This is a genomic window from Nostoc sp. WHI, from assembly GCF_015714725.1.
GTDB lineage: Bacteria > Cyanobacteriota > Cyanobacteriia > Cyanobacteriales > Nostocaceae > Nostoc.
In genome coordinates this window covers 1-54,264 of the sequence record NZ_WBKM01000020.1, presented here as the reverse complement: position 1 = coordinate 54,264, position 54,264 = coordinate 1, and the positions used below count along the sequence as shown (strand labels likewise).

General features: G+C 43.1%; 49 protein-coding genes, 3 tRNA genes and 2 pseudogenes. 35 read left to right on the top strand and 19 right to left on the bottom strand.

Annotation, left to right across the window (positions count from 1 at the left end; genetic code table 11):
• Window positions 1-138: 138 nt before the first annotated feature.
• Both F8S12_RS02130 and F8S12_RS02125 read left to right on the top strand, forming a co-directional pair.
• Window positions 139-420, top strand: a pseudogene (locus tag F8S12_RS02130) (IS701 family transposase); the annotation flags it as partial.
• Window positions 421-526: 106 nt separating this feature from the next.
• Window positions 527-788: pseudogene (locus tag F8S12_RS02125) on the top strand (IS4 family transposase); the annotation flags it as partial.
• Between the two features lie 158 nt (window positions 789-946).
• On the opposite strand, the gene F8S12_RS02120 reads toward F8S12_RS02125, so the two are convergent.
• Window positions 947-1,019: transfer RNA gene (locus F8S12_RS02120), tRNA-Arg, on the bottom strand.
• 354 nt (window positions 1,020-1,373) lie between these two features.
• Here F8S12_RS02120 and F8S12_RS02115 point away from each other — a divergent pair.
• The 4 genes from F8S12_RS02115 to cutA all read left to right on the top strand — a co-directional run bounded on the left by F8S12_RS02115 (window position 1,374) and on the right by cutA (window position 4,395).
• Window positions 1,374-2,033 (top strand): Npun_F0813 family protein, encoded by a 660-nt coding sequence (locus F8S12_RS02115; protein WP_196514572.1) that lies wholly within the window; start codon window positions 1,374-1,376, stop codon window positions 2,031-2,033.
• A 140-nt stretch (window positions 2,034-2,173) separates the two neighbouring features.
• A complete protein-coding gene (locus tag F8S12_RS02110) occupies window positions 2,174-3,025 on the top strand; it encodes a hypothetical protein (protein ID WP_196514571.1) in 852 nt (283 codons plus the stop codon).
• Window positions 3,026-3,046: 21 nt separating this feature from the next.
• Complete coding sequence (locus tag F8S12_RS02105) at window positions 3,047-4,057, top strand: transposase (RefSeq protein ID WP_196514570.1); 1,011 nt, start codon at window positions 3,047-3,049, stop codon at window positions 4,055-4,057.
• Window positions 4,058-4,062: 5 nt separating this feature from the next.
• Window positions 4,063-4,395 carry a divalent-cation tolerance protein CutA gene (gene cutA, locus F8S12_RS02100; protein ID WP_196514569.1) on the top strand — a complete coding sequence of 111 codons (333 nt, stop codon included), beginning with the start codon at window positions 4,063-4,065 and terminating at the stop codon, window positions 4,393-4,395.
• 138 nt (window positions 4,396-4,533) lie between these two features.
• On the opposite strand, the gene F8S12_RS02095 is transcribed toward cutA, so the two are convergent.
• Both F8S12_RS02095 and F8S12_RS02090 read right to left on the bottom strand, forming a co-directional pair.
• A complete protein-coding gene (locus tag F8S12_RS02095; protein ID WP_196514568.1) occupies window positions 4,534-5,475 on the bottom strand; it encodes an ADP-ribosylglycohydrolase family protein in 942 nt (313 codons plus the stop codon).
• 87 nt (window positions 5,476-5,562) lie between these two features.
• Window positions 5,563-6,504, bottom strand: a complete 942-nt coding sequence (locus F8S12_RS02090; protein WP_196514567.1) for an ADP-ribosylglycohydrolase family protein — start codon at window positions 6,502-6,504, stop codon at window positions 5,563-5,565.
• Between the two features lie 1,135 nt (window positions 6,505-7,639).
• On the opposite strand from F8S12_RS02090, the gene F8S12_RS02085 reads away from it, so the two are divergent.
• On the top strand, window positions 7,640-7,987 hold the full coding sequence (locus tag F8S12_RS02085) for a winged helix-turn-helix transcriptional regulator (RefSeq protein WP_196514566.1): 348 nt from the start codon (window positions 7,640-7,642) through the stop codon (window positions 7,985-7,987).
• 73 nt (window positions 7,988-8,060) lie between these two features.
• On the opposite strand, the gene F8S12_RS02080 is transcribed toward F8S12_RS02085, so the two are convergent.
• The 5 genes from F8S12_RS02080 to F8S12_RS02060 all read right to left on the bottom strand — a co-directional run bounded on the left by F8S12_RS02080 (window position 8,061) and on the right by F8S12_RS02060 (window position 11,708).
• Window positions 8,061-8,456: a salt stress protein, Slr1339 family gene (locus tag F8S12_RS02080; protein WP_196514565.1), complete on the bottom strand. Its 396-nt coding sequence runs from the start codon at window positions 8,454-8,456 to the stop codon at window positions 8,061-8,063.
• 27 nt (window positions 8,457-8,483) lie between these two features.
• A complete protein-coding gene (locus F8S12_RS02075) occupies window positions 8,484-9,089 on the bottom strand; it encodes a vWA domain-containing protein (protein ID WP_196514564.1) in 606 nt (201 codons plus the stop codon).
• A 55-nt stretch (window positions 9,090-9,144) separates the two neighbouring features.
• Window positions 9,145-9,750, bottom strand: coding sequence for a vWA domain-containing protein (locus tag F8S12_RS02070; RefSeq protein WP_196514563.1), 606 nt, complete (start codon window positions 9,748-9,750; stop codon window positions 9,145-9,147).
• Between the two features lie 130 nt (window positions 9,751-9,880).
• On the bottom strand, window positions 9,881-10,909 hold the full coding sequence (obgE, locus tag F8S12_RS02065; protein WP_196514562.1) for a GTPase ObgE: 1,029 nt from the start codon (window positions 10,907-10,909) through the stop codon (window positions 9,881-9,883).
• A gap of 121 nt (window positions 10,910-11,030) precedes the next feature.
• Window positions 11,031-11,708, bottom strand: a complete 678-nt coding sequence (locus F8S12_RS02060) for a Mo-dependent nitrogenase C-terminal domain-containing protein (RefSeq protein WP_196514561.1) — start codon at window positions 11,706-11,708, stop codon at window positions 11,031-11,033.
• Window positions 11,709-11,947: 239 nt separating this feature from the next.
• Between F8S12_RS02060 and F8S12_RS02055 the strand changes: the two genes are divergently transcribed.
• From F8S12_RS02055 to F8S12_RS02035, 5 genes are all read left to right on the top strand, one after another.
• On the top strand, window positions 11,948-12,763 hold the full coding sequence (locus F8S12_RS02055; RefSeq protein WP_196514560.1) for a class I SAM-dependent methyltransferase: 816 nt from the start codon (window positions 11,948-11,950) through the stop codon (window positions 12,761-12,763).
• Window positions 12,764-12,785: 22 nt separating this feature from the next.
• A complete protein-coding gene (locus F8S12_RS02050; RefSeq protein WP_196514559.1) occupies window positions 12,786-13,886 on the top strand; it encodes a glutamate--cysteine ligase in 1,101 nt (366 codons plus the stop codon).
• Between the two features lie 366 nt (window positions 13,887-14,252).
• Window positions 14,253-14,747 carry a hypothetical protein gene (locus F8S12_RS02045; RefSeq protein ID WP_196514558.1) on the top strand — a complete coding sequence of 165 codons (495 nt, stop codon included), beginning with the start codon at window positions 14,253-14,255 and terminating at the stop codon, window positions 14,745-14,747.
• Window positions 14,748-14,788: 41 nt separating this feature from the next.
• Window positions 14,789-15,259: a hypothetical protein gene (locus F8S12_RS02040; RefSeq protein ID WP_196514557.1), complete on the top strand. Its 471-nt coding sequence runs from the start codon at window positions 14,789-14,791 to the stop codon at window positions 15,257-15,259.
• A 181-nt stretch (window positions 15,260-15,440) separates the two neighbouring features.
• On the top strand, window positions 15,441-16,268 hold the full coding sequence (locus F8S12_RS02035; protein WP_196514556.1) for a P pilus assembly protein, chaperone PapD: 828 nt from the start codon (window positions 15,441-15,443) through the stop codon (window positions 16,266-16,268).
• 68 nt (window positions 16,269-16,336) lie between these two features.
• Here the strand turns inward: F8S12_RS02035 and F8S12_RS02030 are convergent, their stop codons facing one another.
• Window positions 16,337-17,098: a class II aldolase/adducin family protein gene (locus F8S12_RS02030; RefSeq protein WP_196514555.1), complete on the bottom strand. Its 762-nt coding sequence runs from the start codon at window positions 17,096-17,098 to the stop codon at window positions 16,337-16,339.
• A gap of 205 nt (window positions 17,099-17,303) precedes the next feature.
• A complete protein-coding gene (locus tag F8S12_RS02025) occupies window positions 17,304-17,774 on the bottom strand; it encodes a hypothetical protein (protein ID WP_331001332.1) in 471 nt (156 codons plus the stop codon).
• Between the two features lie 307 nt (window positions 17,775-18,081).
• On the opposite strand from F8S12_RS02025, the gene F8S12_RS02020 reads away from it, so the two are divergent.
• The 9 genes from F8S12_RS02020 to F8S12_RS01980 all read left to right on the top strand — a co-directional run bounded on the left by F8S12_RS02020 (window position 18,082) and on the right by F8S12_RS01980 (window position 26,536).
• Entirely contained in the window at window positions 18,082-19,257 is a 1,176-nt protein-coding gene (locus F8S12_RS02020) for a hypothetical protein (protein ID WP_196514554.1), read from the top strand.
• 87 nt (window positions 19,258-19,344) lie between these two features.
• Window positions 19,345-19,593 (top strand): hypothetical protein, encoded by a 249-nt coding sequence (locus F8S12_RS02015; RefSeq protein ID WP_196514553.1) that lies wholly within the window; start codon window positions 19,345-19,347, stop codon window positions 19,591-19,593.
• 228 nt (window positions 19,594-19,821) lie between these two features.
• Window positions 19,822-21,264, top strand: a complete 1,443-nt coding sequence (locus F8S12_RS02010; protein WP_196514552.1) for an NB-ARC domain-containing protein — start codon at window positions 19,822-19,824, stop codon at window positions 21,262-21,264.
• Entirely contained in the window at window positions 21,261-22,724 is a 1,464-nt protein-coding gene (locus F8S12_RS02005; protein WP_230967732.1) for a tetratricopeptide repeat protein, read from the top strand. Before F8S12_RS02010 ends, F8S12_RS02005 begins: the two co-directional genes overlap by 4 nt.
• Before the next feature lie 579 nt (window positions 22,725-23,303).
• A tRNA-Ser gene (locus tag F8S12_RS02000) sits at window positions 23,304-23,374 on the top strand.
• Between the two features lie 112 nt (window positions 23,375-23,486).
• A complete protein-coding gene (locus tag F8S12_RS01995) occupies window positions 23,487-23,687 on the top strand; it encodes a hypothetical protein (RefSeq protein ID WP_196514551.1) in 201 nt (66 codons plus the stop codon).
• A gap of 106 nt (window positions 23,688-23,793) precedes the next feature.
• A complete protein-coding gene (locus F8S12_RS01990) occupies window positions 23,794-24,519 on the top strand; it encodes a hypothetical protein (RefSeq protein WP_196514550.1) in 726 nt (241 codons plus the stop codon).
• A gap of 32 nt (window positions 24,520-24,551) precedes the next feature.
• A tRNA-Leu gene (locus F8S12_RS01985) sits at window positions 24,552-24,621 on the top strand.
• Window positions 24,622-25,102: 481 nt separating this feature from the next.
• On the top strand, window positions 25,103-26,536 hold the full coding sequence (locus F8S12_RS01980) for a vWA domain-containing protein (RefSeq protein WP_196514549.1): 1,434 nt from the start codon (window positions 25,103-25,105) through the stop codon (window positions 26,534-26,536).
• Between the two features lie 115 nt (window positions 26,537-26,651).
• On the opposite strand, the gene F8S12_RS01975 is transcribed toward F8S12_RS01980, so the two are convergent.
• The gene (locus tag F8S12_RS01975; RefSeq protein WP_196514548.1) at window positions 26,652-27,560 is read right to left on the bottom strand and encodes an AbiJ-NTD4 domain-containing protein; all 909 of its coding nucleotides are present in this window, start codon (window positions 27,558-27,560) and stop codon (window positions 26,652-26,654) included.
• 353 nt (window positions 27,561-27,913) lie between these two features.
• Here F8S12_RS01975 and F8S12_RS01970 point away from each other — a divergent pair, with 353 nt between their 5' ends.
• Complete coding sequence (locus tag F8S12_RS01970) at window positions 27,914-28,747, top strand: hypothetical protein (RefSeq protein WP_196514547.1); 834 nt, start codon at window positions 27,914-27,916, stop codon at window positions 28,745-28,747.
• Window positions 28,748-28,919: 172 nt separating this feature from the next.
• The gene (locus F8S12_RS01965) at window positions 28,920-29,558 is read left to right on the top strand and encodes a HesA/MoeB/ThiF family protein (protein WP_196514546.1); all 639 of its coding nucleotides are present in this window, start codon (window positions 28,920-28,922) and stop codon (window positions 29,556-29,558) included.
• Window positions 29,559-29,589: 31 nt separating this feature from the next.
• On the opposite strand, the gene F8S12_RS01960 is transcribed toward F8S12_RS01965, so the two are convergent.
• A complete protein-coding gene (locus F8S12_RS01960; RefSeq protein ID WP_196514545.1) occupies window positions 29,590-30,306 on the bottom strand; it encodes a molybdopterin-dependent oxidoreductase in 717 nt (238 codons plus the stop codon).
• A 441-nt stretch (window positions 30,307-30,747) separates the two neighbouring features.
• On the opposite strand from F8S12_RS01960, the gene F8S12_RS40175 reads away from it, so the two are divergent.
• The 4 genes from F8S12_RS40175 to F8S12_RS01940 all read left to right on the top strand — a co-directional run bounded on the left by F8S12_RS40175 (window position 30,748) and on the right by F8S12_RS01940 (window position 32,459).
• Window positions 30,748-30,984, top strand: coding sequence for a BrnT family toxin (locus F8S12_RS40175; protein ID WP_331001333.1), 237 nt, complete (start codon window positions 30,748-30,750; stop codon window positions 30,982-30,984).
• On the top strand, window positions 30,974-31,270 hold the full coding sequence (locus tag F8S12_RS01950; protein ID WP_196514544.1) for a hypothetical protein: 297 nt from the start codon (window positions 30,974-30,976) through the stop codon (window positions 31,268-31,270). Before F8S12_RS40175 ends, F8S12_RS01950 begins: the two co-directional genes overlap by 11 nt.
• 98 nt (window positions 31,271-31,368) lie before the next feature.
• Window positions 31,369-31,782 carry a RusA family crossover junction endodeoxyribonuclease gene (locus F8S12_RS01945; RefSeq protein ID WP_196514543.1) on the top strand — a complete coding sequence of 138 codons (414 nt, stop codon included), beginning with the start codon at window positions 31,369-31,371 and terminating at the stop codon, window positions 31,780-31,782.
• Window positions 31,782-32,459: a hypothetical protein gene (locus F8S12_RS01940; RefSeq protein WP_196514542.1), complete on the top strand. Its 678-nt coding sequence runs from the start codon at window positions 31,782-31,784 to the stop codon at window positions 32,457-32,459. Before F8S12_RS01945 ends, F8S12_RS01940 begins: the two co-directional genes overlap by 1 nt.
• Before the next feature lie 45 nt (window positions 32,460-32,504).
• On the opposite strand, the gene F8S12_RS01935 is transcribed toward F8S12_RS01940, so the two are convergent.
• Window positions 32,505-34,796, bottom strand: coding sequence for an amylo-alpha-1,6-glucosidase (locus F8S12_RS01935; protein WP_196514541.1), 2,292 nt, complete (start codon window positions 34,794-34,796; stop codon window positions 32,505-32,507).
• An 875-nt stretch (window positions 34,797-35,671) separates the two neighbouring features.
• On the opposite strand from F8S12_RS01935, the gene F8S12_RS01930 reads away from it, so the two are divergent.
• The 3 genes from F8S12_RS01930 (at window position 35,672) to trpE (ending at window position 39,945) form a co-directional block, all read left to right on the top strand.
• The gene (locus tag F8S12_RS01930; protein ID WP_196514540.1) at window positions 35,672-37,681 is read left to right on the top strand and encodes a DICT sensory domain-containing protein; all 2,010 of its coding nucleotides are present in this window, start codon (window positions 35,672-35,674) and stop codon (window positions 37,679-37,681) included.
• Window positions 37,682-37,869: 188 nt separating this feature from the next.
• A complete protein-coding gene (locus tag F8S12_RS01925; RefSeq protein WP_196514539.1) occupies window positions 37,870-38,292 on the top strand; it encodes a photosystem I reaction center subunit II PsaD in 423 nt (140 codons plus the stop codon).
• Window positions 38,293-38,415: 123 nt separating this feature from the next.
• On the top strand, window positions 38,416-39,945 hold the full coding sequence (gene trpE, locus F8S12_RS01920) for an anthranilate synthase component I (protein ID WP_196514538.1): 1,530 nt from the start codon (window positions 38,416-38,418) through the stop codon (window positions 39,943-39,945).
• A 9-nt stretch (window positions 39,946-39,954) separates the two neighbouring features.
• On the opposite strand, the gene purU is transcribed toward trpE, so the two are convergent.
• From purU to F8S12_RS01895, 5 genes are all read right to left on the bottom strand, one after another.
• On the bottom strand, window positions 39,955-40,809 hold the full coding sequence (purU, locus tag F8S12_RS01915; RefSeq protein ID WP_196514537.1) for a formyltetrahydrofolate deformylase: 855 nt from the start codon (window positions 40,807-40,809) through the stop codon (window positions 39,955-39,957).
• Window positions 40,809-41,453 carry a DUF4340 domain-containing protein gene (locus tag F8S12_RS01910; RefSeq protein ID WP_196514536.1) on the bottom strand — a complete coding sequence of 215 codons (645 nt, stop codon included), beginning with the start codon at window positions 41,451-41,453 and terminating at the stop codon, window positions 40,809-40,811. Before F8S12_RS01910 ends, purU begins: the two co-directional genes overlap by 1 nt.
• A gap of 52 nt (window positions 41,454-41,505) precedes the next feature.
• Window positions 41,506-43,179 carry a GldG family protein gene (locus F8S12_RS01905; protein WP_196514535.1) on the bottom strand — a complete coding sequence of 558 codons (1,674 nt, stop codon included), beginning with the start codon at window positions 43,177-43,179 and terminating at the stop codon, window positions 41,506-41,508.
• 216 nt (window positions 43,180-43,395) lie between these two features.
• Window positions 43,396-44,208: an ABC transporter permease gene (locus F8S12_RS01900; RefSeq protein WP_196514534.1), complete on the bottom strand. Its 813-nt coding sequence runs from the start codon at window positions 44,206-44,208 to the stop codon at window positions 43,396-43,398.
• A gap of 131 nt (window positions 44,209-44,339) precedes the next feature.
• A complete protein-coding gene (locus tag F8S12_RS01895; RefSeq protein ID WP_196514533.1) occupies window positions 44,340-45,317 on the bottom strand; it encodes an ABC transporter ATP-binding protein in 978 nt (325 codons plus the stop codon).
• Window positions 45,318-45,721: 404 nt separating this feature from the next.
• On the opposite strand from F8S12_RS01895, the gene F8S12_RS01890 reads away from it, so the two are divergent.
• From F8S12_RS01890 to F8S12_RS41480, 3 genes are all read left to right on the top strand, one after another.
• Window positions 45,722-47,794 carry a bifunctional serine/threonine-protein kinase/formylglycine-generating enzyme family protein gene (locus F8S12_RS01890; protein ID WP_230967731.1) on the top strand — a complete coding sequence of 691 codons (2,073 nt, stop codon included), beginning with the start codon at window positions 45,722-45,724 and terminating at the stop codon, window positions 47,792-47,794.
• A 128-nt stretch (window positions 47,795-47,922) separates the two neighbouring features.
• On the top strand, window positions 47,923-48,207 hold the full coding sequence (locus F8S12_RS01885) for a hypothetical protein (protein WP_196514532.1): 285 nt from the start codon (window positions 47,923-47,925) through the stop codon (window positions 48,205-48,207).
• Entirely contained in the window at window positions 48,204-48,335 is a 132-nt protein-coding gene (locus F8S12_RS41480; protein WP_269144760.1) for a hypothetical protein, read from the top strand. The genes F8S12_RS01885 and F8S12_RS41480 overlap by 4 nt, the downstream gene beginning before the upstream one ends.
• 35 nt (window positions 48,336-48,370) lie before the next feature.
• Here the strand turns inward: F8S12_RS41480 and F8S12_RS01880 are convergent, their stop codons facing one another.
• Window positions 48,371-51,322 (bottom strand): methyl-accepting chemotaxis protein, encoded by a 2,952-nt coding sequence (locus F8S12_RS01880; protein ID WP_196514531.1) that lies wholly within the window; start codon window positions 51,320-51,322, stop codon window positions 48,371-48,373.
• A 467-nt stretch (window positions 51,323-51,789) separates the two neighbouring features.
• Between F8S12_RS01880 and F8S12_RS01875 the strand changes: the two genes are divergently transcribed.
• Both F8S12_RS01875 and F8S12_RS01870 read left to right on the top strand, forming a co-directional pair.
• Window positions 51,790-53,346, top strand: coding sequence for a DUF1565 domain-containing protein (locus F8S12_RS01875; RefSeq protein ID WP_196514530.1), 1,557 nt, complete (start codon window positions 51,790-51,792; stop codon window positions 53,344-53,346).
• Window positions 53,347-53,476: 130 nt separating this feature from the next.
• Window positions 53,477-54,238, top strand: coding sequence for a hypothetical protein (locus tag F8S12_RS01870; RefSeq protein WP_196514529.1), 762 nt, complete (start codon window positions 53,477-53,479; stop codon window positions 54,236-54,238).
• Window positions 54,239-54,264: the final 26 nt, after the last annotated feature.

The window sequence follows — 54,264 nt, the reverse complement described above, 5'->3', positions numbered from 1 at the left end:
CCCTCTTCTGTCACTTTCCGGGTATTCTGAATAAAAGAATAAAAAAATAAAACCCTGAAAGGTAAATAGGGCAATGGATGTAGAATTACAAATCTTGAAACATTTGGCAAGAGATGCTCACCCAACAGTTGCTACCATAGTTTAAATTCTCCAGCCTTGTTAGGCTTAAATAAATCTCGTCAAATTGAAACTGAGGTACAAGAAAATAGTGATGTTGATTTTTCTAATCATCAACAATGGAACCATGAATGCGGATGGAAGAATACTTTAAATAATCTGCGTCTCATTGCCCAACCACTCTTACTATTTTGGTTGATTTATCCCTGGATACATATTTTCCCCAATTCTAATTTATTGCTGGGATTCAATCAATTAATTAGTGAAATGAATCAATTTAAACCTTGTTATGCTTCTGGATAATTTCACTTAGTTACTACTTGCTAACGCCGGAGAGTGACAGAAGAGGGATAGTGTTTCTAATCATAGAGAATTTGATTACCTTTAGATAGTATCTCCCTCTAAGTCCGTTGAATTGTTATGGAAGTTTTTAAAAATGCACTTAAATCTGGATAAACTAATTACTAAAAACGTTAATGGTATCACAATATAAATTTATGTAAGTTTGATAGCATATCTAACTTTTACAGCTTTTATCTATTCCGAAACAATGGGGAAATAAACTATTAGATAAACTCCGCTATCTTCTCGGCGAGATGCTACGCGAACAGTCTTGTATCTGTCAGAAAATTAGTTATGTACATTGGTTTGAGGAGATGATGTCATGTTGACAGATTTAGCCTTTTTAGGACTAGTTTAATTGAAAATGTAAAGTTTTATAGCAGCAATATCGCCTTTGTTCTTAGTTATGATGCAACAATAACGAACCCTCAATCAAGGAGATCATCATATCACGTCGCAGCCTTTGAAGGTTCATATTAAGTTAAAACGGGCGCGGCAGGGATCGAACCTGCGACCAACGGATTAGAAATCCGTGGCTCTATCCACTGAGCTACGCGCCCAATACGAAATAATGCCTCCCAAAGGAGTCACCGACATTATTATATCGTTCCCACTTGCCAAGAAGCAAGCTAAAATTGCAGATTTCCCACTAGCAAGGCTAAGATCCAAGTCGCTAGTTAGTCAATTTACATTAAAAATGAACCAGATGGGGTATTGGTTAAGTATATTGTGTTGTCAAAGGGTTATTTGCCTTATGTGGGGTTGCTCTGGGTGGCTTACCCTAGTGAAGTATCTGGCGCGAGTTAGATCCATTCCCACAGCAGGCTAGGTAATTTCAGCCTTGGCGATGCTGCCAAATGCCATTATATATTCCATATTAAGAATGCCCCTGTCAGGAGTTATTTGCTAGTGCCATGTTTATTCTCAAACGGCAGGATGTTGAAATATCAAACATTCAGCACCCAAAAAAGGATCAGCAGATGCCGATCCTCACTTATCAAGGGCAGACTTTTCGCTTGATTAGTGTCTTCAAAGCTAGTCAAGAAGAAGAAGCTAGAGCCTTATGGAGAGAATTAACGGATAACCGGGGTAAAGCCTGTGTTTTACTGGAGGAACCGGAACGCTTTAGCGTTTGGGGTAAAATCCGTTTAGAGCAACTTGGTAATGACACGGGTGGTCATAGTAAAACGGGGATTTTGAGCCAAGCCAGTATTTTGCTGTTGCAAGGGGTTTATATCGACATTGAGGAGTTTTTAGGGTCTCGGCAAGCTGCATTATTTGAAAAAGATATTGCGGAGGTATTACAGCAGAAGCAATTTCCCCAAGCATCTTCTCTAGAAGCAGTTAAATATTTGATATCTACGAATCCTTTGCCTACAGCTAAAATGCCTGCTTGGCAAGAAAATCATGTAGTTATCCTCTTGCAAGAACTGCATCGACTAGGAAAAGCGTATTTTGGCAACGCTAATTTTACCAAACAAGTAATCTATAAGTTAGAAGATATGCCAGAAGCCGAGCGATTGGTATTTATTAGTTGGCTAAATCAATCATCACTGAGTAAACTATGGCAGTAGCACGGAAATTTGTTAAACAACTTCCTGCTATTGGCACTTGCTTTTGGTGTCCGATTGTGTATTGTCTGGCAAACAAACTGCTAGCCATACAGTCCCTTAACTCAAAATACTGCCAGAGTGCATCTACATAGTCAAGCCCTATGAATAACTCTTACGAGAATTCGTTTCTTTCCAAATCCATTTTCACTACTCAAAACCTTGTCTTAGCCAATATTGGCTGGGGTGTACTGGCACTGCTATACTTTTTGTTGTTCAGTGCCAAAGTTCCCGGAGCAGATGGCATAGAAATCCGGGCTGAGTGGTATGTGATTGGCACAAATATTTTTGAAGCTTTCGCTTATTTGAGTGCCAGTATCTTATGCTTGAAGAACTGGCTGAGTCCGCAAATCGTCAGTGGTCGAAATGTTTGGCTCTTGATTGGCTTAGGTATGCTTTCCTATTTCGTTGGGGGGATAATTTTCGGCTATACCGAAATAATTTTAAAAGAAGAACCGGATGTGTCTTTAAGCGATATATTTTTTGTACTGACTTATCTATTACTTGGCGCAGGCATGATTTTAGCTGTGACTTCCAGGCGAATCAATCTGGAAAAATGGCAGTGGCTAATTGTGTTAGCAATTGCAGTGTTCGGTAGTTTGTTGGCATGGTGGATTTCTATGCAACAGGAAACACCGTCAGAATTGCTAGTCGCTATTTTGAATTGGTTTTACGTAGTTAGCGATGTGGTTCTGTTAATTATTGCTACTACTTTGCTCTTAGCCTTTTGGGGGGGAAGAGTTTCCCAGTCTTGGCGAATGATTGCAGCCGCAACCTTTTCGCTCTACATTGCAGATATGTGGTTTAAATACGCCCAAGGCCCCAATTATCAAAGTGGGGAGATATTAGAAGTGTTTTGGGTGTTTAGTGGAGTGTTATTTGGCATGGGCGCTGTCTTAGAATATGACGCATCACTAAGGCGAACGCGGCGTACCGGCGGACGAAAACGAGCTTAGTAAAGATTTTTGGTATTTACAGTGAGAAAATTAACAGACTCTGACAAGCAAGAAATTCTTAAGTTATATCGAGAGACTGCCGAAACAACCTCAACTTTGGCAGACCGCTATGGTGTGAGTAACTCGACAATTAGTCGCCTGCTCAAAAGCACTTTGCCAGAAGATGAGTATGAATACTTAGTCTCCTTAAAGCGGGCTGCGAGAACTCCTGAGGGAAGAGCACAGGTAAACTATGAACAGTTACCGCTACTGAGTCAACCAGAGCCTGACATAGAAGTTCAACCCATTGAAAGCCAACCCTTGGAGGTGCCAAAGGTTGAGCCACAGCCTCGTCGGGTAATTCATGTAGAGGTAGAGGTAGCGGAGCAACTTGACTCAGAGGAGACAGCAGAGTCAATCGCCGCTAGTAGACGGGTACGGCGACGCCCCACGGCGTCAGAAAAACCGAAGCTACGAGTAACAGAGAAATTAGAAACTCCAGAGCAAAGGCCGCCAGAAATAGTCAGCATAACCATCCCACCGCTAAAGGATGAACATCCAGGAGCGGCCGTCATCGCGCACATGCTAGGCGATGACTTGCTAGACGATTCAGAGGATTTGGACGATTTAGATGATGATTTAGAAGATGACGACTTTGAGGAAGAAGACTTTGATGATGATGACCTGGATGAGCAAAGACCTTTAGTCACAAAACGAAGACCAGGTGAAGCAGCAGTTCAAGTTTTACCACTGTCAGTAGCCAATTTGCCTAAAACTTGCTATTTGGTGATTGACCGTTCCTCGGAATTAATTACCCGACCTCTCAAGGATTTTGGTGATTTGGGGCAAATTCCCAGCCTGGAAACCCAGCAAAAAACTCTGCCAGTGTTTGATAACCATCGCGTGGCAAAGCGTTTTTCTACTAAACGCGATCGCGTGATTAAAGTTCCTGATAGTAAAATGCTCCATAAGGCTCGTACTCATTTGCAAGCTAAGGGCATCACGCGACTGCTGATTGATGGTCAGGTCTACTCGTTGTCTACGACGGTTTAGAGGTCATGGAGACACCTGCTGGCTATGGTGTGGTATTGGTGACAGCTAGCAACATGCAGGAGGCAGAAGCAATTGCAACTGCCCTTGTGGAAGCTAAACTCGCTGCTTGTGTGAGTCTGTTACCAATCCACTCAATTTACACCTGGCAAGGGCAACTGCATAAAGAGCAAGAATGGCAATTAGTGATTAAAACTGATTTGGCGCAATTTCCGGCAATGGAAGCCAAAATTAAGGAACTTCACTCCTATGACGTGCCAGAAATTATTGCTTTACCAATTGTTGCCGGTTCTCAAGCCTACTTGCAGTGGATTTCTCAGCAAGTTAAAAGTAAAGAGTGAAGATTTAGGATTTTCATAACTCCTCACTCTTTGTATAATTTAAAATTACACAAAGAGTGGTCTGTCCCATTAAATTTGAGAGATAAGAGAACGCGGTTCGTTTCTTTACCCTTGAAACTTTGCTTGACGGACTACTAACTAACTGTGAACAGCCCTTGCAAAACGCTCCGCCAAGTAAATAACGTCCTGTCTACGAGCAATTTGATTTATCCATTGTTGAGGAATATTTTCCACCCCGTAATAAATTCCCGCTAACCCACCGGTGACGGCAGCAGTAGTATCAGTATCTCCCCCTAAGTTGACAGCCTTTAGTACTGCCTCAGAGTAAGACGAGCTATTTAATAAACACCACAGGGATGACTCTAAGGTGTCAATCACATAGCCACCAGAATTAATCTCTTCTACTGGTAACTTGGCAATCTCACCACTGAAAAATCTGCTAAAATGCGGCTTCTCTAACAAAAATTCTCGAACAGAATAAATTGTTTGAATGTCTTGCAATCCTTGTAGATAAGCTGTCTGGAGGTCAGCCCCTTCCAACAGCGCCACTGCAATACTAATATAAATGCCATAGGCCATTTGAGAACGGAGATGAGCGTGGGTAATGGAAGAAACTTGATGTACCCACGCAATCAATTCATCCAGAGTTAAACTTTTGTGACAATAAGCCATCGGCAAGATTCTCATCAACGAACCATTGCCATTACTATTTTCACTAGTACCACCTGCTTTCAGGGGTGGAGTTCCTTGTTTCCAGTTCACAATTGCTAAAAATGTGGTGTTACCGATATCAAATACTTCGCCTTGAGGAGTCCAGTAACTTTCGTGATACCAGCACCAGAAGGAATTAGCAATCGCATCCAGTGAAAATCCCTCACAAAGACATTCTGCCAAGCAAAAAGTCAGCGAACTGTCATCCGACCACGTACCGGCAGGAACATCCCAAGTTCCATAACCCAGCATAGACGTAACTGGAGATTTTAGTCGTTCAGCGCGGCTGGTGAACTCTACTGGCACACCCAACGCATCACCAACACATAAACCCATCAAACCAGACAACGTTTTTGTACCGGTTAGCATTGTTCAACCAGAATGAAACTTTTCTACAACTGATTTTACTTGCGAAAAGCCGCTGATTAAACGCTTGGTATAATTTTTAATTCCAAACTAGCTGTATACAGCCCTTGCAAAACGCTCTGCCAAGTAGATAATGTCCTGTTTACGGGCAATTTGATTCATCCATTTTTGAGGAATATTTTCCACCCCGTAGTAAATTCCCGCTAACCCACCGGTGACGGCGGCGGTAGTATCGGTATCTCCGCCTAAGTTAACAGCTTTCAGCACCGCTTCAGAATAAGACGAGCTATTTAGCAAACACCACAGCGACGATTCTAAGGTATCAATCACATAGCCACCAGAATTAATTTCTTCTACTGGTAACTTGGCAATCTCACCACTCAAAACTCTGCCAAAATGCGGCTTCTCTAACAAAAATTCTCGGACAGAATAAATTGTTTGGATGTCTTGCAATGCTTGTAAATAAGCTGTTTGGAGGTCAGCCCCTTCTAGCAGCGCCACTGCAATACTAATATAAATGCCGCAGGCCATTTGCGATCGCGCATGGGCATGAGTAATTGCCGAAACATCATGCACCCGCGCCAGCAATTCGCCCAAAGTTAAGCTTCTGTGACAATAAGCCATCGGCAAGATTCTCATCAAAGAACCATTGCCATTACTATTTTCAACCTTGCCGCCCGCCTGATGGGGTAGAACTCCCTGTTTCAAGCGCATAATTGCTGTGTGGGTAGTTTGACCAATATCAAAGACATCGCCACGGGGAGTCCAGTAAGCTTCCTTGTACCAGCGCCAGAAGGAATTGGCTATGGTATCCAAAGAATACCCTCTACAAAGACATTCTGCCAAGCAGAAGCTTAACGAACTGTCATCTGACCAAGTTCCTGGTGGTTGATTCCATGTGCCATAACCGAACATTGTTGTCACTGGAGATTTTACTCGTTCAGCACGGCTAGTAAACTCCACCGGCACACCCAACGCATCACCGACACATAAACCCATCAAGCCAGACAACGTTTTTGTAGCGGTTAGCATTATTCAATCTCCACGAGAATTGCTAAAAATCAACTTTATAGATTCCCTTTATGGCTTGTTGCAACAGATGCTACATCTGACTTTTTCATCCTATGTGAAAAGCTCGGTAAAAGATTGCTAATCGGGTATTTTATTTACCATATCCCGACTAAGTTTAAGTTCAAATTATTGTGCCAGTTTTAAAAGCGTCTATATTCGGATAATGAACTAGGATGAAAAGACATTGAAATGTAATTATAGCAGTATAACAGTTTATTTATAATTTTCATAGATAGTTAGCCTGTAAGTTTTTTGCATCAATAACAACAGTCATTTAATAAAATCTGTGAATCATTTGAAACATTATCATATGATTTTCGACCTGGAATATACAAGTAAAAAATACAAAGTTTGGTTAAAATTATGAAACGCTAATTCAAGTCTTCCTTGACAATCTCTGCATTGTCTTCCTTAATAGTTGCTCCTGTTATTCTATCAGCAGGTCAAGCTTATGCTGAAACAAAAAAGGCTACTGATGCTAGTTATACAGCACTTCCCGGTGTTATGAGGTAGAATAGCAGCAATTAGTAAACCAGTTTTTTAAATGTCGAGGATTTATTAAGCCGAGTGCAACTGAGATTAGTGTATCAACCATTTCTGTTGTAGTTGGAGCAAAACTGCGTAAAAAAGATTTGAGTTGTGACCACCATAATTCAATTGGATTAAATAGGCATTTGTTCTATTAGCGATAGCCCTCTTCTGTCACTTTCCGAAAAGTTTTGCCATTTCTAAATTCTAGAGCTTTTGTATACGAAGCGATGTCTACGACGGGCTACGCCTACGCAAGATTTTTTCTAATAACAAATACAATAACCAAGTTTTTGTAATAGGATAGCTTGTATTGATTGACTGATAAAGCTTCTAGAGATTGCCCTCCCGGAGAGTGGCAGAAAAGGGATATAGCTTTACTGTAGTGGCACTATTTTGCAGTCATAGCTTTATTGTAGAGCTAGTAATTGAAGTTCTTTAGTATTTTTAAAGGAATTAAGAAAAATCAGCAAACATTTAGCTATGGAAGACCTAAAACAAGTAATAATCAGATAACTAGCGGTACTACCCAGCATAACTTGAGTCAGATTCTTCCTCAAAACTAACTATGAAAGCTGAAGCAGAAAACAATAGCAGGCTGACTTGTGAAGTAGAAAATACCCTAAAGGTGATTGGCGGACGCTGGAAAGTTTTGATTATTAGAGAATTAATGACTGGCATCAAACGCTTTGGCGAGTTGCAACGGGCTTTACCTGGAGTAACGCAAAAGATGCTGACTCAACAACTCCGAGAAATGGAGGAAGACGGAATTATTCATCGAGAAGTTTATCCTCAAATTCCACCCAAGGTAGAATATTCACTAACGCCTTTAGGAGAAACTTTACAACCAATTCTCTACGCTATGCATGAATGGGCTGTTCAACATTTATCTCAAACAAATCACCATCAATATTGATCATGAGTATAAAAATTGCTAATTTTCAATTTGAGCAAGCAGATTTATGAGTGGAGCTTTAAATTGGAATTGTTTATTCATTGTTTCGTAAATATTGAATCGCTGCCTCTAATTTTGATGAGTAACTTTCAGCAAACCTTTCAAACCAAAGTCCTTCAGACGAAAGTGGATCTACTTTGGCTAACCATACTTTTGCTTGTACTTTCAAAGCCTCTAGTTGTTTGGCTTTGAGTTGTTCTTGTCGAATTCGTTCCTGTTCTAGTTCTTGCTGTCTTTTTAATTCAATAGCAGCATCCTCTTCTGCAAAATCAGCTTGAACTTCTGCCAAAAGGTTATCCAAGAAAGATGCCGATTTTGGCGATGGTAGGATAACGGATTTGGCTATGGGTGATTTTGACTGCTGCTGTTTAGGTTGTACTTCTTGATATTCAGTTTGGAGTTGAGCCAACAGCTTATCGATGGAATCCATTTTTGCAATTCCTAATAAATAGTATAGCTAGTCATTAATGGCATTGAGCAGGACTTCCGATAGACTGAAATCTTCCATATCTTCCATAGTAATTGTGTCACAGATATCAAACTTAGCACCAGCACTTTGGAGTTCATCGTCTAAGACTTTGAGAAAGCGGGTAGCTTGCTGATCTCTGCCGACTTGAATGAAGGAAATAGCTAATTCTTCATCTCTATCTATGCGGCGAGAAGCTTCAATAATCACCTTCATTACAGCTTTGCGATCGTCCGGTTCACCATCAGTAACCACTAAAATTGTTTCACCATTTGGCTTTGTTTGACCGGCTGCTTTGCGTTGTAAGTAATCATCAGTTGCGTGTTTCAACACACCTGCTAAGTCAGTTGTACCAGAGGGGTCATTTTCTCGGAAAATTTGCGCCACCTTGCTGGATGTCACATTTTCGTATCGCTTAAATTTACCAGAAAATACATAAATAGTGATACCATCTGGGTCAAATTGCTCACACTTACTAGCTAAAGCTAAAGTAGATTCCTGGGCTGCAACCCATCTACTTCTACCACCCTTTTGATCTTGGGTTGCCATGCTGCCGCTTTTATCGATAATCAAGGTATAATCACGATTTTCAAGCATTATTCAATTCTCCAGTTAAGAATCAAGAGTTAATGGACTATGGGTGATCAACGCATTAGTCAGTTATGGCGTTGCTCAAGACATCTGCAAGGCTCATATCTTCTAAGTCGTCTAAAGTAACCGTGTCGCAAATATCAAATTTAGCGCCAACACTTTGCAACTGATCATCTAAAGCTTTAAGAAACTTAGTTGCTTGGGCATCAGAACCTACCTGAATGATCGAAATTGCTAATTCTTCATCACGTTCCATCTGACGAGTAGCATGAATGATGACTTCAAACACAGCTTTGCGATCGTCTGGTTCTCCATCGGTAATGACTAAAATTGTCTCTCCGTTTGGCTTGGTTTTACCGGCGGCTTTGCGTTGAAAGTAGCTATTGAGTGCATCTTGAAGCACACTTGCTAAGTTTGTCGTCCCAGCAGGGTCATTTTCGAGAAATATCTGCGCGACTTTGGCTGAGGTGACATCATCGTAGCGTTTAAATCTACCGGAAAACACGTAAATGGTGATGCCATCGGGGTCAAACTGTTCGGCCTTTCTTGCCAAAGCGAGTGTAGACTCTTGGGCTATCTCCCATCTACTTCTACCACCCACTTGGTCGGGTGTGGACATACTACCGCTTTTGTCAATGATTAATGTATAGTCGCGATCGCTCATCATAATATTCCTCTGATTGTTACCCTGTAGTTCTAGTCTAACTCCGTTTTTTTACCAGCAACCAAGGCTTTTAAGTACTAGTATCAAACTAGACGCGCCACAGTTAACAAATGCGATATGCGTCATTATTTCGTCAGCTAAATACCTCCACTTCTTGGGCAACCTTCATTTGGTCGAGAATTCCCCAAATTGCCTGTAACATCGGCTCTAAGCCGGTGCGAGTAACTGCTGAAATCACAAAAACCGGGGCGTAGGAAAGATGATTCAGTTGGGTAGCTAACGCCTCCAAATCTACAGTTTCCCGATCAACTGCATCAATTTTGTTCAGCGCCAAAATTTGCGGACGTTCTGCTAAACCCCGTCCATATGCTTGTAATTCTTGCTTAATTGTGTTGTAATCCCTAACCACATCATCACTAGTGGCATCAATCAGGTGAAGTAGCACCCGCGTCCGCTCAATATGGCGCAAAAAATCATGTCCCAGCCCTGCCCCGTGAGCTGCTCCCTCAATTAGTCCGGGAATGTCGGCGAAAACAGTACCATCACCAGTAGGTTTCCGCACTACACCCAAATTTGGGATGAGGGTAGTGAAAGGGTAGTCTGCGATTTTTGGACGTGCCGCAGATAAAGATGAAATGAGAGTAGATTTACCAGCATTTGGTAAGCCAATAATCCCCACTTCTGCCAAAAGTTTTAACTCCAGGCGCAGCTGCTTTATTTCCCCCGGTAATCCTGGCAGGGCGTATTCTGGGGCGCGGTTACGGTTACTCAAGAAATACTGATTTCCCAGTCCGCCTTTACCACCTTGGGCAATCTGCAAAGTTTGCTTAGGCTCAGTTAGATCCCCTAGCAATCCGCCAGTTTCAGCATCATAAATAGTTGTACCGCAGGGAACTTCGATGATCAAATCCTTTCCTCCTGCCCCAGTACAGTTATTTGGCCCGCCACGAGTACCTTTTTCTGCCTGAAAGCGATGATTGTATCTGAAGTCCAGCAAAGTTTGCAGATTTTCATCGGCAACGAAAATTACCGAACCGCCTCGTCCCCCATTACCACCAGAGGGACCACCAGTCGGCACGTACTTCTCTCGCCGGAAGGCGACAATACCATCGCCGCCCTTACCTGCTTCAACTTCAATTTTTGCTTGGTCGATAAATTGCATATTTTTTGAGTGCTGAGTTATGAGTTACGAGTTATAAATTATAAGTTTTAAATATAAGTTTTAAAACCTCATTCCTCACTCTTTACTTGTAACTCAGCACTCAGCACTCCTAACTCAGCACTCAAATATATGGTGAAACATCTTCACCACATTTATCTGCTAAATAGGAGAGGGCACGGAAACGTAAGCCCACGAGTTGCTCATACAACGGGTTAATTTTACACATCGGCGGGATATGCACAATCTTGCGTCCAAATAGGGTGACATCCCGTTCAAAGGGACACTGAGAAGGAATCATTTTACACAAAAAGCGGGCTACTCTTGGGTCTTGGATATCTAGCCCATCGAGCCAGTCGCGCAGGGGATGTAGTGCATTAATTTGACGCTTTGTAAGTCCAGTGCTGGGGATTGTTAAGTTAATTTGCTGTGGGTGTTCTAGGGTGTGGCGTAAGGCTTCTAGGAAATTCTCTGGCTCTTCTAAGGCTTGGCAGAACTGTTGCAGAACTTGATCTTCGCTGGGAGAATAAGTACCATCTGCGATCGCAACCATCACCGCTGTCCTTAAAAAATTGTCCGCTACTGGTGTACCTTTACCCAACACTGCGGCTAATTCCTCTGGCGTAATTACCTCTAGTGAGTCCCATTTCATCCCAAGAGCTAATTCATCTTTGGTGATGCTGGCAATTAATTCCTGCTCTTGGGCATCAAAATTACCATCTGCCCAAGCAATGGTGAGCAGTCCACGCAACCAAGCGGCAATCTGTTCGCTGCTGTAGGGGGATTGAACGGTACTTGTCATAAACTCACGTCTCAAGCTTTCCTCGGTCACTACTAAGCTACCCCACCCAGCGACTAGGAAGATAGTGGGGAAGCACACAAAAACCAAGAAAGTGTGATTTATCGCCGCCTCAAGAAATAAACCAGAAAAGTTTTCAAATCGCAACAGTCGGTCTTGAGGTAAAATCCATTGAGAGTGATCTTGAGAATTTTTATACTTAAACTTCAAATGAAAATTTAATCTGTGTTGTGGAATTATTCATGAATAAAACTAAAGTTAAGCTCGGTGTCATTCAAGAAACACTACTAATTACCCTCTGGGCTAGAGCTTGTGAGCTTCAGGCAGCAGATCCAATTATAGTAGATCCTAAATCATCTGAGATTCTTGCAGCGCTCGACTACGAATTTGATAAATTTACTACCGCTAAATCTTCTCAGATAGGCTGTTGTTTACGAGGAACTATCCTTGACAACTGGGTACGCACTTATGTCAATCAACATCCTCAAGGTTCCGTTATCGAGATTGGTGCAGGACTGAACACACGCTTTGAGCGAGTGGATAACGGCAAGGTTAGCTGGTTTGACATAGATTTACCGGATGTCATGGTTCTGCGACGACAGTTTTTTGAGGAAACGGAACGCCGTAAATTAATCACGGCTTCTGCCCTAGATACCAATTGGATTGAGCATGTCAAGTCCACTATTAAACAACCTGTTATGTTTGTCGCCGAAGGCGTGTTGCAGTATTTCAATGAACAGGAAGTGAAGCTATTGTTTGCGAATCTTTTGCAATATTTTCCTGGTTCATGGTTTGCCTTTGATTCCTTGTCACCGCTAATTGTGAAGAATCAGAAACACCATGACTCACTCAAATACACTTCGGCAAAATTTGATTGGTGTATCTCAAATATTCATAAGATTAAAGACTGGAATTCATGTTACGAAGTAATGGAAGTCTGTAATTATGCCAATCTGCCAACTAAATATCGCCGACGTTTTTCTCTAATGAATCGTTTACTAATGTTATTTCCTCCTCTGTGCGATTCGTCTCGTTTGGCATTAGTTAAATTAGGTTAACTCTAAGAAATTAAGGTATATAATGTTTTTATTTGGCATTGAGCATGAAGTTGCTTTCCTAAACAAAGAAGGAAAGTTTGCTGATTTTTCCCACACCAAATTTGCTGATTTCAATCAAATTATTGAAAACCTACCCACATACCCCAGCGACTATCCTCAACTGCGCGTCGGGGATGCGGGTATTAAGCTGAAGAGATGGTACATTGAGGGATTTGAAAGATTTGCGGATTCTGACCAGGTAATAGACTGTCATGCTAAAGGTATCGAAATTAGAACAACTATACATTCTGATATTCAAGGCGCTATTACTGAATTGTCAGAAAGTTTTCACTTGCTATGTAAAATTGCCGCTAACTTTGGTTTTTCACCAGTTTTGGTTAGTTTTAATCCCTACAATCCAGTTTTTGAGCCTCAACCCCCATTAAACGATTATGAAATCAGACAGCTACAGCCTTATCCTGAGGAACAAACTGCTAATATTCATATGGTGACATACGGCCCAGATTTAAATATTTCAGTGGTAAATTTGTCTACTGAACGTGTGATTGATATTGGCAGAAAGTTAACTTATTACAGTCCTTATATTGTTCCTTTTAGTTATAGTTCCCCTTTTTATAACGGTAGTTTATGGGATGGGTTATCAGTACGAACATTTGTCAGAACAGGAAAAAGACCAGCAGCATTGGTTTTTGTTGAAAAACAGGAACAATTGATTAATAGCATACCTTCCCTAACAAAAATCGCCCGCATTCCGGCTGAAGTAGGTCGCATTGAATTTAAAGCTTGTGATAGTTGTGATGATTTTCTCATCTATGCGGCTTTGCTGACATTATTAAAAGGTTTGGTGCTAGATGAAACCTTGTTGGATAGAGCAACTGTACCCGATGCAGCATTACACCAACTTTCTGCAAAAGAAGGCTTTGACAACGCGGATATTTTTGGGAATGCGACAAAGGTCTTACAAGCAGCTGAAGTCGCACTGGCAGATGACCCAGATATTCATTTGTTAACACCATTGAAAGTGATGCTGGAGAAGCGAAAAACAAGATCCCATGAACTAATAGAAATGTTCCATCGCGTAGGTTCAATAGAAGAGGTAATAAGGCAGACTTATCAAGTCTAAAGGTGATTAGAGATTAGGGACTGAATTATTATCGTAAATAAAAGGGTTTAAGACCCCAACCATTACACGTAGCGCGGAGGCGGAGTGGCTCCGCCTCCGCTCAGTTTCAGTCAGGGTTTAAATCCCCGTCTGAAAATGTCTTTAATTACGAATTACGAATTACGAATTACGAATTATTTAACGATTTCTAATGTCTAGTATACTTTTTTAAAACTTTATATAAATTTTAGATGATAAGTACTTTAACGGAATTTAAGTCGTTTGGCTTTAATTGCGTATTTTTGCAGTAGCTTTTGTATTTTTTGATAGTTAATCTGAAACAAGGCACGGATGCAAGACAAAGCTGAGTAATCAGCTAACTTTTTTATGTTTTACCGTCTAGCGTTAACCTCTAGCCTGTTACTGGCAAGTCTGTCCAGCGTGCAGGCATTCGCTTTAGATCAAGCTGCGCTAGCTCAAAGCGTAGATGTTCCGTTCAGTGGAACAGTTCCAGTTGAAGCTACCTTTAGTTCTCCTGCCCCTAGCACTGCTGAACCAACTATTTCTAGGGGTTCTGGTGGAATCCCGACAAAGTTTGAATCACAAACTCCTGCCAGTATGGGTGTGCAAAGCAACACATCTGCCACCATCTCTGTTTCGCCTCCCAGGTTTGTATCTGGGCCTAGTGCCGATCCATCTGGGACAACGTACATTGGGTTTTTAAAATTTGGTTCGACCAACCTTCGCAGTGATGTTAACGGTGGAAGCGCCACTTTGCCAGCAGGTAACACCAATCTAGAGGTGGATTTGTTAGTAGAGCGGCCAGTAGCATTTACGCCAGGAATTTATACCTACGTTGTTACCTTAACGATCGCACCATAACTGTTTTCTGCAACCCTTATTTATTTGAGAAGGATTTAAAAATGATTCGTCATTCTTTATTAACTGCTGCTTTGATAATTGTCAGTTCTGCTGCTCTTGCACCCAAAACAATGGCACAAACGGCTGATGTTCCGTTTACGGGAAATGTCGCTGGTGTCTGCAACTTTGATCAAATTACTCCTGGTAGATTGGGACTCAATCAGCCGACTAACCCAACTGCACTAGCGGGAGGATTTCCTGGAGGGGCATTTGGTAAAGTTTTGGTTAGCTGTAACCAAGGTGCCAGAGTGAGTATATCTCAGCCACAGCAGACCGGCGGCCCTGGGTTTACACCTGTGTTCTCTGTCGGGAATATCAACTCACCTTTTGGCAATACGAGTTCTCAAGGTGGTTTTCTGTCGTTGCCTCCTGGTGGCGGCTTGCCTTTGGATATAGACATGATAGTAGATAAGGGTACTCCCCTTGTTCCTGGAAACTACAGTTATGTAACAACGTTGACTATCGTGCCATAGACGAGAATTTTCCTAGTTTACCTTCAGTTTTGTTGAGAAAAATAGTTGCTAAATATCTTGTCGCTAAAGATTTAATCTTCAAGCGGCAAGATATTTTTCTAATGACCGATAGATAAAATAAGTCGGCTTTTGGGAACTATAAATCAGGAATTAAATTTACAATACTGCCATCGTTATAAATATGTTCAATAATAATTGGCGCTCTTTAGCTGCTGCTAGTGCTGGCTTGTTCGCCCTAGTTTTGTTTCCTAGTGCTGCTAAAGCCCAAATGAGCGTTTCTCCACTGGTGATTGAAGCCAAAGCGGAACGCGGACAAGCCCAAGGAATGATCACGATTTCCAATACGAGTAAGACCCCCTCTCGGATTCGGATCTATGCTCAACCTTTCACATATAGCCGCGATGCAGGGTTTCAAACCTTACCCTCTAGTCCCAGTGACTTAACGAAATATCTGCAATTCTCACCGCGTGAGTTGACTGTCAAACCAGGTGAAATTCGGCGGGTGCGCCTCATTAGTCGCTTGGCTCCTAATTTACCTGATGGCGAATATCGAGCGGTAGTGTTTAATGAAACTCTTACCGAATCTAAAGATAGTGCAGGTAATAATATTACTTTGGTAGCACGAATTGGCGTGACATTATATGTCAGAAAAGGCAACCTTTCTCCTAAACTAGTAGTTGATAGTGCTAGCTTCAATTTAGAGCAAAAACAAATTCAACTCTTAGTTCGCAATAGCGGTCAGGCAACAGTCCTCCCTAGTGTAAATTGGACATTGCGCCAAGGGCAAACTGTTGTTAAAACTGGGCAATTAGATGCTAATACTGTAGTGGCAAATAGCGATCGCAATTTTTTATTAAGTTACCCCAACAAAGACCAACCAGCCCTGAATCCTGGTCAATATCAGCTAATTGGTGAGTTGCTATGGGGTGAGGATAGTAACAAAACTAAGTTGCCATTCAATGTAAATATTACTATCCCCACTCAAAGGGCTGGATCACAAAAGAAATAAGTTGGACTTTAAAGCAACTGAAAACCCAGATTATTTAAAGCTTTACGCAATTGATGTCGGACTCAGAACTAATCTAGCAAATCAGGTTCTTCGCGCACAATTCTGTCATAAAGTGGCTGGAAACCGAACCACCCATTTGTATGTGACCCCACTTGAGTTTGTGTTAAACGGGCTGTTTCATGTTTGATTACACTGGGTCTACCCGCAGCTTCGGCCAGCAGTTGTGCTTGACACGATCGCTCTAAGCTAATGTACCAAAAGGCAGCTTCATCTACTGAATGTCCCACGGTTAAAATGCCGTGGTTACGCAGGATGAGGGCTTTTTTTGTACTCAATGCTTCAGCAAGTCGTTTGCCTTCGGAGGTATCTAAGACGACACCTGTATAGTCATCAAACAGCGCATGATCTTCGTAAAAAGCACAAGAATCTTGAGTTAAGGGGTCAAGGAGATGACTCAAACTAGACCAGGCTTTACCATAAATTGAATGGGCGTGAGCAGCCGCTATTACATCAGGTCGAGCTTCATGAATCTCAGAATGGATAGCGAAGGCAGCTTGATTTACGTGAGTATCGCCTTTAACCACCTCACCTTCTCTGTTGACCAAGAGCAGGTCAGAGACTCGAATATGACCGAAATATGTCCCGAAGGGATTGACCCAGAAATGGTCTGTAAACTCCGGGTCACGAGCTGTAATATGACCTGCGATTCCCTCGCTGAAACCAAACTTACCAAACAGGCGAAAGGCAGCAGCTAGGCGTTGTTTACGGTGCAGCCGTTCGTCTTCAATTCGCTGGAATACGGGGGGTTTTGGTCTATCGTACTTAGGCATATTCTTTTTCTTATTGTTTGCAGGGAGCGTTGCAATATCCAGAGCGAAAGGACTTGACGCTGTGAGATTTTAAAATGAACTGGTGACGCAAGACACAGCCAGTATCATTACCCAGGAGATGAATGGATACTGATGCACTGTGGGATGTGGTTTTGAGGGCGTGGATATCACCATCTGGGGGTAAGAGGTGGTATGTATCAGATGGTTAAAGCGATGCCTGCGGCGGGCAAAGCCTACGCACTTTGGTTATTTGTAATTGTGCGTGTCCTTCGGTGTCGCTGTTATCTACACGGCGATAGACTGTTTCTTGTTGATTGCCTTTGTATAAACCAATCAATCCCCAAGCCAAATGAGCGTGGATGGGAGTTGTTGAACCTGGGGAAATCACTAAGCTGAAAATTGACAGTAAACGGTCTTTGGCACGATAAAGTAGCCATTGACCAATACCACTCCCCATACTGCTTTCGGCATTGACTTGGGCAAACTTTTCAGGTAGCCATTCCTGTTGGGCAAGCAGTTCTTGAAAATCGGGTTTTAGTCTGGCGAGAGTTTGTGTACGATCATCATCGGTGCAGGCGCTAATTTCCCGCACTGTTGTTACAAAAGATCGTAATTCTTGACTCTCAATAAACCATTGGTCTTTTAGTAATGGTTCCAAGATGGTGTGATTTGTCATCTATAATTCCTCGCTTTGGGAAGCGACTGACATCAATATCAATTTTTTTATCTTTGCTGACAATAGTAATAGTAGTTTTAACACCAGAATGAGTATTAAAACCAAGTTGCTTAAGTTTATATAACAAAAAGATTTCTTTAGAATTATTGCGATCGCATTATCTCGATCACTCTCTCAGAGAACATCCCTCCTTGGCGTGTTGCGTTAAATGTAAAACATCTACATAAACTTGTATCGGAGAACCTGGTCAGGAATAATATAGACAATAAACTTTGCGTAGGCATAGCCCAGGCTTCGCTAGATAACAATGACTACTGTAATATTTGTACATGGCACTGGAATTAGAGAACGAGAATACAACGAAACCTTTAAAATCGTTGAGCAAAAGATTCACGCCCAACGTCCTGAGATTAAAGTTGCTCCCTGCCTTTGGGGTGCATTAGGTGCAAAGTTCAGCGAAAATCGGGCATCAGTACCCTTGGAAGATGCGACACTGGCTTTATCTCAAGGAGAAGTAGACGCAGAGATTGTACTGTGGGGGCAATTATACTGCGATCCTCTGTATGAATTACGGCTGTTGTCTTTGAAACCTATTGAGTCAGAAAATGCTTTTGGGGAAGAACCAGGGGATATTTTAGAATCTCGTGTAGCGAGTCTCATTCCGACATCTCAACTGCAAGCTAAGTTGCAAGAGGCGGGAATTGCAGAAATATTTGAGCAAGCACGAGAGGCTGTTATCCACAGTGAACCATATTATCAGGCATTGCTCACAGTTTCCGAAACTGATTTGAGTGAATATTATGCACCAATAGCTAGAGCGATCGCAGCTCAAGCAATATTTATTAGCGAACAGCAAGAAAAATTTCCCCCCATACTCACCGATGCTCAACTGCGGGATAATGTTGTGGAATTGCTAACTCTGGCTTTGGGAGAGGCAGAATTAGGATTGGGTAGCTGGTTGTTAAAGCCACTTGTTGAATTAGCGTTGCCAATGGGAACGAATTATGTCAGAGGAAACCGCCTTGAACTAACTGATAAAATTTCGCCGATGCCTGGTGATATCTTGCTGTATCAAACGCGGGGTGAAAAAATTAGGCAGTTTATCCAGCAACAAATAGAAGAAGCAGAACCGCCAGTGGTTTTACTCGCCCATAGCTTGGGAGGTATCGCTTGTGTAGATTTGCTAGTGCAACAGCAGTTGTCTCAGGTGGAATTATTGGTAACAGTTGGTTCCCAAGCACCATTTTTATATGAGATTAACGCCCTCTACAGCTTAGAATATGGACAGTTATTACCAGAGCATTTCCCGGAATGGTTGAATATCTACGATTTACGGGATTTTCTCAGTTACGTTGGTAATAAAATTTTCTGCGATCGTGTGCAGGATGTGCGAGTGGATAGCAAACAACCATTTCCCCGTTCCCACGGTGCTTATTGGACAAATGCTAAAACCTGGGAGGCGATTATTTCGAGGTTGCCATAATGGAGGTAGTGCTGTCAAGGTGAGTCTTGTATTCATTACGAGCCTTTTAACTCGACAGTTGAGCCTCTGAACTCAGAAGTTGAGCTTTTGAACTCGGAAGTTGCACCTTTTAACTCGACACTTGAGCTTTTGAACTCGGAAGTTGCACCTTTTAACTCGACAGTTGAGCCTTTTAACTCGACAGTTGAGCCTCTGAACTCGGAAGTTGCACCTTTTAACTCGACAGTTGAGCCTTTTAACTCGACAGTTGAGCCTCTGAACTCGGAAGTTGAGCCTTTTAACTCGACAGTTGCACCTTTTAACTCGACAGTTGAGCCTCTGAACTCGGAATTTTAAAAATTCTCAAAGAACAAGTGAAGATTTTGTCTGAACGAATATGAAATTCAAGCTACATATCACCCAATACGGTTTGGTTAACTTGTTTATTGAGCGGAGATCCCCCCAACCCCCCTTAAAAAGGGGGGCTAGTATCATCTCTTTTACCCCCTTTTTAAGGGGGTCGCCACAGGCGGGGGGATCTTATCCGAACAGTATTGGACATATCATCTTGACAGGGTTGCCCTAATGGAAATTATGGCTAAACCCGATCGCACTTTTGGGTTAATTGTGGGTATTGAAAAGTACCATGAATCTGAGTGGAATGTGAAGGGTGGGGGGCCAGCCGATGACGCGCTGAAATTTGCTCATTGGCTGCATCGGCGCGGTGTACCGAAGGAGAATATCCGGTTATGTTTATCAGCACTGGAAGAAAATCAGCAGTTAATTGGGGAATGTGGGTTAACTGTAGAATTAGCAACAGAGCAAAATATCTCCGACATTGTGACTAACTTTTTATCCCAACAGTCGGGGGATTTACTCTACATTTTTTGGGCGGGACATGGTTTGATTACCTCAGAACGAGAGCGTCGGTTGATTTTTGCTGATGCAAATAAACAGAATTGGCAGAACTTAGATTTGAATTCTTTATTAGTTTTGTTGGGTTCCGATAAATTTCAGATTCGTAATCATATTTGTATTATTGATTCCTGTGCAGATTTTCGTTCAGAATCAAAGGGCAGACCAACAAACTTAGGTGGCAAAACTTTTTTGAGTGGACAGCCAAGGACAGATACTCAACAATTTGTGTTACTGGCTACGCGTGAAGGAGAGACAGCTAAGGTAAATTCTGAAAATAAAACAGGATATTTTTCTCAAGCTGTGAGAGAGGCTTTAGCCGCAGCTAATGGGACTTTTCCCCCAAACATGAGGGAAGTTACCGAGCAAGTTAAGCAAGTATTTATTAGTTTAGATAAAAAACAACTGCCGACTTATTTTTATTCCCGCAGTTGGGATGGAGATATCGAAACATCTCATTTCAACCCGTTTGATATCCCGCATAACATCCAACAGAGTCAAGCTGTTAAGTTTGTCGGGAGGGATGAGCAACTAGAACAATTGCTTCAGCTATTGCAAGCAAATGATATTGTGGCAATTAGCGATGTGACTGGACAAGGTGGGGTGGGTAAAACAGAGTTAGCTATTCAATACTCAGAGCGATATTTGGGAGATTATTCTGGCGGTTGTTGTTGGTTAAATCCCCAAGGAACTGATTTGGGAACCCAGTTAATCAACTTTGGAATGGTTCATTTTTCTAACTTCAATCCTCCTGATCAATTAGATGCAACAGGTAAAGTTTTATATTGCTGGAAGAATTGGCAAGCTGGCAAAGTTTTATTGATATTTGATGATGTCAAAGACTGGAAGCAAATTCAACCCTACCTACCACCCAAAGGTTCTGTGTTTAAGGTGTTAATTACCACTCGTCAAAACACGGGGTTAATATATCCATCACTGCCGCTAGGTGAATTGTCACCAGATGCAGCCTTAGAATTATTAGCAAAGCTATTGGGGGATGAATATGTTCGACAGGAGACGGAGACAGCAAAAAAACTTTGTGAATTAATGGGCTATATACCCATTGGACTTTATCAAATAGCGGCGTATAGTCGCAACCGAGGGAGATCATGATGTTAGCAGACATTCTCGCACAGCTACAAAAGCAAGCACAGAGCGGCGAGTCTGGTGTAGCAGCAGCTTTTGAGTTGAATTGGCAAAGCTTGGAACCAGAGGCGCAAAAATTGGCTTGTCTGTTGAGTTTGTTTGCTTTGGCTCCTATCCCTTGGTCTTTGGTAGAATCAGCAGCAAGTTATGGCGATTTGGAATTTGACCTAAAAGATAACTGCACCGTTTTAGTTGAGCGTTATTTGCTGCAAGAATTAGCAGAGGACACTTACCAAATCCATGAACGCATTCGGGAATTATTGCAGCAGAAGTTAGAAGATTTGGCTGAAGCAGATGAACTTAAGCGTGGCTTTTGTCAAACAATGGTAGCCGTAGCAAAAGATATTCCTGAGACACCTACATTGATAGAAATTGCTAAAGTAACTCTTGCCATCCCTCACCTTGGGGAAACTGCCACAGTTTACCAAGCTTGGTTAAGCGATAATGATTTAATCTGGCCCTTTGTAGGCTTGGCTAGATTTTACCAAGGTCAAGGAGCCTACGTGCAAGCTTTACCTTGGCGTGAACAATGTTTATCATCTGCTAGAAAACGTTTCGGGGATGAACACCCCGATGTGGCAACTAGCCTGAACAATTTGGCATTCCTCTACAATTCACAGGGAAGGTACAGCGATGCCGAACCTTTGTTAATCGAAGCTTTGGCGATGACAAAACGCCTGCTGGGGGATGAACACCCCGATGTGGCAACTAGCCTGAACAATTTGGCAGCACTCTACAATTCACAGGGAAGGTACAGCGATGCCGAACCTTTGTTAATCGAAGCTTTGGCGATGACAAAACGCCTGCTGGGGGATGAACACCTTGATGTGGCAACTAGCCTGAACAATTTGGCATTACTCTACGATTCACAGGGAAGGTACAGCGATGTCGAACCTTTGTTAATCGAAGCTTTGGCGATGAGAAAACGCCTCCTGGGGGATGAACACCCCGATGTGGCAAGTAACCTGAACAATTTGGCATTCCTCTACGATTCACAGGGAAGGTACAGCGATGCCGAACCTTTGTATATTGAAGCTTTGGCGATGAGAAAACGCCTGTTGGGGGATGAACACCCAGATGTGGCAACTAGCCTGAACAATTTGGCATTCCTCTACGATTCACAGGGAAGGTACAGCGATGCCGAACCTTTGTATATCGAAGCTTTGGCGATGAGAAAACGCCTTTTGGGGGATGAACACCCCGATGTGGCAAGTAGCCTGAACAATTTGGCATTACTCTACAAATCACAGGGAAGGTACAGCGATGCCGAACCTTTGTATATCGAAGCTTTGGCGATCGCTGAAAAACGTTTGGGGGCAAATCATCCTAATACAATAACCTTTCGTAAAAATCTGGAATACTTGCGGCGGAATCGTCAGCCTTTATTCAGGAGAATGGTTGCTTTTGTCTCTCGTTGGTTTCAGTAATTTAGGTAATCTGCATCGGCTGCATTACCTGCCTGGGATTCAAATCCTAGTCTAATAAGTAGGCAAGATAATTAATTACACAATGTCATTGCGATCGCTTCTCTACAAGACGCTGCGATCGCCAGGGCTGCAATCATGCGATCGCTCAATACGGTTCGGCTAAGACTCGATCCCCCCACAACCCCCCTCAAAAAGGCTTGCTCAGAATGGCTCTATTTCCCCCTTTTGAAGGGGGATTAAGGGGGATCTTTAAGAACTATGCATCTTAACCAAACCATATTGTGCGATCGCTCCCCTTGCAATAACTGTAATTAATTTTGTTTATCTACTTAATGAGCCTCTGAACTCCGTCAACAAGTTTTTGATGTTCTCAGCTCGACTTTATCCAAATCAAAGAAGGTAAGCTACAATCGCTTTCTCACTTCCCCCAAGAAAATTGTAGTATCCCCTTGACATTATGTAGAAGCTATACTACATTTGTAGTATAAAGATAAAAGCATCAGTATCATTGAAACTTGGGTCTGTAGCTCTAACGGTAGAGCTCCCGGATATCACTTGTGCCCTAACAGAAAAAGCTTACATACTTGCTCAAAGGTAGAGCGATCATCTGCTAAATGATAAGTGCAGGTTCAATTCCTGCGGTGTTACCACAGCTTTTTTAACTTGCACGAGGTGTGAGTGAAACTCTCACAGGGAGGGTATCGGTTCAATCCCGATCAGATCCACTAATATAATTCGTAATTAAAACAAGAGGTGATTGCAATGGTTCATATTCGATTTGAAGGACGTTCTGTTGATGTTGCAAAAACACAACTGGGAATTGTCGGAGGCATGAATGATGTGGCAGTGAAGGAGCGCGTTGCTCGGCATTTAGATGTGAATAGCGATCGCCTTTGTACTTACATAGTTGATCGCCGTCCTAGCGGTGACTTGATTATCCGTCCCGAAGCTGTTTATGGTTAAAGTACTTCTCAATCACTTATACAAAAAGAGGTGACTTCAATGATGTTCGCTAACTCATTTTTAATAACAATTCAATTAGTAAAACTGCATTTAAACAACGTGAGATATGAGCGAACATCGTTTGAGCGAGATTGTGATTGAGCGTCCTCGCGGTGGAAGAAGAATCAGTCTTAAAAAGCTGAGTGGCTTTAAAAAGCAATTACACAAACTTACCGAGGAAGCGAGTCAGGATGGATTGTTAAATCCCTACCTGATTAAACCAACAAATAAATCCAAGTATCTTTCAGATCATCTCGGCCCCCTGCGGCGGTTTTTGCGATCGAAAACTGGACACCCTTGGAATGACGTTTACAGCGAACTGTGTCAACGATTAAATCCGAACACAATGATAGGACAGCATGTTATCGATCATGTGTGGGACTACGTTGAACGGCATGTAGAAATAATTGATGGTGAATTTTATAGCAAGCTTTACCGAGGGTATCGAATTAAGTTAGATGCAAGCGTTCGCGATCGCTTCTATATTCATCCTCAAACTGGAATTCTTTGTGCAGCCGAGAAAGTGCCTCGAAAGCAAAAGCAAACCCAGCGGCCAACTGATGTTGTCATCGTTGATGGTTATCATCAGTACCACAAGCTGAACGAGATTTGGTATCTAATTACCTTTGGGGATTTTGCACCGCCATCAACTGATTATGTGACAGATGTTATGAAAGGGATAATTCACCATTCTGCCGCAATATATGTAGGTCGAAAAATTTATGCTGTTAGTAAACAACAGTGTAATAAGAGAGAAATTCGATTTATTTTAAATCAACTTTCTCAACACTAAAATTCTCACTTCGTGCCCTAACTGGAGAAGCTTACATACTAGCCGAATGGTACAGGCACTTGACTTAAGATCAAGCGATTACGGGTTCAAATCCCGTGTGTGAATCAACAGCTTTTTCGACTTGCACGAGGTGATTTTATTTCATTTCAACATTGAGGTGAGAACGATGAAAAATATTAATTCTTTCAACATCGAGCCTGATGATTTAGACTATTTCTGCTTTTGAACCATTAAGTAAACGTCGTGGCTACCCATTTTAGCGAGTAGTGTCAACGATTTCGGTACTTTACTAGGACTTACGCAAAGCTAAATGCGGTAGGGGCAATTCATGAATTGCCCCTACCCAAAAATAAGGGTTTTGGCTATTGTTTGCGTAAGTCCTGTTTACATCAAAACTGGCAGTTGTTGCCGCGCCCCGATCGCGGAAGCTTACATAACTCTGCAAAAGTTGTACACAATGCTTCCCCAACTTGCGCGGTGACTTTATTACCTCGCGTGCAACATCTGCCTCCTTCAATTTTGGATTTAAGATTGCAATCCAAAATCTAAAATCCAAAATCCAAAATTCTTAGAGGAGGTTCCCATGAACACCGCAGAACGTGACCTGCGTCTGGAAATACTCAACAGTTTGCTCACAAGTCCTCACCGCAAGCTTGAGCAAGTTACAGAAATTCATCAGTTAATTGTTGAACTCGATCCCATTTTCTACGGACACTTGGCAGTCTGGTATCAGCATCATGGTGATGTCCGCGATCACAAGGAAGTGTTTGTTGGTCACTTATTAACCAGCAATTTGACTGAACACCGAGATGCTGGATTTGTGATGTTGCAAGAGTTTCCACCCTATCAGGTAGCTCGTGTGGTGGACTTCATGAAGCAGCACCAGAATAAAATGCCGCGTTCGGCTCGGACTGCGGTGCGGTGTTACCTGAAGGTACGGGAGAGCAATCCGGCTCTATTCGATCGCGCTGCTCTCCGGGGTCGCAAGGCAATGAAGCACTTGTATGCTTCGCTGCACATTAAGCCAAATGAGCGGGCAAATGCAATTCTGTTCCGCGATACTCCTCCAGAGGGTTCCTTAGCAGATATGCTGAAGCAGCTTGCTAAAGCAGAAAGTGCCGCAGAACAGGCACGGCTAATTGTGGAGTTCAAGATTCCCTATACGATCGCAGTTGGTGCAATCAAGCAACTTACGCCAGTTGTGTTGGTGGCGTTAATTAACAGCATGACTCCTCAGGAAGCGATCAATAACCTCAAGTCTCTCCAGACTAGAGGGGCAATGGATCACCCAGAAGTCAAGAAGCTGATTGATTCCAAGTTGGAGTCAGCATCTAAGAGTGGGCGCGTCTCAGCATTCAAAGCACAGATTGCAACAGATGCCGCAGATTTTGACGCAGACACCGTTGCCCGACTGGAAAAGGTGACTAACGAGCAAGTGAAGCGGCGCGGTGCGATCGCACGTCCAACTGCCTTATTGGTGGACAAGTCTGGCTCAATGGAAAATGCGATCGCTATCGGTAAGCAACTCGCTGCCCTAATCTCTGGTATCACTCAGGCAGAACTGTTTGTCTACGCCTTCGACACCATTCCTTATGCTATTACAGCAAAGGGCAAGGAGTTGACCGACTGGGAGCGTGCCTTCCAGCACATCAAGGCAGGCGGTAGCACTAGTATCGGCTGTGCATTGGAAGCAATGCGGCGGAAAAAGCAAGTGGTTGACCAGATTATCCTGGTGACGGACGAAGGCGAGAATGCGGCTCCTTACTTCGGTGAAGTCTACAAGACCTACTGCCGGGAGTTGGGGATAATGCCGAATGTGGTGATTGTCCGTGTGGGCACTTATTACGACTGGGTGGAGAGTCAACTAAAGCAGCAGCAAGCACCTGTAGATACGTTTACTTTTGCAGGCGACTACTACAGTTTGCCGAACCTTGTTCCACTTTTGACGCGCCCCTCTCGTCTGGATTTGCTGATGGAAATTCTGGATATGCCGTTGCCTGTGCGATCGGATAAGTAGAGTAAATCAGGGTGCATAGGTAATACACAATGCACCTAAAAACTTTACAACTTGACTTAAAATATTCTATAGATTTGAAGAATAAAACCCAATCTGCTGATACTATTTATTCTTGCTACGGATTATTAAAGTCAATTCCTGCTTTTATAGCTTTTTCTTTAAGATAGTTAGTGAAAGCAGAGCAAGACACAAGCATAAACTTGGCATCTTCAAAGTCAAGGTCAGATTCATCTAGTAAGGCATGGCGTATACCGTCAGCATCACTTGTATAACCGTATAACTTGCTAAATGCTCCACTTAAGGCAGGATGCAAATCAACTTTTTGTTCTTTTTCTATAATCTTTAAGGCTGTTCCTAATGTTACCTTGTTATCTTTGGCGATTAGACAACAAATTGATTCCACAGCGCTAATAGATTCTTTTATAGAATTCCTATAGTCAGGGTTTTCTTTCCTCGACAAATAAGTTAGTGCAGTGTTAAGGTGATTGGATACTGGAGCCAATCTATCCTGGTCTGCTAAAGCTTCTTCTATTTCCTTAATTTCTGTCTCTGAGGTTATTCGTGTAATTATCGAGCCAAGAAAACGATAGCCGGACAATTCACGTTCAAAAACATGATTGCATAAGCTAATAAACTTTTCTCGCGTAGAATCATTTCTGTAATTTCTAGCAATAAACTGTAAAAAATCATAAACTTCATTAAATTTATATTCAAAAAAAGATTGTTTGATAAAAGCATAATCTTGTCTCCAGTATCCTGATAAATCATCAAATTTCTTCTTAAAATGAGAAAACCACAAATCCTTAATTAAATATTTTATATCATCTCTTTCAACATACTTGTAGGTGGATGATTCTGTTTCAGAATAGTCTATATGGTAACCCTGATAATATTTTTCTAGTTTGTTCCAAAATAATAAAGCTAAGACATTCCATAAGCTGTTACGCAGATCATCATTCATTGACTCAATCTGCATAATGTCTCTCTTAAGTTTAAAGCCATGCCTCTCAGAAAAGGTATCCATACTTTAGTTTTTTTTTAGTCACTCAATTAACTATGTTATAGCGTAATTAACTAAAGAAAACTACTGAAATCTAAAGTTTAGAACTAGCTGAAGTTGTATTACTTTAATTTAGACGATCGCTCAACCCAAGAATCTGATACTGATGACCGATATGAAGAAGGCGTATGAAGTAACAGCGATCGCTCACTGCAAAATCTCTCTTTTCATCTCTTCCAAAGACAACTTCTTGCCTGCCTTAAATTCTTCCCGCGCCTTCTGAATAATTGCTAAGAACTCAGGATTAGTAAAGTGATATTTCATCTCGGTTTCTAGGGTTGCATCTGTAACTTTATTTTAAAAAATTAATATTAGTTATGACTAACATATTTAAACTAATCAACCAAATTGCGATCGCAGAAGCACAGTTGTCTGCTACCCAATTTCTCGCGCCCTGTGTCAAAGGTGGACGAGTTCGCACACAGGTAGCTGGGATGGTCTACACCTTCAGTCCAAAGCCTAGTAAATTTGAAGGTTGGGGCATCTTTCAGGCTGTGGATGAGAAGACAGCAACGGTTGTGGAAGAAGCAGACTTGCCCCAAATTGCGGAATACCTGCAACACTTTCCACAAGTACGATTGCGGTTAGCACACCCACTGCGGGGACAAACCTGGTTAGCATACCCTGTAAATGAAGCAGATATGCGTCAACGTTTGAAGGTGGTTAAGCCGATCGCAGTGCATCTAGTAACCGAGGGCGTTACCTTTGAGCAAATTATTGCCCGTTGGAATGGACAGTCTTGCTGGTTCGAGGAGGTTGATCGCCGTACCGATCCGGCAATTTCTGAAACTCTGCAATCTGCTATTAAGCAACTTACTCCTGCTGAAGAATTGCACTTCAAAGGCATTACTCCAGAAATCCGCACAGTGTATGAATTAGCAACTCGGCGTATTGATGGCTTTGCTCAACCCCAACAGGATGAAAAACGATTGAGAAAGGCATTGCAGATGGGCGGCGGTGAATTACGCCAATTCCACGATCGCAGTGATTATTGGACAGTTGATTGGACAACTGCTGATGGTGTTCGCCACACAAGTGCGATCGCTAAAAATGATTTAACTGTTGTCAGTTCTGGCATTTGTCTGAGTGGACGCGATCGCGATTTTGACTTGCAATCCTTAGTAGGTGTGATGGAACAACAAGAGTGGTGACAATACTTTTCGGTTAAGATGCACAGTCCTTAATGATCCCCCTTAGTCCCCCTTAAAAAGGGGGAGATAGAGCCATTCTGAGCAAGCTTTTTTAAGGGGGGTTGGGGGGATCAAGTCTTAACCAAACCGTATTGAGAGCGGTGAGTATATTAATTACGAATTACGAATTATTATGAGTATCTTTTTTCACGAACAGCTTTACCGCACTAATGCTGTAATGGCAAAGCTAAAAGACTATCCTGTAACAATTTGTGGGGCTGGAGCATTAGGAGCTAACATTGCTGAAAACTTGGCTCGATCTGGTTTTGATAAACTTACGGTGATTGATCGCGATCGCATTGAGGAGCGTAACCTTTCAACTCAGCCTTACTACCGTTCCGATGTTGGAGCGTTTAAGGCGAAAATCTTGGCGAACAATTTATATCGAGCAATTGGTACTAAAGTTGATGCTAAAACAAAAGAGTTGACACCAGCAAATACAACACAATTACTCAAAGATAGTCAGCTAATTGTCGATGTCTTTGACAACAGTGTGGCACGTCAAGCAGTGAAAGATTATGCTGATCAATTTAACATTCCTTGTCTTCATGCTGGACTGTCAGCTGATTATGCAGAAGTGATTTGGAATGACGTTTATCGCGTTCCTTCTGAGGTGAATGATGATGTCTGTGATTATCCCCTGGCACGAAACCTAGTCATGTTAACCGTTGCTGTGGCGTGTGAAGCGATCGCTTCATTCATTGCTACAAAAGAACAGCGTAATTTCACCATCACTCTAAAGGATTTGAGTGTTCAATCTCTGTTTAGGTAGCTTGCGTCCATGAATAGTGCTATCAAGTAGACTATAGTCCTCCAAACCACTCATAGCCCTGATCCTCCCAATAGCCTTTAATGGGCAACAAATTGCTGACAAATGTAATTTGAGTTACCCACTTGCTTTGCTTGTAGCCCAGTTTAATTGGGGATGCTAGGCGCATAGGCGCACCATTATCAACTGACAATGGTTGTCCATTCTTTTGATAAGCCATGAGAGTTTGGGGATGTACCGCAGAAGCAATATCCCAGCTTTCATAATAGCCATCAGCAGATTTGAAGTAGACATAACGAACGTTTGACTTCGGCTGTACCAACGCTACTAAGTCTTGTAATCGCACACCCCCCCATTGAACGATCGCAGCCCAGCCTTCAACACAGACATGGCGAATCACCATTGAAGTCAAGGGAAGTTTTTGAATATCCACCATGCTCAATTGCATCGCGTTAGCAACCTCACCATCAATCGTTAGGCGAAACTGCGCCGGATCAATTTGCGGAGTGAAGTCAAAGGTATTAATCAGTAATTTATCTGCTTCTATAGCACTAACAGGAAATTCTGGAACTGGTTTCTGACTTAACAAGAGTGCTTCAAGACGTTGATTTAGTGGCTCAGATATTTGCCGGACATTATCTGAGAACAAACTTGTCCCACAGCCACCTAAAAGAAAGCCTACCCCTGAAAGTCCAGATACTTGCAGTAACCGGCGACGGGATAGGGTGCGTTTGGGAAGAATCAGACTCATAAAACCTCTACAGGAACATAGACTTAACTAGACGGACGCTTCCTACTTTGAGAGCAAGTAAGGAATAAGCAATTGTAAACAGTATGACAGTGATAAAGTGAATAGTGCGTAAAGTCTGCCAATTACCAAACAGCCCGGAAAGCTAATGAAGTTGGGCAGGTTTGTACATCGCCTTGGGAAAAATTGCGAGTAATCCTAAAAATAAAAAGAGTGCGATCGCACTATTACGCAATAAAACAATTTATCGGGTTGACGAAGATAATAAACAGGTGAACATTGCAAGGTTTCAGGACGCATTAAGATTCAGCCCTGAATTGTAATTGTAACCTTTTACAAGAAAGCGTATTGACAACGTAAATACATCTTGCCTAGACTATGAGGTATGGATGTGTTTTTCGTGCTTAATGGTGTCACCTTCCTTTGAAACCAGGAGAAAGCTAGATTAATCCTAGCAATCATGACGGCATAACATTTCAGCAAGCCGTAGAAGCTTTCTTCGATCCGTTTCTAGTGGTGGTTGATGCAAGCCGCAATGATGAGGAGCGGGATGCTGTGATTGGCTTGGACAGACGATGGAATCTTCTGTACGTCGTCTACATTGAACGTGAAAACGACATGATTCGGATCATCTCGGCTCGGAAAGCGACGCGCAAGGAACGTGAATACTATGAAAGCTGAAGTCTTAAGAAAGCGACTCGATAAAAATCGTCCAATGACGACAATTACAATTCGCATTCCCGAAGATGTGATTGAGGATTTGAAGCGAGTAGCACCATTGTTAGGGTTTTCTGGTTATCAGCCATTAGTTCGTGCTTATATCGGACAAGGACTTAGAGCAGATATTGAACGACTTGAGGGTGATACTGTTTCGATATTGATTGCGAGCCTGAAACGGCATGGTGTGAGTGATGAGATAATTCGTGAAGCACTCAGCGAAGCTACTGAGCGAGGCAGCAACAGTTAGTAACGGTAGTATTCCTCTGTCATGAGTAGCGAAAATTATCTGCTTGTGTTCGAGGTTACTAGCATAAAATAACCTGTGATCTATTATTTAGAAGTGCATTGACCAGATTTGAATTCATAGTAGATGGCCCACCAGTCTCACAACAGGCTCGCGATCGCGGCAAGGGCAATCGGCGTGAAGCTTGGAGAAAGACAGTGCGACAAGAGGCTGAAAAATACTGGTCTTCGGAACAAAAAACAGCTACTGGGTTGGTTATGCTCCAGATAACCTATTTCTATGATTCTGATAAAATGGATGTAGACAATATACCGAAGCCTATTCAAGATGCAATTAATGGATTAGCCTACGACGACGATTCTCAAGTAAGCGATCTCTTAGTTAGAAAGAGAAATTTGTCAGGTAACTTTAGAATAGAAAACATGACCCCAACATTGGCGGAAGGTTTTGCTCGTGGCAATGAGTTCTTACATATTGTCGTAATTGATGCTCCTAACCAGGAGTTAATTATTTGATGGAAACTCCAACCGCAAACTTAGAAAGAGAGCGATTGCTGAAACTAGGAGAGGAGTATCGTGAAAAGGGTTACGAAGTTTTTTTTCATCCAAATCCAGAAGACTTACCTGACTTCCTTAATCACTATCGCCCTGACATGATAGTACGTCGGGGAGAAGAAAATGTAGTTATTGAAGTCAAGTCACGCTCCTCACTTAATTCTTCTTCTAATCAATATTTAGTTAATTTAGCTCAAGCGGTAGAAAAACATCCTGGTTGGAGATTTGAATTAGTAATGACCAACCCGGAGGATATAATGTATTCTCTGAAAGCAGAGGGTTCTCTTCAGGAACATGAAATAGAATCACAGTTGCAAGTAGCAAGGCAACTTACAACGCAACATCCAGAATCAGCTATTCTATATTCTTGGTCTTTGGCAGAAGCAACTTTGAGACTTATTACCGAAAAGGAAGAGCTAAGTTTAGAAAGATTTGATCCACTCTACTTAGTAAAGCAATTAGCAACTGAAGGTGTAATTTCAAAATCTGAGTATCAGTTACTAATGAATGCACTCTTATTACGTAATGCGATCGCTCATGGCTTCAAAACTACACAACTTACACAAAATTCTGTATATGAATTGATCGAGCTTACAGAGCAGCTCTTGAAAACTTTACATACTGACGAACAAGTATAAAATAGGGAGTGGTAAATTCCCCACTCCCTACTCCCTACTCCCTTCTTATGCTTCGATAACTACCCGGAGATTGCCCCGTTTTTTAGCAACGCGACAAGCAGTGGTAGTCCCAGAACGCTCGAATTCTAAATCGAGGATGGTGGGGCCGACTCGCAAATTATGAAATGACAGGCGATTAATCGATTCTGGCAAAGCGGGATCGATTATTCGCAAGCAGTTATTTTGAGCGTCAGGCACCAAATTGACCATCATTTGCAGTAGTTGAAAAATACTACCAGTAGCCCAAGCTTGGGGAGTACAAGCAACTGGATACTGTACGGGAGCATTATCACCGTTCCGTTCGTAGCCGCACAAAAGTTCTGGAGGACGTTGATAGGGTTGCTGCTCAGTCATGTCGAATAAACCTTGGAATATTTCTAGGGCTTGATCAATTAGACCGAGCGATCGCAATCCCATTGCAATCAAAGCGTTATCATGAGGCCAGACCGAACCAGTGTGATAGCCCATTGGATTGTAAGCGGGTGACAAACTACTCAGGGTACGAATGCCCCAACCATTAAACATATCTGGTGCCCGCAACCGTTCTGCTACACTATAAGCCTTTTCGTGGGTGAAGAGGCCCAAATTCAGACAATGACCGGGATTTGAGGTGATACTGTCTACTGGGTTGCCATCTCCATCCAAAGCCAAAGCGCAAAAATCCTGGTCTTCCACCCAAAAATCTCGATTAAAACGAATCTTAAGATTTCTCGCCTCTTCTTGCCAACGATCTGCCAAATCAAGCCGCTTCTTCATCCTAGCTATTTCTGCTAGGCGCATTTTTGCAGCATAGACGTAAGCTTGCACCTCAGACAGGGTAATTGGGCCGTTGGCTAATTCTCCCTTGTGGTTTACAATACAATCGCCAGAATCCTTCCAACCTTGGTTAACAAGACCGCGTTTGGATTTACGGAAGTAACTGAGGTAACTGGTTTGTTTGCTATTGCGATCGATCCACTCCATTGCTGCTAGAGCATTCGGCCAAAGTTGCTCTAGGAGTTCTTGATCGTGAGTCCAAGCATAATGTTCGGCATAGAGCATCAGCCATAGGGGAGTGGCGTCAACAGTACCATAGTAGGGTGTATGGGGAATTTCTTGACAACGAGCCATTTCTCCCAAACGTAGCTCGTGCAAAATCTTACCCGGTTCTTCTTCGCGCCATTCGTCGTCGATTTTACCTTGGTATGTCGCTAGTAATATCAGGGTTTCTTTGGCGATTTGCGAGTTTAACATCAAGGTTTGGGAAGCTGTGATCAGCGAATCTCGACCAAATAGTGTCGAAAACCACGGCACTCCGGCGGAAACAATTTTATGCTTCCCAAAAGATTGGCGCAACAAATACATATCTTGTTCTGCCCGCTCAATCACTCGATTGAAGGTATTCTTATCTGAGCTAATACGTGTAATTTGTTGTACCCAGTTTTGCTCTTCCATAAACTCAGCGGCTTTCGCCTGTCCTAAGGTAATGGCGGCGCTCACGGTTGAACTGGATTGGTTGTTTCTCAACATATTCACTCGGTAGCCCAGCTTTTGAGTTTCGTGAGAAGCCAACTCTAGCTGCCAAACCGCAGTGTAACCCTTGAAAGAGTCTGGTTGCCGATGTTGGAATAGAATCCGGGATTCCATCACCGAGCCATCCAAACCTTGATAAGCGAGTGTCAAAGATTCTTCCCTAAAGGCAGATGGCTCTTTGGGTATAGGCGTAACGCCATCGACGAGAGAAAATGTTCCTTCCTCAGGCGTCAAGGCCACAAGGCGTAAAAGCCGGCCTCGTTTTTCTCTGTTGTAGCCTCGGACTTCAAATAAATCAACAAAATCCGCGTCAAAGCTGATGCTTAGTTCAAAACTGACGGTTGTTGTGCTGTAGTTGGATACTTCTATTTCTTCAAATAATGCTCCATTCAGCACGATTTCTCGGCGAATTCCGATAGTGTCGGCTTTCAGGCGTTCGTCAATTCTGGGGTTGGTACACAAAACTGAGAGTGAAAACCCTTTTTGGGCACTACTACTGAGGAGTACAGGCGATCGCCCTTCAATTTGCAACTCCAAGCGATTCAGAAATCTTGTATCACAACAAAACAGTCCCATACTGGGATTGCCATCGTTAAGGGAACAGCCAGAAATATTCCCAATAGTATCTGTCACAAAAAATAAATCATCATCTTTAACCGTCAGCGTCGGTTGTGGTCTTTCACTCACAACACAAGGCCACTCCGGGATCGGTAATTGTTCAGCAGGAATAAAAGTTTTTCCATCCAAGAAAATTTTTTCCGGGGTCATTAGTGTATCCGGTGTCATTAGCCAAAGTTCCGTGTACAGGTCTATATTTTTGTGGTCTTCCGAGTAGAGGCTGCTGACCTCATAACTTCCGCGAAAAGGCGCTCTCTAGAACTCGTTTGAGCCATTCGAGCCAAAGTAATCCTTACATAATGCTGACAAAATAGCAGCACTCAAATCAATATAAGCAAATCTTGATAGATTTATATTTTATAAGTCTAAAGTCAGACTGAAAACTGAGGATTTTGAGATAATTTATTAGTCATTTAACTTTCTCAAGACATAAAGCACATAGGATATCCAGCAAAAAAGGCGAAATTCACAGTTTTTGTTGGGCATAGAGAGGATTTTTTCTCTCCTATTATACGATTTTGTCTTAAATATCTTTGGTATTTGACTAGACAAATTCAGGACTTACGCAAACAATAGCCGAAACCTTGATTTTCAGGTAGGGGCAATTCATGAATTGCCCCTACAGCGTTTAATTAATTGATTAAATTTAATCACTAATTATGGATTAAATTATGTGGATGTAGCAGTAATGATTTTTGGGTAACAAAATTTCTGTAGTGAGCATAAATCAATGTAGGCAAAGTAGGCGATGTCTTCTCTACGAGACGCTACGCCAACGCCTAGATTATTAATCAATCTTCAGTAGTTAATAGTCAATATAACAGTTTAAACTATACAATAATTGTTTTTTAATACTTAGCAATGAAAAATTTTACTTGTCCAAGCATACGACAAAGCTGGTCAAGAATGTATATTGGGCGTAGTAGCCTATTATTTAAAACGTCACAATTTGCAACTGTCTGTTTAAATTGAGAGTCCGTTGGAATTTGTACAATGCAACTGTGACGTGGATCTGATCGAGGTTGAGCGTTTAACAATAATTCATGAGCATTTCGACTTCTGTGCTGAGTGATCTGCTAAAGTCCCTACCGTACTTGCGGCCCCAGCTATATTTTAAGGCTTCGCTAACGGCGCTCTCCCACGCGATGGAAGATCAAGTTTTGGCTGCGACTTTAGCCCAACCCCTGATAATTGCTAGTTTCCAGCGAGAGCGATTCTATCGCCAAGAAGCTCATCGCTATCAGCGACTTGCTTTGCGGAGTAATCAAATATATGTATTATCTGCTCCAGAAACAGATTTTACCAACAGTTCGGAACACTACGAAAAAGTTGCTTTTGAGCCAGAGGATGGCTTAAGTCAAGAGTGGCATTTGGTTGTGATTGCTGACAGTTATGCCACTTGTCTGGTTTGCCGGGAAAACCTTGGTTCTATTGCCAAAAACAAGCAACTACCAGAGCTAAACCCTAGCCTGGATATGGACACAGCACGAAGATTTGAGGGAATTTGGACATCGGAAAGGGGAGTTAGCCTAAAAGCAGCCGAATTGCTGTTAGAGAGGATTTTGGTTTACAGACCAGAATTGGCAAGTAAAATTGACGAGGCACGCCAGAGGTTTGGCATCGGGGAGCCAAGAAGCTACTCTGGAGCAGAACAGGTCAATGAATATGCTTGTGATATTGACACAGATCCCTTTGTGCAGCGCTTAGTAACTTATTTGCAAGCTAGTCAGTACAAATTGCACAAAGCCTACCGTTCAATTGCTGCCAAAGCACGAAAAGAGCGGTTAGTCAACTCAATTAGCACTGCCATTCGGCGATCGCTCGATCCTCACGAAGTTCTCCAGGTGGCGGCACAAGAATTAGGACAACACCTAGAAGCTTGTCGCTGTCTAATTTACCGCGCTCAAGCCGCAGATAGCCAAGCCATAATTGAACACGAGTTTTTGACTCCTGGGATTGTATCAGTTCGTGGGCAAACCTGGGAGTTAGAGAAAAATTTTCTATTTCGGGACATAGTGGAACAAGGGGAAGGGATTTGTGTAAGCGATACGCTGAGTGACCCTCGCGTTACCAATTCGCCAGGACTTTCCTTAATTGCCAAAAAGTTTGCCATTCGTTCTTGGTTGATGGAACCAGTGTTCTCTCAGGGGCGATTATTAGGCATTGTGGAGTTACATTATTGCCGGATGCCACCGCACGAGTGCCAACCTGGGGAATTGGATCTGGTAAAAGCGATCGCTACCCAAGTAGGAGCAGCTCTCATCCAAGCGGAAGCTTACGCCAACCTAGAAGAACTTAACCAGCAGCTAGAAGCCTTAGACCGCACTCGCAGCAACCTCATAGCCATTACTGGACATGAACTGCGTACCCCCCTATCCACCATTCAAGTGTGCTTAGAAAGCCTCGCTAGTGAGCCAGATATGCCCTTGGAGGTGCAGCAGATCATGCTCAACACTGCTCTTTCTGACTCAGAGAGGATGCGGAAACTGGTACAAGATTTTCTGACCCTTTCTAACTTGGAAAGCGGCCGGGTGCAATGGCATCCAGAATCTCTCACCTTACAAGAGTGTGTGGATTTAGCACTCAGCCGAAATCGCACACGTTCCTCAACGGAAAAGCTGCCCCAAATCAAAACTCAAATTGCCCAAAACCTACCTCTGATAAGAGCTGACGGTGATTGGTTAGTAGAGGTACTGGCAAAACTTATGGACAATGCTTTTAAATTTACGCCACCCGAAGGAGAAATTACCATTCAAGCGATTGACAACAGCTATCAAATGGTCGAGGTTACTGTGGCTGACACCGGACGCGGCATCGAACCGAATCGTTTAGAAGTAGTTTTTGACCGCTTCTATCAAGAAGAGGGAGCGCTGCGCCGCACCACTGGCGGGACTGGACTTGGTTTAGCAATTTGCCGTCAAATTGTTAATGGCTGGGGTGGGGAAATTTGGGCAGAGTCAACTGGCAAAGACCAGGGTAGTAAGTTTCGCTTCACTATACCTAGTATTGAGAGTAGCAGACAAGAAAATCGGACAAAAGTCAAGAGTAAATAGGTATTAGTCCTTTGTCATTGGTCATTAGTCATTGGGCAAACAGGGCATGGGGCATGGAGCATAAGTTTTTAACAAATGACAAAGAACAAAGGACAAATGACTAAAAACTGTTACAGTCTATAACGCGATCGCAATATGATCCTGGTTGCGGTGTTAGGATTCCCTAAAAACGTTGAGAGAATACTTTAATGGCAGAAACACTCTCTGGAAAAACACCGCTATTTGCTGGCCACACTGGTGGCTTGCTAACTAAAGCAGCAGTGGAAGAAAAGTACGCTATCACTTGGACTAGCCCCAAAGAACAAGTATTTGAATTGCCTACAGGTGGTGCTGCTACTATGCGGGAAGGTGAAAACCTGCTGTATCTAGCTCGTAAAGAGTATGGCATTGCTTTGGGCGGTCAGCAACTCCGGAAACTCAAAATTACAAATTACAAAGTTTACCGGATTTTACCTAACGGTGAAACTACTTTAATTCACCCAGCTGACGGCGTATTCCCTGAAAAGGTGAATGAAGGTCGTCCAAAAGTGGGTTATGTCCCACGCAGCATCGGGGAAAACCCCAGTCCAGCACAACTCAAGTTTAGTGGTAAAGCTACCCACGACGTATAGGGACTAGGGACTGGCGAAGAAGCAGGGGAGCAGGGAGCAAAGGAGAAGAGTTTTCCCCTCTGCCCCCTGCACCCCGCTCCTCTGCCTCTTTTCAATGCCCAATCCCCTATCCCTAAGCTATTTATGGTATTCCCCGATTTCTCAGAATTTTCTCAGCTAGCTGTACAAGGCAACTTCGTTCCGGTATATCAAGAATGGGTAGCAGACCTAGATACGCCCGTATCTGCTTGGTATAAAGTCTGTGCAGGTCAACCCTATAGTTTTTTGTTGGAATCAATAGAAGGCGGGGAAAAACTGGGACGCTACAGTTTAGTGGGCTGTGATCCAGTGTGGGTTTTAGAAGCAAGGGGCGATCGCACGATCCAAAAAAACCGCGATGGTTCGCAGGTCGTTTTTGCAGGTGACCCTTTTACAGCTTTAGCCGAATGTTTAGCACCTTATCACCCAGTCAAGCTACCACAGCTACCGCTAGGAATTGGCGGGTTGTTTGGGTTTTGGGGCTATGAATTGATTCAGTGGATTGAGCCACGCGTGCCAATTCATCCACCAGATGAGCGAAATATCCCTGATGGGTTGTGGATGCAGGTAGACCACCTATTAATTTTTGACCAGATGAAGCGGAAAATTTGGGCGATCGCTTATGCTGATTTACGTGATCCGAAAGTAGATTTGAAAGCAGCATATCAACAAGCTAGCGATCGCGTCACTCAAATGCTCGAAAAGCTATCTCTACCTTTATCGCCGGAAAAAACCAGATTGGAATGGAAATCGCCAGGGAGCAGAGGGGCAGAGGAGCAGGGGAGCAGAGGAGCAGGGGAGTATAAGAGCAACTTTACCCGCCCTGATTTTTGTGCCAGCGTCCAAAAGGCCAAAGACTACATTCAAGCAGGCGATATTTTTCAAGTAGTAATTTCCCAGCGACTATCAACAACATACACAGGCGACCCCTTTGCACTTTACCGCTCCCTACGTCAGATAAATCCTTCGCCTTATATGGCTTACTTTCACTTCCAAGATTGGCAAATCATCGGTTCCAGTCCCGAGGTGATGGTAAAAGCCGAAACAGATTCAGATGGTGGAGTGATAGCAACGGTACGCCCCATTGCCGGGACGCGGCGACGAGGTAAAACCACCCAGGAAGATGCCGCTCTAGCTCAGGATTTACTCCAAGATCCTAAAGAAATTGCCGAACATGTGATGCTTGTAGATTTAGGACGGAATGATTTGGGGCGTGTTTGTCAAAGTGGTAGCGTCAAAGTTGACGAATTAATGGTAGTTGAGCGCTACTCCCATGTGATGCACATTGTTAGCAATGTTGTGGGTAAATTAGCACTTGGTAAAACAGCCTGGGATTTACTAAAAGCTTGCTTCCCAGCAGGTACGGTAAGCGGCGCACCCAAGATTAGGGCAATGGAGATTATCCACGAGTTAGAGTCTAATCGTCGGGGTGTTTATTCCGGTGTGTATGGATATTACGATTTTGAAGGACAATTAAATACTGCGATCGCAATTCGTACAATGGTAGTGCGTGATAATATGGTGAGCGTGCAAGCCGGTGCAGGTTTAGTGGCTGATTCGGAGCCAGAGAAAGAATACGAAGAGACGCTGAATAAAGCTAGAGGTCTGTTAGAAGCAATTCATTGTTTGCGTTGAAATGTAAAATTACTCAAATACTACTGTCCTGTTACCATATACTAATACACGATTTTGCAAATGCGATCGCACTGCTCTTGCTAATACAACTCGCTCTAAATCTTTGCCTTTTCTAACCAAATCATCAACTTCATCACGGTGACTAACTCGCACCACATCCTGTTCAATAATTGGCCCAGCATCTAAATCAGCAGTAGCATAATGAGCCGTTGCGCCAATAATTTTAACACCACGCTCAAAAGCTCTGTGATAGGGATTTGCTCCCATAAAAGCTGGTAAAAATGAATGATGAATATTTATAATTTGCGGAAACTGAGTGATAAAATCTCCACTAACAATCTGCATATATTTCGCCAACACAACTAAATCAATTTTGTACTGGCGCAGTAATTCTAATTGTTGAGCTTCTTTTTCCGATTTATTGTCTTTAGTAATAGGAATATGTCGGTAGTCGATACCAAATTGTTCTGCAACTACCTTTAAATTAGAATGGTTACTAAGAATTAAAGGAATTTCAGCAACAAATTCTTGGGCGCGTTGTCGCCAAATTAAATCAAATAAACAATGGTCTTGCCGACTTACCCAAATAGCGATGCGTGGTACAGTATCAGAAAAACGTATTTCCCATTTAGCGCCTAAAGGTTGAGCGATTGGATTAAATGCAGGGGCAATCAACTCTCGCGGCAAATTAAACCCATTTAACTGCCATTCGATGCGAGTGAGAAATAATCCAGCAGCAAAATCTGTATGTTGATCTGCATGGATAATATTACCGCCATTAGAATAGATGAAATTGGCAAATTTCGCCACTAGTCCCCGTTGATCCGGGCAGGAAATCAGCAATGTTGCTGTCGGATTTGTCATTACTTACTATTGGTCGGAGTCGGTAGAGGAAGAATACTTGGCAGAGGTGTTGCGTTAAGATTATCTACAGGTTGTTTCCATTCTGATAATTCCCGGTTCACGGCATTTGCAAAATCTGGAGATACCAACAGCACATCTATATTTCCATCTGGTTTAGCAGCAGAGTCAGTTTGAGCATACAAGAAACGCCCGTTAAAGTTAAGTTTACCTAAAATCAACTGATGGTTTTGCTGATTTTTTAGGGTAATATTGATAGTTGCTTGGGGTTGATCTAAGGCAAACTCTCCAAGCTCTTTTGCTGGAGTTGATAAAGTGCGTAGTTTACCGCCGTAGGCATCGCTCTTACCTTCGACTAATAAATCCATCAAATAAGAAACAATAGCATCATTTGCTAGACCAGATACCGGAGATTTAATTAACCATTTGGGGTTGCTAGATTCAGGATTACGTTCCAGATTCAGGGTGAGTTTTTTTGTCTTGACTGTTAAAGACTGCACATCATCTGCGGCAAAAGAGAAAATTTGCTGCTTTTGCTCCTTATTTTCTTCTCGCACAGTTGCACCTCGAATTTCATAGAAGTAAACAAAACCACCTAAACCTAGCGCTAGTAGTATCAAAATTAAAGTCGTTCGCGGCAATTTCATTTTTTATTCATTGGGTATTTGTCATTGTAGAGACGCGATTCATCGCGTCTTTCTACCGTCGTTTCCACCAGATAATAACTGCCGCCGCAAAACCAATTAAAGGTAAAACCAACAAAGACAACAATATTAAAAGATTGCCTTGGGTGGTTGTCAGGGTTATTCGACGGTTTTTCGGTTCTTTGGGGCGAATGGAAAGGGGTTGCTGATCCTGTTGATTCAGCCAGGTGACTGAGTTGAGGAATACATCTCCATTTAGTTGCTTTTGAAACAAGCCATCGGTGGCAAAATTAGAATTTCCTAAAACCACTAACCGGGACTCGGTGGCTGTTTGAGATGAGGGAGTGGGCGCAGGGGAGGCTAGGGGAGTGGGGGAAGGAGTAGGAGTAGGGGAAGCTTTACCTTGAGTGGTTGGTGATGGAAGGGGTGAAAGTGTAGGAGAAGCTTGGGGAGTGGAAGTAGATTTAGCTGCTTGTTTTCTGGTTAAGGCTACACCCAAGGTTAGAGGCCCTTTGAGGTCTTTATCTGCATTAAACTCTAATTTTTCGCTTTGAAGGTCGCTTTCTGCCCAGCTACTGGGATAGGGTTTGGTTCGTAGCAGAGGAGTAGCTTCGACACCAGGTACAGAGGTAATTTCCAGTGGTCGTGCAACCGGATAAAAAGAATTACCGTTACCGAAATCTTTGGTAATCGGATGTTGCCCGTATTCTGTCACCAAGGGCGCAGCAGGGCCAAGTCCCACGACGCTTTCACCTGAAACATCCACTGCTAAACGATTATCTAGACGAACACCCCACTCTTGTAGCAAGTTGTCAAGTTTAGGATCAGTATTGGGATCAATCATCAGCAGTAAGTTACCGCCTCGATTCAAATACTCTTGTAAGGCTTTAACTTCGCCCTCAAATAGCTCTCGCTTGGGGCCAGCGACTATTACAACAGCAGCATCTTGAGGAACTTTGGAGGTTTCTGCTAAATTTAGTGGTGCTGTTGTGTAATTTTTGTCGCCTAATCCCTGGACTGCTTGTGATATTGAACTTTTACCTGCTGAAAGTTGATGTTCGCCATGACCTTGCAGTAAGTAAACTTTGACTGTGGTTGAATTTGTTAATTGTTGCAGGCGACTGGTTAATCTAACTTCCGACAAGCGCTCATTTTGATTTACTGTTTGTACTAATTGCCGTTTATCGCCAGATTCTAGGTAAACTTCCCCATAATCTTTTACGCCAAACTTTTCTGCAATTCCTGGTCTTGCTTGGGGGTCAATGTACTCATATTTAAATTTTGAGCTTTGGCGTTGATAGTTTTCTAGCAGTTCTCGGTCTTGGGGATTCTGGTTAATATCAAACACCCACACTTTAACTAGCTGTGGTAAAACCCTCACCAGTTCCCGCGACTGGGGCGCAAGGGTAAACAATTGAGTTTCTGTTAAGTCTGCCCGTAAGTGGTAGCGAGTTCCTAAAAAGTTAATCAATCCCAAAATTGCCAATACTGCCAGAGTTGCTACCAAGGCATTAGTCCCAGCTTGGGTAGAACGACGTTTCCACCAGTTAGTCTGGTAACTTTGCCAGATTATCCACAATGCACTGATGGCAATTCCTGTAATCAAAAATGCTAATGGAATTAATCCCCACTGGTCAGAGACTAATCCAACTGTTAAGCCGACGGTAATTAAGAACGGACCGAGCCAAAACAGATATTTCCACAGTTTCTTTTTTGCTGCTATTTTCATATTATTTAGACTGAAGTTAGGAGTTTTACAGCGATTTTCGGGTAAATGAACCAAGTTGTTTTTATCTCACGCAAAGGCGCAAAGGCAAGGCAGCGCGGTCTTGGGGGTTTCCCCCATGAGCGACTGCCGCGCAAAGAAGAAAGGAAAGAAGAAGATTGTGGTCTAAGTACATGAAAACTGCTGTAACTTTTTACTTCTAACTTTTAACTTATATGACTATTGCCTTTGGAAGCGCAGGGCATCAATTGATTGAGCGGTGAGAAAGATGCCCAAAAAAATGTAACTGGCAAATAAGATTAAGGCGCTGGTATCAAAAATGCCTTGAATTAAGGTGTTGTAATGTTTCAGCAATGATAGATGACCTAATGCTTCGCCTATGGGAGCAGGGACAATTTTGGCGATTAAATCAATCAATAACAATAATAAGATGACTGCAAAGGTGAGAACGGCAGAGAGAATTGTGCTGTCTGTTAATGAGGAAATAAACATTCCTATAGATAAAATTGCGGCTGCTAGCAAGATTAATCCTAAATGAGCCAGCAAGGGAATTGAGGGCGACATTGGTGGATTTGATCCACCGATCGCGATCGCTTCAAACACTAGCATGGGTACGACCATTGTGGTAAAAAATGTTAGTACGCCTAACAACTTACCTAAAGCTACCGCCCAATTGGTGATTGGTGATGTAGCTAACAGCTCTAATGTGCCCCGCTTACGTTCTTCGGCATAAAGTCCCATTGAGAGAATTGGCAGGATAAACAACAATAGCCACCCCATACGATCCAAAAATGCCCGGATAAATTCGTAGGGGACATCTATCGGCGGTATTGGCACTCCTAATTGTTGCCCTTGTAAATCTAGGGCGGCGACCCCTGGCAAAATGCCATCTGGCCCTAGCAAAATCATTACGAAGAATAACCCCGTGATGAACCAAAATATGCCAGCGATCGCATAAGCTAAGGGCGATACAAAATAACTCTGTAACTCTCGGCGATAAATGGCAATAATATTACTCAGTACTACACCCATTTACGCGGCTTCTCCTTCTGTGAATCAATTTTGGATTTTGGATTTTAGATTAACCCAATGCATGAATGCAGGCGCTTCGATTAAGATTTTTAGATTTTGAATTATTCAATCCAAAATCCAAAATTTAAAATCTAAAATTCTGTGACTGCTTCTAAATGCTTTTCTTCTGTGGTCAGTTGCAAGAATACATCTTCTAAGGTAGCGTTTACTCGCCGTAGTTCATGTAAACCAAATCCTGCACGCACTAATGTTGTGGCAATATCGCGTCCTGGTTCTTTTCCTGGTTGGGATATCACCCGCAGGTAAGCACGATTTGCCTGGGGTTGATGACCTGCGGCTGTGGGAATTGATTCTACCAAACTCACACCCGCGATATTTTGCAATACCTGTTTCGCTAGGGCGGCTTCTCCTTCTATTTCTATTTCATATCCTGAACCGCCTGTCAACTGGGTCATCAGGTTTTCTGGTGTATTAGTTGCCACTAATTTGCCGCGATTGATGATGGCAACTCGGCTACAAGTCATGCTCACTTCTGGCAAAATATGTGTGGAAAGAATAATTGTGTGAGTACCCGCGAGGCTTTTAATTAAATTCCGCACCTCAATTATTTGGCGGGGATCGAGTCCCACAGTGGGTTCATCCAAAATGATCGCTGGGGGATCGTGGACGATCGCTTGAGCAATTCCTACCCTTTGGCGGTATCCTTTAGAAAGTTTGCGAATAATCACCTGCTGCTTATCTTCTAAGTTGCAGCGTTTGATAGCAGCTACTACCTTGTTAGAGCGATCGCCTGCTGAGACTCCCTTAATTCGTGCTACAAAATGCAAAAATCCCTCTACCGTCATGTCTGGATATAACGGCGGTGTTTCCGGTAAATAACCTATTCGTTGGCGGACAGCGAGGGAATTTTCATGGACATCATAGCCAGCAATCCGCGCATTGCCATTTGTCGCCGGTAAATAACCAGCCAGAATTCGCATGGTTGTAGTTTTGCCAGCGCCATTGGGGCCTAACAATCCTAAAATCTCCCCTGGCTCGACGCTAAAAGTGACATCAGTAATCGCTGGGGTAGAACCGTATATTTTACTTAGATGTTCAACTTCAATCATCGGTATTAAGCGATCGCAAATTATGAGATACCCAATAATCTTAGATCACCAAAACGTGCTGAGTGGTGATACCAAGTACTGCTTGCTTTAGCATAGTTGTAAACTGTAATTAAGTAGGCGTGAATAATTAAACGTTTGTAGTAATGACTTTAGTCATATTTTAAGGACTAAAGTCCTTACTACAAGCTAATTTGATTGATGTTACATTGCGTAATATAGTTTAATTTATTTTTGCCTACTTACTTACATTGCATACAAAAGCGATCGCCATCTAGATGCATTAGTCCTAGTCCTGTTGAAAGCGCTGTTTTGTTCTGGCTAGAAACAAAGATTGATAAACAAGTTGTTGTGACGGGAATTAATTACTTACTGATAAGTTGAACGGATAGGAGGTTGCAACAGGGATGGCACTTGAATTTGGGTTTTATCAGAAAACACTAGACGGACGCTACAAAATCTTTAAAAAACTCAGTGAAGGAAACTTTGGTGAAACCTACTTGGCTATCGACCAAAAACGTCCCAGCAAACCTCTATGTGTAGTTAAGCGACTCAAGCCAAAACACAGCAATCCCAAAGTGTTAGACCTCTTTGAGCAGGAAGCGGTAATTTTAGAGAAGTTAGGCGAACATCCGCAGATTCCCCGGCTGCTGGCTCACTTTGCTGTCCGCAATGAATTGTACATTATCCAAGATTATGTGGAGGGACACACCCTCAGAAAAGAAATTGTCCGGGGAAACCAACTCAGTGAAGACTATGTTACCAGGCTGTTGCAGGACATTTTAGAGGTGCTGGTCTTTGTTCATCAACACAATGTCATTCACCGAGATATCAAACCCGAAAATGTAATGCGGTGCAAACAGGATGGTAAACTCTTCGTGATTGACTTTGGCTCTGTGAAAGCGCTTAACGTTCTCTTGTTCAATCAACTAAGAAATCCTACCAGTGTGTTTATTGGCACTCCAGGGTATATACCCACGGAGCAAGCTAGGGGTAAACCTCGCCTGTCTAGTGATATCTACGCTCTAGGAATGATGTGTATAGAGGCTTTGACAGGAATTGCCCCCAGTCTTTTACAAGAAGATTCGCGGACTGGACAAACTCTCTGGCAGACTTATGCACCACTGGTAAGCGATCGCCTTGCTGATATTCTCAATATGATGGTGTGCGATGAGTACACTGAGCGCTATCCATCAGCAGTGGAAGCATTGCAAGCACTTACTTCAACCACAGCGTTACGATCGTCCTCGCTACTACTTTCATCTCCAGAGGAACAGTGGGATGGCAGTCCCTTGTTAGGTAACTTTGCCAATTTAGAGGAACTGCCGCAGGAACCACAAGAGCAGTCGCCGTCAGCCGACACTCCAACTTGGCTGGGCAAAGAAGTAGAAGTGGCTCCAGAGAAAAAACGCCACTTGTTTCAAGATTGGGAATTTGCCGGAGTTTGGAACGGAGGAAGGCGACGCGCCAACAACTCTGAGCAAAGCAGTGTCTCCCCTCCTACAGGGTTGATTTTGCCAGATACTAACTCTTCACTTCTCTTGTCAAACCTCAACTCAAAGGATGGCTCGCAATTTGATCCGCGTCTGCGGGAAATTGATCAAAGTGAGTTTGATACGGCAATCTTACCCTTGGAAGAATTTGAGTTTGAGATCGCTACTGTTGCCGAAAAAAGCTCACTTGCCTCCACAGCTAGCGATGAAATCACTCGTCGTCAGGGATGGGCGCAATGCTTAATTGAAGAACTAGGCGATGGCATCACCTTGGAGATGGTATCTATTCCCGGTGGACAGTTCTTAATGGGTTCTCCAAAGGATGAGCCAGAACGATTTGATTCTGAAAGCCCACAGCATCTTGTGACAATCAAACCCTTTTTTATGGGTAAGTTTCCTGTTACCCAAGCACAATGGCGGGCAGTGGCAGTGTTGCCCTCAATCAACCGTAATCTCGATCCTGAGCCGACTAATGTTAAAGGAGCAAACCGTCCGGTAGAGCAAGTTTCCTGGGACGATGCAGTAGAGTTTTGTACACGATTGTGTGAGAAGATGGGGCGAAATTATCGGCTTCCTAGCGAAGCTGAGTGGGAATATGCCTGTCGTGCCAAAACCACTACTCCTTATCATTTTGGCAACACTCTCACTTTGAGTTTGGCAAACTATAGCAACTCTATCTACGGCAGTGGCATCCAAACAAATCATAGGCAAACAAGCCCTGTAGACTGTTTTAAGCCAAATGCTTTTGGATTATATGATATGCATGGCAATGTGTGGGAATGGTGCGGGGATAACTGGCACGACAATTATGAAGGCGCGCCCATTGATGGTAGTGTGTGGTTGTCTAAAGATGGAAGTCAGTCTCGTTTGATTCGAGGTGGTTCTTGGAAAAGCTCTGCTAAGTTATGCCGTTCTGCATATCGTAGTTGGAATCCTCAAAATGGCCGGGGCAACCTCATCGGTTTTCGGGTGGCACTTTCTTTTTAAGGGCGTATTGCAATACGTTAGAGTAATCCAAGGAAAAATCTGCTTTGCTAAGAGGTTTTGCCCTTACCCCAACCCCTCTACCAAAATGGCTACGGTGTACACATAAGTCCTTTTGACTTGCACCTTTGATGCATCGACGTGCACCTTTGTTGCATCGACGTGCACCTTTGATGCATCGACGTGCACCTTTGATGCATCGACGTGCACCTTTGTTGCATCGACGTGCACCTTTGTTGCATCGACTTGCACCTTTGATGCATCGACGTGCACCTTTGATGCATCGACTTGCATCGTTATTCGATACTCTGGTGCAAGATGTCAGAGAAATTATTCTCTCGTTCCTATGCAGAGCATGGGAATGGGTGATTAAGGGCTGCTGCCTCCAGTTAGACATTGAGCCAGAGACTCAATGAATGCATTCCTAGGCGGAGCCTGGGAACGAGGAAAGCCTTATCAAGTTCTCTCGTTCCCATGCTCTGCATGGGAATGGCTGATTAAGGGCTGCTGCCTCCAGTTAGACATTGAGCCAGAGACTCAATGAATGCATTCCCAGGCGGAGCCTGGGAACGAGGAAAATTACGAATTACGAATTACTGTCAACTTGGCTAAAGAATTAGCTACTGTTACAGCTTGTTCTGATATCTGGTTAGCAATACTCGCAACTTCTAAAATAGATTGGTTGGCTGTGGTTGAAGTTTCTAATTGGTTTGCAGCTCCTTGAGTCAGTTCTTCAACTAATGTGTTCACTTGACTACTGATGGCATTAATTTGATTGAGTGTTTGCTGAATTTCTTCTACACCTTGAGTAAGTGCGATCGCTTGTTCTTGTCCTGCTTCCATTAAGGTTACAACTGCATTATTACCTGTATAAATTTCTGCAACCAAAGATGGAATTTGGGCAATATCGGTATCCAACTGCTGCGCCTGTGACAAAAGTATCTGAGCGATCGCCGCAAACTCTTCACCCGCAGAACCAGTCCGGGCTGCTTCTAAGGCGATCTTCATGGCATGAAATTTTATCTGTGACGCAACTTCAACGATTTGTCTAACTCCTTGGGAGAGCTTCTGAGAAGGCTGATCTAAGCGCTTCACTCTGGCGGTAGCTTCTGTCGCTGTGGCGCGGATCGCCCCAATCCTATCTACAACTTGGTTCATCCTCTCCTGCCCGTCTTGGACTGTGTTGCCGAACTGCTGCTTTTGGCGTTCAGCTTGTTCGGCACGGAGAAGCATTTGTTGAGCCAAATTAGCCAATACTTGAATTTGATTGTAGACAGATGTCACCGACTCCATTTGGCTGAATGTCTGAGAGGAGAGAGTTTCTACAACAATTTCGCTATCCCGCAAAAGTTCTGATACTTGATACTGAAGTGCTGCTTTTTGTTGGTTCTGGTCTTGAAAGGCGGATTCAACAGATTGATATGATTCCTCTACCCGGTTTAGCACCCTAGCATGGTCGAGAGCAAATCCCACCTGCATGGCTAACTGAGCAAATAAATCAATTTCAAATTGCTGCCACTCACGAGGTGCAGAGCAGTTATGGGCAATTAGTAAGCCAAACAACTGATCGTCTTTGAGAATGGGTGCAACCAAATTCGCCTTCACGCCAAAAGGTTCGAGTTGGCCAATGTGACAAGCACTTAGCCCCGCTTCATAAATGTTGTTGGTTGCTTGAACTCGACCTGCTTGATACTGCTCAACATAACGTTCAGCAAAACAAGGGTCTTTGATGTTGGCTCGTAATGCCTTGGCAAAACCTGGTAGCACTGCCTCCGCTAGGACAGTTCCATACCAATTACTATCAAAGCCAAAAATCATTACTCGGTCAGTAGCGATCGCTTTGCGAATTTCGTCAACGGTGGTTTTAAGTACATCTTCTTCGTTGAGCGATCGCCGAATGCTGCGGGTAATATCTGCAATTAGCTGAGTTTGCCTCCCTTCAGCGTCAATGCGCTGAAGCAGCCGAGCATGATCCAGAGCAAATCCCACCTGCACGGCCAACTGAGCAAATAAATCAATTTCAAGCTGTTGCCACTCACGAGGTGCAGAGCAGTCATGGGCAATTAGTAAACCAAACAACTGATTGTCTTTGAGAATGGGTACAACTAAATTTGCCTTCACGCCGAAAGGCTCGAGTTGGCCAATGTGACAAGCACTTAGCCCCGCTTCATAAATGTTGTTGGTCGCTCGAACTCGACCTGCTTGATACTGCTCAACATAACCTTCAGCAAAACAAGGGTCTTTGATGTTGGCTCGCAATGCCTTGGGAAAACCTGGTAGCACTGCTTCCGCTAGGACAGTTCCATACCAGTTACGATCAAAGCCATATATAAGTACTCGGTCAGTAGCGATCGCTTTGCGAATTTCGTTAACGGTGATTTTGAGTACATCTTCTTCGTTGAGCGATCGTCGAATGCTGCGGGTAATATCTATTACTAATTGGGCTTGGTCGGCTCTGCTAGTTATCTGTTCTACAAGCTTGGCATGGTCGAGAGCAAATCCTACTTGCGTGGCAATTTGACCAAACAAATCAATCTCAGACTCTTGCCAAACCCGAGGTGCAGAACACTGATGCCCAATTAGCAAGCTAAATAGCTGGTTGTCTTTGAGAATGGGCGCAACCAGATTTGCTTTGACTGCAAATCGCTCTAATAACCCGATGTGACAATCTTTGAGGTTGGCTTGATAAATATCATTAATCGCTCGAACGCGACCGTTTCGGTACTGTTCGACATACCATCCCTCAAAACACGGGTCTGAGATGCTTGCCCACAGGGTCTTTGGTAAACCGGATGCTGCTGCTTCTTCTACAAAAGTGCCACTGCCATCGGAGTTAAAGCGAAAGATCACCACGCGATCCATCCTAAAAGCTTTGCGAACTTCTTCAACAGTAGTTCTGAGGACATCTTCTTCAGAGAGGGCTTCCCGAATGCGACGAGTAATGTCCATTAATAACTGCGATAGCTCGGCTTCAGCTTTTTTTTGCCAAATTTGCTCTGGCAACAGATTTTGTAGTAAGTTAATGTTTGCCTCTAAAGCAACTAGTTCATCTTCGCCAGCAACGCGAATCAGAGTTCTAACTTCTTCTCCACGTAGTCTATTTATTAAAGCGTTAGAAGTCTTGGCAGCAGACAAAACTCGACGAGTGACACGATTGATTACAAAAGCAGCGATCGCCCCTGCCACTACAGCCATCACCCCAGCCTGAAGCAACAGGGATGATTGATGTTTCTCAAGTGCAAGTTTAACTTCTGTCAGGTCTGCGGCACTTCCTTGCTTGGCTTGGGTAAACTGCCTATTTATAGATTGACTACTAAAGTAGCTAGTTATCCCAATTGTCAGCACTGGGAGCATAGTCAGGGCAATAGCCCAAGCGGTTGCTTTAGACTTCAGAGTCCATTGCTGCCGCCCTTGCTGCCAGAGTGAACGCTTTGATGAACTGTTACGCTTTGGGGCAACTTGAGCTAGGTGAGCTTGAGAGTCAGTGTTAGCTCTGTTGCCATTAAATTTATTGGGAGAACGCTGAGTCATAGATAAAACTTCGTCGAGATTGTATCCTTTGTAGGGAAGAGGGCTAAAGGGGTTAGGTTTTTGAGGCTTTGATATTACCTAAAATATTTTTTAAACATTCTCTAAGCACTCTTTAAGTATTACGTATTAATAAGCCGTAAAACATTGAGATGAAAACTTAGAACGCTGGGCTGCAAACTTAGAATGCTGGGCTGCGAACTTAGAGCGCTGGGCTGCGAACTTAGAACGCTGGGCTGCGAACTTAGAACGTTGCGTAAGCAATACAGTTTAGATAAGACTTGATCCCCCCAACCCCCCTTAAAAAGGGGGGCTAAGAATGGATGGCTCTATTTCCCCCTTTTTAAGGGGGACTAAGGGGGATCTTTAAGGACTATGCACCCAACCGAACCCTATTGCTTGCGTAAGGGTCTATAACTTGGTATGTACACAGTATTGTCATAATTAAAACAATTGACTCTCAACTATCAATGGTGAACTCTACACTCGTTGTCACACTCTATGTCAACCCTATGACAGGGAATGATACTAATACTGGTTCACGGTTGAGTCCGTTTAAAAGCCTCACTCGTGCCTTAAAAATAACCAAAATCCACACGCTCATTCATCTGGAATCAGGGACTTACAGCACTGTTAGTGGTGAAGTATTTCCACTGGTCATTTCTGGAAAGGTGACGATAGTGGGTAACGAAGCTAACAAAGGAGCAGGAATTGTAATTACCGGAAGTGGGGAATATCAAAGTCCTAGCTTTGGGATGCAGAATATTACGCTGCTCTTAGCAGATAATGCCAGTCTTTTAGGTGTAACTGTTATCAATCCCTCAGCAAAAGGTACTGGTATTTGGATTGAATCGGCTGCACCGACTTTAGCCAACAATACTTTGAGCAACTGTGGGCGGGAAGGTGTATTTACCAGTGGCACTGCCAAACCCGCAATTTTAGATAATATATTTGTGCAAAATAATGCTAGTGGATTAGTGATGGCAGGTCATAGCCAGGGAGAAGTGCTACGAAATATATTTCAACAAAACCCATTGGGCATAGTAATTAGTGACTTTGCCGCTCCTTTGATTGCCAATAATAAACTATCAGAAAATCGCACAGCGATCGCACTTTCTCGCCACGCCCAACCTGTGCTGCGTCAAAATCTCATTGCCAAAAATACTCAAGGTGGTTTATTAGTCAATGGCAACGCAGCCCCAAACTTAGGTAGTACCCAAAATCCCGGTGATAATATTTTTCGTGAGAATAGGGAATTTGATTTACACAACACCACTCCCCAAAAGCTGGTTTCTGTAGGTAATCAATTAAATCCTTCGCTAGTAAAAGGCTTAGTTGAATTGATCCCAACCAATGAAGTAGCGATTAGCACCAGTTCCTCTGATGCCCCAAAAGAATCCCCCTATCAACAATTCCCCTTGTCTCCCCCTTCCTTCCTTTCCACGTCTCTTCAATTAGATGGGCATTGGGCAAAACCATTTATTGAGGCATTGGTGAAGATGGGTTTAACTCACGGTTTTACTGATGGCAGCTACAAGCCAAATAAACCCATGACTCGCGCTGAATATGCAGCTTTGGTGTCCGTTGCCTTTAACCCGACTCCCAAACTCCTAGCGCCTGATTTTACAGATGTACCCAAGGATTTTTGGGCTTATAGCGCTATCCAAATTGCTGCTAGCGGTGGCTTTGTTGGTGGATTTAGCGATCGCACTTTCCGCCCTAATCAAAATGTGCAGCGCCTACAGGTGATTGTCTCTCTAGTTAACGGACTGGGACTAGCTGTGGCTAATAGCGATGCCTTAGAAGTTTACAGCGATCGTCATATTATTCCTGACTATGCCCGCACAGCCGTTGCCACTGCAACACAACAGGGAATAGTTGTTAACTATCCAGATCCCAAACTACTTGCCCCTTTACGTCTAGCAACCCGCGCCGAAGTTGCAGCAATGGTTTATCAGGCATTAGTCGCCATTGAACGAACACCTGCGATTAAATCAGTCTATGTAGGGTTGCATTCTGTAAGTTGATAAGTAAAATAGGAAACACTTGCCTATCGAGTTGACAACTCTTGGAAAAAAACCATGTAGTTAAAAGCACGCTAGGCTAATATGCGATGGGTGACAAATCTTAGACCTATTGCTTATAGCTAGTAGCCCCATGTTAACAACACTTCCAGACACCTCTGCCAACTTAGCGATCGCCTTATTAATTAACTATAGTTTTGATCTTAATGGTTACAGTGCCAATGAGCTAGTTGAGCGTTGGCAAACGCAATATCCCCTTAATTGGCTACACTTAGCAGTGATTGAAGCACTATATCAAGGCCGTTATAAAGCGGTTTCGGTGCAGCAAATCTTAGTATTTTGGCAGCGCCGCGATGAGGCTGCATATCATTTCAATATGGAATTTGAACGAATGATTTGTAGCAAATTTCCCCAAAGCTTAAGCTCATTCGCTGCACCAGCCCTACCGCCAGTCGAGAAAAAGCCTACTGTAGAAAAAGTGACGAGTCCGCAATTACCACCAGCTAGGATTCGCAACAGCAATCAATACAACAGTACTGCAACTCTACACCTGATAAGTGGAGAACAAAAGACATCTTTGAGTGAAGAAGAGGGTAAGCCGGAAGATAAAGCCAATCAAACCGTTCTGAAGTCTTCCCTGTCTGGGAAATTTACCTCTTCAGCGACGCTTCAGCTATCACCTGCTGTCACTCAAAAGCTCACTTCACAAGAAAGTCCACCGCCCTCCCCATCACCAAGCCCTCATAAACGACAACGAAAACTGCTTCCACCTGCTGCTATTCATCCCCCAATCGGGCAATTTACTCCCGAAAAAAGCGATCGCTCTGAGTCTTTCACGTCTAAACTCAAAGCGATGTTTGGCGAACAGAATGCAAGTGTGGGGAGTGGGGAGTAGGGAGTGGGGAGTAGGGAGTGGGGGGA

Bases quoted from the DNA above. Each gene is read 5' to 3' on its own strand.
- F8S12_RS02115 (WP_196514572.1), top strand. From the start codon at position 1,374: ATGTTTATTCTCAAACGGCAGGATGTTGAAATATCAAACATTCAGCAC.
- F8S12_RS02110 (WP_196514571.1), top strand. From the start codon at position 2,174: ATGAATAACTCTTACGAGAATTCGTTTCTTTCCAAATCCATTTTCACT.
- cutA (WP_196514569.1), top strand. From the start codon at position 4,063: ATGGAGACACCTGCTGGCTATGGTGTGGTATTGGTGACAGCTAGCAAC.
- F8S12_RS02095 (WP_196514568.1), bottom strand. From the start codon at position 5,475: ATGCTAACCGGTACAAAAACGTTGTCTGGTTTGATGGGTTTATGTGTT.
- F8S12_RS02090 (WP_196514567.1), bottom strand. From the start codon at position 6,504: ATGCTAACCGCTACAAAAACGTTGTCTGGCTTGATGGGTTTATGTGTC.
- F8S12_RS02085 (WP_196514566.1), top strand. From the start codon at position 7,640: ATGAAAGCTGAAGCAGAAAACAATAGCAGGCTGACTTGTGAAGTAGAA.
- F8S12_RS02080 (WP_196514565.1), bottom strand. From the start codon at position 8,456: ATGGATTCCATCGATAAGCTGTTGGCTCAACTCCAAACTGAATATCAA.
- F8S12_RS02075 (WP_196514564.1), bottom strand. From the start codon at position 9,089: ATGCTTGAAAATCGTGATTATACCTTGATTATCGATAAAAGCGGCAGC.
- F8S12_RS02070 (WP_196514563.1), bottom strand. From the start codon at position 9,750: ATGATGAGCGATCGCGACTATACATTAATCATTGACAAAAGCGGTAGT.
- obgE (WP_196514562.1), bottom strand. From the start codon at position 10,909: ATGCAATTTATCGACCAAGCAAAAATTGAAGTTGAAGCAGGTAAGGGC.
- F8S12_RS02060 (WP_196514561.1), bottom strand. From the start codon at position 11,708: ATGACAAGTACCGTTCAATCCCCCTACAGCAGCGAACAGATTGCCGCT.
- F8S12_RS02055 (WP_196514560.1), top strand. From the start codon at position 11,948: ATGAATAAAACTAAAGTTAAGCTCGGTGTCATTCAAGAAACACTACTA.
- F8S12_RS02050 (WP_196514559.1), top strand. From the start codon at position 12,786: ATGTTTTTATTTGGCATTGAGCATGAAGTTGCTTTCCTAAACAAAGAA.
- F8S12_RS02045 (WP_196514558.1), top strand. From the start codon at position 14,253: ATGTTTTACCGTCTAGCGTTAACCTCTAGCCTGTTACTGGCAAGTCTG.
- F8S12_RS02040 (WP_196514557.1), top strand. From the start codon at position 14,789: ATGATTCGTCATTCTTTATTAACTGCTGCTTTGATAATTGTCAGTTCT.
- F8S12_RS02035 (WP_196514556.1), top strand. From the start codon at position 15,441: ATGTTCAATAATAATTGGCGCTCTTTAGCTGCTGCTAGTGCTGGCTTG.
- F8S12_RS02030 (WP_196514555.1), bottom strand. From the start codon at position 17,098: ATGCCTAAGTACGATAGACCAAAACCCCCCGTATTCCAGCGAATTGAA.
- F8S12_RS02025 (WP_331001332.1), bottom strand. From the start codon at position 17,774: ATGACAAATCACACCATCTTGGAACCATTACTAAAAGACCAATGGTTT.
- F8S12_RS02020 (WP_196514554.1), top strand. From the start codon at position 18,082: ATGACTACTGTAATATTTGTACATGGCACTGGAATTAGAGAACGAGAA.
- F8S12_RS02010 (WP_196514552.1), top strand. From the start codon at position 19,822: ATGGAAATTATGGCTAAACCCGATCGCACTTTTGGGTTAATTGTGGGT.
- F8S12_RS02005 (WP_230967732.1), top strand. From the start codon at position 21,261: ATGATGTTAGCAGACATTCTCGCACAGCTACAAAAGCAAGCACAGAGC.
- F8S12_RS01995 (WP_196514551.1), top strand. From the start codon at position 23,487: ATGGTTCATATTCGATTTGAAGGACGTTCTGTTGATGTTGCAAAAACA.
- F8S12_RS01990 (WP_196514550.1), top strand. From the start codon at position 23,794: ATGAGCGAACATCGTTTGAGCGAGATTGTGATTGAGCGTCCTCGCGGT.
- F8S12_RS01980 (WP_196514549.1), top strand. From the start codon at position 25,103: ATGAACACCGCAGAACGTGACCTGCGTCTGGAAATACTCAACAGTTTG.
- F8S12_RS01975 (WP_196514548.1), bottom strand. From the start codon at position 27,560: ATGGATACCTTTTCTGAGAGGCATGGCTTTAAACTTAAGAGAGACATT.
- F8S12_RS01970 (WP_196514547.1), top strand. From the start codon at position 27,914: ATGACTAACATATTTAAACTAATCAACCAAATTGCGATCGCAGAAGCA.
- F8S12_RS01965 (WP_196514546.1), top strand. From the start codon at position 28,920: ATGAGTATCTTTTTTCACGAACAGCTTTACCGCACTAATGCTGTAATG.
- F8S12_RS01960 (WP_196514545.1), bottom strand. From the start codon at position 30,306: ATGAGTCTGATTCTTCCCAAACGCACCCTATCCCGTCGCCGGTTACTG.
- F8S12_RS01950 (WP_196514544.1), top strand. From the start codon at position 30,974: ATGAAAGCTGAAGTCTTAAGAAAGCGACTCGATAAAAATCGTCCAATG.
- F8S12_RS01940 (WP_196514542.1), top strand. From the start codon at position 31,782: ATGGAAACTCCAACCGCAAACTTAGAAAGAGAGCGATTGCTGAAACTA.
- F8S12_RS01935 (WP_196514541.1), bottom strand. From the start codon at position 34,796: ATGACACCGGATACACTAATGACCCCGGAAAAAATTTTCTTGGATGGA.
- F8S12_RS01930 (WP_196514540.1), top strand. From the start codon at position 35,672: ATGAGCATTTCGACTTCTGTGCTGAGTGATCTGCTAAAGTCCCTACCG.
- F8S12_RS01925 (WP_196514539.1), top strand. From the start codon at position 37,870: ATGGCAGAAACACTCTCTGGAAAAACACCGCTATTTGCTGGCCACACT.
- trpE (WP_196514538.1), top strand. From the start codon at position 38,416: ATGGTATTCCCCGATTTCTCAGAATTTTCTCAGCTAGCTGTACAAGGC.
- purU (WP_196514537.1), bottom strand. From the start codon at position 40,809: ATGACAAATCCGACAGCAACATTGCTGATTTCCTGCCCGGATCAACGG.
- F8S12_RS01910 (WP_196514536.1), bottom strand. From the start codon at position 41,453: ATGAAATTGCCGCGAACGACTTTAATTTTGATACTACTAGCGCTAGGT.
- F8S12_RS01905 (WP_196514535.1), bottom strand. From the start codon at position 43,179: ATGAAAATAGCAGCAAAAAAGAAACTGTGGAAATATCTGTTTTGGCTC.
- F8S12_RS01900 (WP_196514534.1), bottom strand. From the start codon at position 44,208: ATGGGTGTAGTACTGAGTAATATTATTGCCATTTATCGCCGAGAGTTA.
- F8S12_RS01895 (WP_196514533.1), bottom strand. From the start codon at position 45,317: ATGATTGAAGTTGAACATCTAAGTAAAATATACGGTTCTACCCCAGCG.
- F8S12_RS01890 (WP_230967731.1), top strand. From the start codon at position 45,722: ATGGCACTTGAATTTGGGTTTTATCAGAAAACACTAGACGGACGCTAC.
- F8S12_RS01885 (WP_196514532.1), top strand. From the start codon at position 47,923: ATGCATCGACGTGCACCTTTGTTGCATCGACGTGCACCTTTGATGCAT.
- F8S12_RS41480 (WP_269144760.1), top strand. From the start codon at position 48,204: ATGAATGCATTCCTAGGCGGAGCCTGGGAACGAGGAAAGCCTTATCAA.
- F8S12_RS01880 (WP_196514531.1), bottom strand. From the start codon at position 51,322: ATGACTCAGCGTTCTCCCAATAAATTTAATGGCAACAGAGCTAACACT.
- F8S12_RS01875 (WP_196514530.1), top strand. From the start codon at position 51,790: ATGGTGAACTCTACACTCGTTGTCACACTCTATGTCAACCCTATGACA.
- F8S12_RS01870 (WP_196514529.1), top strand. From the start codon at position 53,477: ATGTTAACAACACTTCCAGACACCTCTGCCAACTTAGCGATCGCCTTA.